This is a genomic window from Mycobacterium sp. ITM-2016-00318, from assembly GCF_002968285.2.
Classification (GTDB): domain Bacteria; phylum Actinomycetota; class Actinomycetes; order Mycobacteriales; family Mycobacteriaceae; genus Mycobacterium.
Window position 1 is genome coordinate 4,667,646 of record NZ_CP134400.1, and the last position, 54,801, is coordinate 4,722,446.

Below are 54,801 nucleotides of genomic sequence, written 5' to 3' on the forward strand. Positions count from 1 at the left end.
CTCAGCCGAACCGACGCACCGCCCGGCACCCGGTCGGATGCCCTATCGTCATGATCAACCACAACATCACAGGAGCAGCAATGCCAACAGCCGGTTTCCCGCGAGGGGCATCGGTCGCGACAATCGCGGCAGCGATCCTCGGCGTTGCTATCGCCTTCGGATCCGGGTCGGCGCACGCCACACCCGAGGACGACGCATTCATCGGCATCGTCAAGCAGCTCGACATCCCGGTCCCCTCGCCCGACGAGGCAGTCCAAGTGGGACGCGGAATCTGCACGGCAATGGACGCCGGCAAAATCGAACCCGCGCCGACGGTTCGGGGCATCATCAGCAGCCTGAAGTCGAAGGGGCTCGACAAGGGGCAGTCCGTCGGTTTGCTCAGGGGTGCCATCAGCGTCTACTGCCCGCGGTACACCGCCCTCGTCGCCCGGTGACCGCCTGACAACGCACGCCGGGTGACGGGCGACTGTCCGTTGCCCAGGTGGGTGATCGCGTCGGCCGCGAGGATCGCCACTGTGGTCATGGGTCGAACTTGGCACGAGAATGGCCGCGTGTCGGAATGGTGGGTGGTTCTGCTCGGGTCGGCCGGCGGCTCCGCGCTGATCTGGCTGGCCATGATCATCGCGTTGTGGCTGTCGAGACCCGACGACGTCGGGCTGCAGGACGCGATGCGGTTGCTTCCCGACGTGCTTCGGCTGCTGAAACGGCTCGCCGGCGATCGCGCACTGCCGTCCGGCGTCCGCATCCGACTCGCTCTGCTACTCGCCTACCTTGCGCTGCCGATCGATCTGATCCCCGATTTCATTCCGGTCCTGGGTTATGCCGACGACGCCGTCATCGTCGTACTCGTCCTGCGTTCGACGGCCAGGCGCGCGGGCGCCGACGCCCTTGCCAGGCACTGGCCGGGAACAACGGAGGGCCTTGACGCCGTGCGGCGGCTCTGCGGGCTGACCGGCACGGGGGCCGACGTCAGCGACAGTTGACGACGCGCTTGACGTCGTCGAGATCGCTAGACGTCCGGCGAGGGATCACCCCATCTGTCACGGATCCTGCCGTACGGGTCGGCGTACTGGCCGGGCTGCTTGTAGTACGGCGCTCGGCGTCGCATCGCACGGGCCAGCACGGGGGCCATCATTCGCATCCGCCGTACCTTCCAGTCAGCCCGCGCACGGATCTCCTCGTAGGAGTCCGAGTACGATTGCCGCTGAAACGACAGAACCTCTTCCGAGCGAGTCGTGTCCATCCAATCCATTGGAAACCAATCAGTGTCGCTATCGGGGTCACCCCGACGGCCGGGAAACATCAGGGGGCCCATCCCGATCGCGTCGGCACCCGCGAGGGCCATCTTGCGATGCGTCACCTTGTGGGAATCATCGCCGGCGATCATCAAGACCTCCCGGATGGCAGGGGTGGTGATCGCCGCTGCGAACGCCGAAGCGACATCGCGCACGTCGACGGAGTGACACCGGTTGTCCTCCGGCATGATCGAGCCGAAGTAGAACGAGTCGAAATCCCCGTAGTCGACCAATGGCTCCAGCGTGATGACGCCTGCGAGCCGCAGTATCGACCACTCCAAACTTGATGCGCGGACGATGTTTTCGGCGAGCAGCTTATGACAGCCGTACAACTCGGAGGCCAGCGGCGGCGTCTCGGGAGTCAGTAAATCTCTGTGCCGGTGCGGGTTTCGGCTGCCGTACACCGCCATGCTCGATGCGTGCACGAACCTCGGCGGCTTCGTCATGGCCTGCGCGGCGCGCACCAATGCGGCAGTGGCGTCGACGTTGACAGCGCGGGCCCGCGCGCGGTCGGCGTAGCACAACGGCGGAATATAGGCAGCAAGGTGGACGATGGCCGACGGGGCGACGTCGGCGACCAAGGCGCTGACCTGATCCGATTCCGTCAGGTCGACCCGGCGCACGTCGACGTCTGCGGGCAGCGCCGGCTTGACGGTCCGGTGCGCGGTCGCGGTCACCTTGATTCCGTCCGCGACGAGTCGATCGACGACAGGCCTGCCGACCAACCCGTATGCGCCGGTAACCAGTACGGAATCACGAACATCCACCGTGCGCTCCTTTGCGCGAGCGGAATATTGATCACCGAATCTAGTGGGCCATCGCTCTGCTATTCGTCCGTTGGACAAATTTTTGCGCTTCCCGGTGGCCTCAGTTGTTTTTCTTGCCGTTGCCGTGGCCTTTTTTCTTGCCGGGAGGTCCTTGTTCGACCGGCGCAAGCGCAGGAGGCGGCGGTGGCGGTGGCGGCGGCACCGCAGACGGGGTCGTCGACGACGACGTGACCGCCGTTTGAGTGGTCGCCGGCTTGGGTGTCGGGGACGGTGACGCGGACTCGATCAGGATCAGGATCGCGGCGAGCGCGATGGCGAACAGCGCCGCTGCGATATACAAAATCGTGCGGTTGCGGTTCCGCCCTGCAGGTGGCGCGACAGCCATCGTCGCGGGCGGGGGTAGCGGCTCGGCCATCACGCGGGTGGACGGCCGGGCCGCATTGTCATGCAACACAGGGGGTGCCGTGTACAGCGCGGACCGCATCGCCTCGGCCGTGGGGAATCGCCATTGCGGGTCACGAGCCATCGCGCGCTCGATCGTCGCCGCCAGGGCGGGTTCGACGTCCGGGCGCAGCGATTGCAGGGGCGGCGGTGCGGTATCCACGATCGCGCGTGCCAGCGCGACGAGGTCCTCTTGCGGGAATGGCTTCTGCCCCGACAGCGCCTCGTAACCGACCGCGCCGACGGCATACAGATCGTCGGCGACGGAAGCGGGCCGTCCGGCGATCCGGTTGGGACTCAGGTACGCCATCGTGCCGACGATCTGTCCGGTCATCGTGGCGGGCGTTGCGGCGCTTTTCGCGATGCCGAAGTCCGCCACCTTCACCTGCCCGGTTGGGGTGAGCAGAATGTTGGCGGGCTTGATGTCCCGGTGCAGGATCCCGGCCGCATGCGCCGCCGTCAGCGCCGACAAGACCTCGTCGAGTATCGTCCGCACCCGGCCCTGCGGCAGCGGACCCTGCCCCAGCTCGTCGGCCAGCGTCCGTCCAGAAAGACGCTCCATCACGATGAACGGCGTCCCGGCGTGGTCGCCGCTGTCGTGTACCGCGACGATGTGTGGGTGGTTCAGACCCGCGGCCGCCTGCGCCTCGATTTCGAAGCGCCGCCGACTGTCCGGCGCCGCGCTGAAGGCGGGATGGAGCAACTTCACCGCGACCGGACGGTCCAGTCTCCTATCCCAACCGTCGCGGACCTCGGCCATCCCGCCGCGGCCCAGAATTCCCCGCAATTCGTAGCGGCCGCCAAGAATCTCAGGCGCCTGCACATCTCTACGTTAGCGGGTGGGCACCGTCGGCCCGCTGAGGTACCCGGCCAGCAGCCCAGCGGGCTGATATTGCCCTCGGCGGCCGGCCGCCAGGCCGTCGGTACGATCGAAGGCGATGCTTTACCAGCGCGTTCGACGACCCTTCTGGCAACGCCACCCGATGGCGGCGGCAACGGGCGTCGTTCTCACTATCTGGCTGCTGTACAGCGGTGCGCACGTGTTCGTCGCCCTGGTCGGCCTCGGGTGGCTCGGCCTTGCGCTTCGCAGGCGGAGTCGGGTCAACGCGCGACGCGATGCCGGGTTGCGCGCCCGCGCCGAGTACGAACACGGGTTGAGCTTGCGCGGCGATCCGCGCGGGATCTACGGCCGCTATCCGCCGGTGCAGCCGGGCTGGTACTCGGATCCCCACAACCGTTCGCGATTACGGTATTTCGATGGTGCAGTGTGGACGGTTCACCTGGCATCCACAGGGCAGTAGTGCCAACCGTTGTCTCGGTGGCCTACCGGCGGCAGGTTGCGTGCAGGAGTCTCCACCAGCGGTGCGTCCGACGGGAGCCGACCCGTCGCGCGATCGAACGCGCTGCGCTTGCGGGGATGCATCATCATGCGGCCCGGCGTCAGCTTGGTGACGAGATGAACCAGGTTCCCGAAGCGGCGATGCAGCCACTCCTTGCGCGGTGACCACGTATAGCCCATCAGCTCACGAACGGGTGGGTCGTACAGGCCGACGGTGACGAAAAGCAGGAAGCGCTCCATCACCTTCAGGTTGATACGCCACAGCCACTCGGGGATCCACTCCAGTGACGGATGCTTGGTCATGGTGGACAGATCGAGTACTTCGCGGGCCGCATAATTGTCCTCCAACACGTTGTTGCACATGTGGTCCCAGTACTCATCGAACTGCTCCAAGGACTTCGGCACCGGGCGCATGCTCATTCCGTACATCCGGTACCAGGTGACGTGCTCGTCGAACAACTGGCGCCGTTGGTCGTCGGTCAGCCCGCCCCTGAACCGTTCCGCGGCAAGGAGTACGGATTTGAAGAAGGTGGCGTGCGCCCAGTAGAAGACGTCGGGGTTCAGCGCGCTGTAGCGACGGCCCTGATCGTCGACGCCCTTGATGCCGATGTGGTAATCGCGTACCTGGGCGCCGGTCTTGGGCGCACGGTCGCCGTCGAACACCACACCGCCGATCGGGTAGACCGACCGGAAAAGCCGCGGCATCCGCTCCATGAAGAAGATCGAGTGGTCCTTGACGGCCGCGCCCAGCTGCGGATGCATGTTCTGCATCGAGCCCGCCCAGGAACCCTGCAACATCCCGGTCCACTGCCCGAAGTACTTCCAGGTCAGCGAGTCGGGTCCGAGTGGTTCGGGCAGGGTGTCGTATCCGCCGCCGGAAACCGGGCAGCCGGCCGCGACAGGCGTCGTCCCAGTGGTCACGGGGCATACCTCGGACGTATCTTGAGTCACTGATGCACTTTCGTTGGAGTCGGGCAGATTTTGACTACATGCGTTGTCAGTTGATTCTAGGAGCGATGTGGCTGATGGTCAACGACGCGGCCGGTGGTCGGGCGTACCGCTCGAAGACCGCCAGGCACTGCGCCGCGGCGAGCTGATCGCCGCGGGAGTAGACCTGTTGGGCGGTCCCGACGGACCGGCATTGACCGTGCGCGCGGTATGCAGGGCGTCGGGCCTGACCGAGCGCTACTTCTACGAGAGCTTCTCCGACCGCGACGAATTCGTGCGGGCTGTATACGACGACGTGTGCGCGAGAGCGGTCTCAGCGCTGACGGCGTCGACCACCGCCCGCGATGCCGTCGAGCGGTTCGTCGCGCTGATGGTCGACGACCCGACGCGAGGTCGGGTCCTTCTGCTCGCGCCGACCGTCGAGCCGGTGCTGACCCGCTCGGGCGCCAGCTGGATGCCGAGCTTCATCGAGCTGCTGCAACGAAAGGTCACCCGCATCACCGAGATCACCGAGCCGGCCATGCAGGCGATGGTCGCGACCGGCCTGCTCGGCTCACTGACGGCGCTGTTCATCGCCTACCTGGACGGCCGCCTCACGGCCACCCGCGAGCAGTTCATCGACCACTGTGTCGACATGGTGCTCAACCGGGTCGCGAGCTTCTGACACCTACTCGGCTTCGGCCGCCTCGGCTTCTTCGGCCTCCGCGGCTGCCGCCTCCTCAACCTTGGCCTGGAACTCGCGGCCCGACACGCTTGCTGCCGAGGCGCCCGGCGTCGTCGCCGTCGCTACGCCGCGGTTGCAGTTGAGGGTGAGCAACACGTCGCCCTCGTCGGGTCCGAAGTACACGTCCTCGGGGATCGGCCGGACGAACGAGCCGTCGGTGACCCTCTCGACGAGACAGTCGCCCATCGCGTCCTGCCGGTCACCGACCGTCACTGCGATCTTGGGAATCCCGCCGTCTTCCTCGATCGCGGCGACCGCATCCTCGTACGTCATGCCCTCGACGTCCGGCGCTGCCGATGCGGTGCCCGCTCCCAAGATTCCGAGCACGCCCGCCGCGGCCGCTACGGCGCCGGTCGAAACAATGAATTTCACCTGCCCACCACCTGTTGTCGCGATTTCCGCAGGCTTTGAGCATGACAAATAACGGCTGAGAAATCGAGAAGGGAAAGTCAAGTGTGCGTTAATTACCCGCTCGGGATTTCGCCCGGATCACTCGCCGGCCGCGGCGAGTTCTTCCTCTTCGGCCTGCTGGGCCGCGGCGGCCTCTTCGGCCTTGGCCGTGAACTCGCGGCCTTCCGGGCTGGCCGCCGAAGCGCCGGGAACGCCGGCCGTCGCGGCACCGCGGTTGCAGTTCAGAGTGAGCAGCACCTCGCCGTCGGCGTGGCCGAACTCGCCGGTCAGGTCCCGTACGAAGGGGGCGTCGCTGGCGTTGGTGACCAGGCAGTCGCCCATCGCGTCCTGCCGGTCGCCCACGGTGACGGCGATCTTGGCCGTGCCGCCGTCTTCCTCGATGGCCGACACCGCATCGCCGTAGGTCATTCCCACCACATCCGGGGCGGCGGCGGCGATACCCGCCCCGAACAGCCCCATCGCGACCCCAGCGGCGCCCACGGTGCTGGCCGAAATGATGATCTTCTTCACATGCCCACCTATGTCTAAGGTCTACGGTTGCCGGGAATTTAGGCGCCCTAGGTTGCCTGCGAAAACAATACCGCCGAGCAGGCCGGCCCGCGAGCAGTACGGTACGTACTTCGCGCGAATCGTGGCGGCGTTACGTCCCGCCAAAATCGTGATCTTGCTGACGCCTCGACGCCCTGACCGCAACTTGTTGTGTCTGAGTTACACAGATATATTGACTGCAACCAACAGGTACAGATAAATCTGGGCCCCACGCACGAGAACCCGGACGCCCCCAACTTCTTAGGAGGACGCAGGCCCAATGCATGAAAACCTGACCGACCTGCACCTGCTCCACGAGCTCGAGCCTGTTGTTGAGAGGAACCTCAACCGGCACCTGTCGATGCGCAAGGACTGGAACCCGCACGACTACATTCCGTGGTCGGACGGCAAGAACTACTACGCCCTCGGCGGCCAGGACTGGGAGCCCGGTCAGTCGGTGCTGTCCGAGGTCGCGCAGACAGCGATGATCCAGAACCTGCTCACCGAGGACAACCTGCCGTCGTATCACCGCGAGATCGCGATGAACTTCTCGATGGACGGCGCCTGGGGCCAGTGGGTCAACCGCTGGACCGCCGAGGAGAACCGGCACGGCATCGCGCTGCGCGACTACCTCGTCGTCACCCGGGCCGTCGATCCGGTCGCACTGGAGACCCTGCGCCTCGAGCAGGTGACACGCGGCTTCAGCCCGGGCCAGAACCAGCAGGGCGACCTGTTCGCCGAGAGCCTGTTCGACTCCGTGATCTACGTGACGTTCCAGGAGCTCGCCACCCGCGTCTCACACCGCAACACCGGCAAGGCGTGCGAAGAGACGATCGCCGATCAACTGCTGCAACGTGTTTCGGCCGATGAGAACCTGCACATGATCTTCTATCGCGACGTCAGCGAGGCCGGTTTCGACATCGCACCGGACCAGGCGATGCACTCGCTGCACCGCGTGCTGCGCAACTTCAAAATGCCAGGGTTCACCGTCCCCGAGTTCCGCCGCAAGGCCGTGATCATCGCCGTCGGTGGCGTCTACGACCCGCGCATCCACCTCGAGGACGTCGTGATGCCGGTACTCAAGAAGTGGCGCATCTTCGAGCGCGAGGACTTCACCGGCGAAGCCGCGCGGATGCGGGACGACCTCGGCGTGCTCATCGAGGAGCTCAAGGAGGCCTGCGACAAGTTCGAGGTCGCCAAGGAGAAGCGCCTCGAGCGGGAGGCGAAGAGGGCCGAGCGCCTCGAAGCCAAGAAGGTTCTGGCGTCATCTCCGTCCTGACCGAATCCCGCACGCAGCTGCGGATCGGGCCTTTTCGGCTGGCCAGCCCCGTCGTGCTGGCGCCGATGGCAGGCGTGACGAACGTCGCGTTCCGTACGCTGTGCCGCGAGCTCGAACTCGCCCGGGCCGGCACGGTCAGCGGGCTGTACGTCTGCGAGATGGTGACCGCCCGCGCGCTCGTCGAGCGCCATCCGGTGACCATACACATGACGACCTTCGGTCCGGACGAGTCGCCGCGGTCGCTGCAGTTGTATGCGGTCGATCCCGAAAACACCTACGCGGCAGCGAAGATGATCGTCAACGAGGGAATGGCCGATCACATCGATATGAACTTCGGCTGTCCGGTGCCCAAGGTCACGCGTCGCGGCGGTGGCGCCGCCCTGCCCTACAAGCGACGGCTCTTCGGCCAGATAGTGGCCGCCGCGGTACGCGCCACCGAAGGGTCGGACGTGCCGGTGACGGTGAAGTTCCGGATCGGCATCGACGACGCACACCACACCCATCTCGACGCAGGACGCATCGCGGCCGAGGAGGGTGCCGCGGCGATTGCGCTGCACGCCCGCACGGCGGCGCAGCGCTACTCCGGAACCGCCGACTGGAAGCAGATCGCCGCGTTGAAGGCGCACGTCACAGACGTTCCCGTGCTCGGTAACGGCGACATCTTCGACGCTGACGACGCACTGGCCATGATGTCGGCCACCGGATGCGACGGCGTCGTCATCGGTCGTGGTTGTCTGGGCAGGCCCTGGCTGTTCGCCGAGCTGTCGGATGCTTTCGCGGGGCGCGATGGTGTGATACCTCCCACACTTGGCGAGGTCGCCGCGATCATGCGCCGACACGGTGAGCTGCTGAGCGCCCACTTCGGTGAGGACAAGGGCATGCGGGACATGCGCAAGCACATCGCCTGGTATCTGCACGGATTCCCGGCCGGAGCCGACCTTCGGCGGGCATTGGCGCTGGTCAAGACCCGCAACGAGTTGGACGAACTGCTCAACGGCCTGGACCCCGATGTGCCGTTCCCGAGGGCCGCGACCGGCCCCCGCGGGCGGCAGGGCTCACCCGCCTCGGTGGCTCTGCCGGAAGGCTGGCTGACCGATCCGGATGACTGCACGGTGCCCGAAGGGGCCGATGTGATGCATTCCGGTGGGTGAACCGAGACCATCTCGACATCACGTCTCTCAGGATCTCTCAGTACGATATGAGCCTGTCGTTATCGGCTCCAGACGCGGGGCCGCGGATATTGCCGCTTCAAATGCAGGTGGCAGCTGCGCAGCGGCCGATGCGCGCCGACGCGCACGCTGCTCATACGGTCGGAGGCCAGTAGGGACATGAGTGACGGCGATAACGCCACTCCTGGTCGCCGACGCGCGTCCGATGTGAACGGTGCCGATGAAGACGGTGCCAATCAGTGGCTTACTCGATCTCCTCTACCTCCGCGAGCCGCCGCGCCGTGGGAGCGTGGGTCTTCTGCTGAATCCGGCGAGAACGACACGTCGGCGGCCACCGGCAGCCATACCGACGGTGTGACGGTCGCCGACCTCATCGCCAAGATCACCGGTGCCCCGGCAGATCTCCCCAGCAGACATGCGGCACCTGAGCCTGAGCCCGAGCACGAATTCCGGCGTCCGGCGAGGGAACCTCGCGATGCGCCCCCGAGCGCCCCACGTCCACGCGCCACGCAGCCGCGGGCGGCGACTCCCCCGTCGGCGCCGACCCCGGCTCCGCCACCGCGCACCCGCCGGCCCAAGCCTCTGCGACCCAAGCCGCGGCACGAAGACGTGTCCGATCCCGATACCGAGGTCATTCCCAGGGTCTCCTACGCCGACGAGATTCCCGACCTGGCCGGGTTGCGGCGGGCACGGCTCGAACGGGTCGCGCCCGAGCGGGTCGGCGAGCCCTCGGCTGATCCCGTGAATCTTCCGAAGAAGCACAGGTCGCATCGCCGCGTCATGTTCGCGGGCCGCTCGATTGCCGCCATTCTCGCGGTGCTCGCGCTCGCGATGACGGGCGGCGCATGGCAGTGGCAGTCGACGAAGAACAACATGCTGAACCGTATTTCGGCGCTTGACCCCGATTCCCGCGACATCATCGACCCCAATGCGCAGTTCGGTGACGAGAACTTCCTGATCGTCGGCATCGACAGCCGGTTCGGCGAGAACGCCGGCATGGGCGCGGGGGACACTGCGGATGCAGGCGGCGCGCGTTCGGACACCATCATGCTGGTCAACATCCCGGCCAACCGCGAACGTGTTGTGGCGGTGTCGTTTCCGCGCGACCTGAACATCGAGCCCATGGAATGCGAGGCCTGGAACCCCGAGACCGGTGAGTACGGGCCGCTGTACGACGAGGAGACGGGCACCTACGGTCCCGACGAGATCTACACCGAGACGAAACTGAACTCCGCGTTCTCCTTCGGCGGCCCCAAATGCCTGGTGAAGGTCATCCAGAAGCTGTCGGGTCTGTCCATCAACCGCTTCATGGCGGTCGACTTCGCCGGCTTCTCCAAGATGGTCGACACACTTGGCGGTGTCGAGGTGTGCAGCACCACGCCACTGGAGGACTACGAGCTCGGCACCGTGCTGCCCAGCGCGGGACGCCAGATGATCGATGGGCACACCGCGCTGAACTATGTGCGCGCCCGTCAGGTGACCACCGAAACCAACGGCGACTACGGCCGTATCAAGCGTCAGCAGCTGTTTCTGTCGTCGCTGTTGCGCTCGCTGATCTCCAAGGAAGTCTTCTTCTCACTCAGCAAGCTCAACAACGTGGTGAACCAGTTCATCAGCGACAGCTATGTCGACAACATCGACACCAAGGACCTGGTGGCCCTCGGCCAGTCCCTGCAGAACGTCGCGGCAGGCCGCATCACTTTCCTCACCGTCCCGACCACGGGTTATATGGACGAGTGGGGCAACGAGCACCTGCGCGAGGACGACACCAATGCCATTTTCGACGCGATCATCAACGACGATCCGCTGCCCGAGGAGCGCAACGCCGACAACACACCGGTTCCCGGCACGCCGGAGTCGTTGACGAACGAGACTATCGAGTCGCCGACGAGCCAAGCGCAGACTCCCGAGGTTGCCGCCGATCCCGGTGAGGTCGTCGACGCCGTCACCACCGATCCCACGTCGGTCACCGTTCAGGTCTCGAACTCGACGGGCCAGGACGGCCTCGGCGCTACTGCGGCAACGGAATTGCAGCAGCACGGGTTCAACGTCGAGACCCCCGACACCTACCCGAGCTCGCTGACCGAGACGACGGTGTTCTTCTCGCCCGGTAACGAAGAAGCCGCAGCGACCGTGGCGTCGGCCTTTGTCGAGCCGACGATCGAGCGCGTCAACGGAAAGGGCGACACCGTCCAGGTGGTGCTCGGATCGGACTTCTCCGCGGTGAGCCCGCCCAAGCCGAGCGGCTCCTCGGTACAGGTGCACGTGCTGCACGGCACCGGGAGCACGCCGACCCAGCTCCCCGAAGATCTTTCGATCACCAACGCCGCCGACACCACCTGCGAGTGATCGCGCCGTTCGGGCAAGCGGCATTCACCTGTCGTTCACCCGGCACATCGTGACGATTCAGCTGATCAGCCCTTAGGCTGGGCATATGCGAACCGCGTATCACGAGCAGCTGGACGCGCTGACCAACCAGCTCGGCGACATGTGCGGGCTGGCGGGTGCAGCGATGGAGCGTGCGACCCAGGCCCTGCTGCAGGCCGATCTGGTGCTGGCCGAGCAGGTGATCACCGACCACGAGCAGATCGCTGGGATGAGCGCCAAGGCGGAAGAAGCGGCGTTCGTGCTTCTCGCCCTGCAGGCTCCGGTGGCCGGCGACCTGCGCGCGATCGTCAGCTCGATTCAGATCGTCGCCGACGTCGACCGGATGGGAGCCCTCGCGCTGCATGTCGCCAAGATCGCCCGCCGGCGTCACCCGCAGCACGCCCTGCCCGAGGAGGTCAATGGCTACTTCGCTGAAATGGGCCGCGTGGCAGTGGATTTGGGTAACAGCGCCCAGGAGGTGCTGCTGACGAAGGATCCGGAGAAGGCGGCGCGGATCAGCGCGGAAGACGACGCGATGGACGACCTTCATCGCCACCTCTTCAGCGTGCTGATGGACAAGGAATGGAAGCACGGCGTGACCGCCGCGGTCGACGTGACGCTGCTGAGCCGCTTCTACGAGCGGTTCGCCGATCACGCCGTCGAGGTGGCCCGCCGGGTCATCTTCCAAGCCACCGGCAGGTTCCCCGAGGACGAGCAACTGCCTACCCGTTAGGTCGTGCAGTCAGGGCCGGAGCACCGCTGAAGGCGTTGCGGACGTCATCCAGCGCGAAAACCTTCGCGATCGGGACGTGCTCAGCCGAAGCGACCCGAGATGTAGTCCTCCGTCGCCTTCTCCTTCGGGTTGGAGTAGATCTTCTCGGTGTCGTCGATCTCGATCAACTTGCCCGGCTTGCCCGTCGCCTCGAGGTTGAAGAACGCGGTCTGGTCACTCACCCGGGCCGCCTGCTGCATGTTGTGCGTGACGATCACGATCGTGTAGTCCTGCTTGAGTTCGGCGATCAGATCCTCGATCGCCAGCGTCGAGATCGGGTCGAGCGCCGAGCACGGCTCGTCCATCAACAGCACATCGGGCTGAACGGCGATCGCGCGGGCGATGCACAGCCGCTGCTGCTGACCACCGGAGAGGCCGCCGCCCGGCTTGTCAAGCCGGTCCTTGACCTCGGTCCAGAGGTTCGCGCCCTTGAGCGACTTCTCGGCCACCTCGTCGAGAGTCTTCTTGCTCCGCACACCCTGCAGCTTCAGGCCGGCCACCACGTTGTCGCGGATCGACATGGTGGGAAACGGGTTCGGTCGCTGAAACACCATGCCGATGGTCTTGCGGACACCGACCGGGTCGACGCCGGCGCCGTAGACGTCCTCGCCGTCCAGCAGCACCGAACCCTCGACATAGGCACCGGGGATGACCTCGTGCATGCGGTTCAGCGTGCGCAGCACGGTCGACTTGCCGCAGCCGGACGGACCGATGAAGGCGGTCACGTGGCGAGGCGGGATCGCCATCGACACCTCGGCCACGGCTTGGAACGACCCGTAGAAAATGTTGACGTCTTTGAGGTCAAGGCGCTTTGCCATCTGTGTGGTCTCCTAAACCTTCTTGGGAGCGAAGAACTTGGCGATGAACCGCGCGCCGATGTTGAGCAGCGCGATCAGCACGATGAGGGTGAATGCAGCGCCCCAAAGGCGGTCCGTCGGAACCGGATTCGCGCCTGCGCCCGCCGATGTCTGGTCGTACATCATGCCCGGAAGCGACCCCATGAAGCCGCTGAACATATCGAAGTTCATCGCCTGCGCGTAGCCGACAAGGATCAGCAGCGGTGCCGTCTCGCCCATGACACGGGCGAGTGCGAGCAGGATACCGGTGACGATGCCCGACAACGCGGTCGGAATCACAATGGAGGAGATGGTGCGCCACTTCGGCACGCCGAGTGCGTAACTCGCCTCGCGCAGGTCCATCGGGACGATGCGCAGCATCTCCTCGGTGGATCGGACGATCACCGGGATCATCAACAGCACCAAGGACAATGACACTGCGAAGCCCGACCGCTGAAAGCCAAAGGTGGCGACCCACAGCGCGTAGATGAACAGCGCCGCCACGATCGAGGGCACACCGGTGAGAATGTCCACCATGAAGGTGGTCACCTTGCCCAACCGGGTCCCGCCGCCGTACTCGACGAGATAGATGCCGACGAAGACACCGATCGGAATGGAGATGATCGCACATACCAAGCCCTGCAAGAGGGTTCCGATAATCGCGTGATAGGCGCCGCCGCCCGCTTGGAATGCCGTCATGCCCGCCTGCGAGTTGTACCACCATGTGCTCGACGTGACGGCGCCGATGCCCTTGACGATCACGGTGTAGAGCACCCATAACAGGGGCACCAACGCGATGACCACCGACAGCGTCACCAACACCGTGGCGACGTTGTCAGCCACCTTGCGGCGCAGGCTCAGCCTCTGGAACGTCGGCGCCTTCACCGGCTGGTCGAGTGTCGCCGTCATGACTTGCTCCTTCCGGCGACGGCCGCCCGCGCCAGCGAGTTGACGATGAACGTCAGGATGAACAGCACCAGGCCCGCCGCGATGTACGCGCCCGCCTTGTACTGGTCGTTGAATTCCGAAGCGGCAGAAGCGATCAGGCTGGCGAAGGTGAAGCCTCCGTCGAACAGCGACCAGCTGAACACCGCCTGGGTGCCGCGCAGGATGATCAGCAGCGCGATCGTCTCGCCGAGCGCGCGGCCGAGGCCGAGCATGGCGCCGCTGATGTAACCCGACAATCCGAACGGCAACACGGTCGTCTTCACGACCTCCCACCGGGTGGCGCCCAGCGCCAGCGCGGCCTCGATCTGACCGCGTGGAGTCTGAACGAACACCTCGCGCGTGACCGCGGTGATGATCGGCAGGATCATCACCGCCAGCACGATGCCCGCGGTGAAAATCGTTCCGCCGCCTGCCACCGAAGCGTTGCCGGTTTGAAACAGGAAGAGCCAGCTGAGGTTCTGGTTCAGCCATGTGGCGAACGGTTTGATCACAGGGGCGAGCACGTACAGGCCCCAGACGCCGTAGATGATCGACGGCACCGCCGCGAGCAGGTCGATCATGTAAGCCAGCGGGCCCGCGACCCGACGGGGCGCGTACTGCGTCAAGAAGATCGCGATACCCAGCGCCACCGGCATCGCCAGCATGAGCGCGAACACCGACACGAAGACGGTGACCTGCAGCAGGTCGAGGATGCCGAACTGCATCGCCGACGTGTCGGTGGTGACCCAGTTCCCGCTGTAGAGGAAGAAGTTCTCCTCGTTGCGGGTCAGCGCCGGGATCGCGCGCCAGAGCAGAAACGCCCCGATGGCCGCGATGATGACGACGATGAGGATGCCGGAACCCTCGGCCAGGCCGCGGAATATGCGGTCCCCCACCCGAACCTTTCCGCCTTTCGACGGGTCGGTTGAGATGGGCGCCGGTTCGGGAAAGGGCGAAGCGATCACTTCGCCCGACCCCGCATTGGATGGATCGGGCAGCCCGTCCGCTTCCGTCACATCGAGCCTATCCGTCATCGGTTCGCCGCACCCATCCTCCCGCATCGGAGCGCACACGCCACGTAACTACGCGATTGCGTCGATGGACTTCTCGAGGCGCTCCTTGAACGCACCGGGCAGCGACACGTAGCCCGCCGCCGACAGTCCCGCCTGGCCTTCATTGGCTGCCACGGTCAAGAACGACTTGAGCGCCGCGGTGGTGTCGGCGTCGTAACCCTTCGAGCAGACGATCTCGTACGTCGCGAGCACAAGCGGGTAGGCGTCGGCCGCCTTGGTCCCGTAGATCGAATTCAGGTCGAGCGCCAAGTCGTTGCCCTCGGCGGCGAACTTGGCGCCGTCGATGGCCTTCTTCGACGTGTCCTCGGTCAACTCGACCGCTCCCCCGCCGTTGTCGATCTGGGCGAACGGCAGACCCGCCTGCTGGGCGAATCCCTTTTCCACGTAGCCGATTGCGCCTGGGGTGGCCTGCACGGCCTGCACCACACCGGCCGACTTCTGCGCGCCCTCACCGGCGCCGCCCTGGAACTCGCTGCCCGTATCCTTCGTCCAGGCGTTCGGGGCGGCGGCCTTCAGGTACTTCTGGAAGTTGTCGGTGGTGCCCGACGAATCCGAGCGGTAGACCGGCTTGATGTCGACATCGGGGAGGGTCGCACCGGAGTTCAGCGCGGCGATGGCCGGGTCGTTCCACTTCTTGATCTGGCCCTGGAAGATCCTGGCGAGCACGTCGCCGTTGACGACGAGCTTGTCGACACCCTCGAGGTTGTAGGCCATCGCGACCGGGCCGAACACCAGCGGCAGGTTCCACGCCGGGTTGCCTCCGCAGCGATCGGCGGCGGTCTTGACCTGGTCGTCCTTGAGTGCCGAGTCGGAGCCTGCGAAGTCGACCTGCTTGGCGATGAACTGCTCGCGTCCCGCGCCGGAACCGGTCGGGTTGTAGGAGAGGTTCTTGCCCGAGCAGACCTGTGCCCAGACTTTGTTGAACTCGGCGATCGCGTTCTGCTGAGCCGTCGAACCCTCACCGGTCAGCGAGTTCTTGCCGCCGCATCCGGCAGACGACGAGGCGGTTCCCGACGCACCGGAGGTGCTCGTTCCGGCGTTGTTGTCGCTGCCGCAGGCGGACAGCGTCAGCGCGGCGAGCGCGGCGGCGGAGAGCGTCGTACCGAACGCCTTGCCAATGCTGTTGAGCTTCACGTACTCCCACTTTCATCGAGGAACTCTGACGGCTTCAGACTCCCCGGCAACGTATGCGGCCGTGGTGGACGGCTGTGGGATGGAGGGTGAACGAACGGTGAACAGGTACAGCTGATTTGCAGATGAAGCGGCTAGTTCGCGGCGTACGCCACGTCGATGCCGGACACCTCAAAACCCAGCCGTTGATACGTGTTGACCGCCCCCGAGTTATCTGCCTCGACGTAAAGCATCACGGTCGGCTGGGAGCTTCGGCGAAGCCGGTCGGCCAGGTGGTGCAGCCCGATCAGCGTCAGGGTCGCCCCGACGCCGCGGCCCTGTGCGCCCGGGTCGACGCCCACCACGTACACCTCGCCGAGGTCTTCGTTGTGCACCTTGGTCCAGTGGAACCCGAGCAGCTCGCCGCTCCCCTCGTCGAACGCAAGGAACAAACCCTCGGGTTCGAACCACGGCTCGTCGCGACGCTCGGCGATGTCGGCTTCGGTCAACCCGCCCTGTTCGGGATGCCACGCGAACGCGGCGTTGTTGACCCGCAGGAGTTCGGCGTCGTCGTCGGGGCCGCGGTAGGTGTCGATCCGGACCCCGTCCGGCATCCGCAGCGGAGGCAGGTCGGTCAGCGGGCGACGCAACTGCAGGAGCTCGCGAGCCGCCTCCAGCCCGAGCGATCTCGCCGTCGCCCGCGCGGGCTCCAGATTCCCGTGCGCCCAGATCCGCGTCCCGTCCCCACCCTCGGCAAGCGCCGCGCGCGCCATCGCCGACCCGATACCGCGCCTGCGCCACCGCGGGTGGACGACGAGCTCGACCATCGCCGGGTCCTCACCGGTCGCCGGGGCGAGATTGAGATAGCCCACGGTGTCGCCGCCGTCGAGCGCCACCAGGTGGTGGGTGCGATCGTGGGACAGCTCGCGCAGGACCTGGTCGCCCACCGGTGCGATGCCGTCAACTTTTTTTACCGCGGCGATCAACGTGCGGATCGCGCGCCGGTCCTCCTCGGCGAGCCCGGTGCGCCACCCGATCGAAGGTTCGGTCACTGGGTACGCAACGGGTCAGCCAGCTCATCAGGCAGACCCATGGGTGCATCGAACGCGTCGTCGAGATCGTCGGGCGCGTCGGCACCCGCTGCGGGCGCACGCCCCCTGGCGGGCCGCACCGCCTTGTATCCGACGTTGCGCACGGTGCCGATCAGAGACTCGTATTCGGTACCGAGCTTGGCGCGCAACCTTCGCACGTGGACGTCGACGGTGCGTGTGCCGCCGAAGAAGTCATACCCCCAGACTTCTTGCAGCAGTTGCGCTCTGGTGAAAACCCGGCCGGCGTGCTGGGCCAGGTACTTGAGCAGTTCGAATTCCTTGTAGGTGAGGTCGAGCGGTCGCCCGCGCAGCCGCGCGGTGTACGTGCCCTCGTCGATGACGAGCTCGCCGAGGCTGACCTTGCCCGCGTTCTCCTGGCTCGCCGCGCCGCCGCGGCGGCCGACGAGAAGACGCAACCGCGCGTCGATCTCGGCGGGACCGGTGCTCGGCAGCAGGATTTCGTCGAGTCCCCATTCCACGCTGACCGCGACCAGACCGCCTTCGTTGACCACGGCGACGACGGGAACCGAAGTACCGGTGCTCCCCAGCAGTCGGCACAGGCCGCGCGCGGCGGCGAGGTCGGTGCGCGCATCGACGATCGCGATATCGGCGCTACCGGCCTCCAGCAACGACGACACCTCGGTGGGGGCGGTACGCACGTTGTGGGCCAGCAGCGACAACGATGGCAGGACCCCCTCAGGATGCGGGTCGGCGGTTAATAGCAGTAGATCCACGGGCCCTCCAGCGTGCCGGGCAGATATTGACGGACATCGCTGTCGTCGGATACCTCCCAGATTCGTGCGCGACATCTGGGCGTTACCAGTGCACTAACGATAACCCGACCCATGGTGATTGGCCGCGCCGAGCAGAGCGTGGCCGCTCCGGTGGGCCAGAATGTCGCTGTGCGCAAGCTGGTGATCGGGGTGATATCGGCGGTGACCGCGGTGGTGGTCGGAGGGGTCGGCGTCGACTTCGGCGCGGCGATCTACGCCGAATATCGCCTGGCCAGGGCGGTTCGCAGCGCGGCAGAACTCAACTTCGACCCGTGGGTCGGCATCATCGGCTTCCCGTTCATCTCCCAGGCCGCCGGCAGGCATTACAGCCAGATCGAAATTCGTGCCAATGGCGTAGATCACCCCGTCGGGGGCGAAGTCTCCTACGAGGCGACCTTGTATTCGGTCGACGTTCCGGCCGACTCGTGGCTCATCGATGCGGATTCCGAACTTCCGGTGGCCGAGGTCGAAAGCCGGGTCATCATCGACTCCACCCATCTCGGTCGCTTCATGGGCATCCCCGACCTGCTGGTGGAGGCGCCGCCCAAGGAGACGAACAACCCCACCGGCGGCACTACCGAATCGGGTATCTCGGGCAGTAAGGGGCTGGTCTTCACGGGTACACCGAGAGCAGCCGACTACGACGAGAGAGTGAGCATTTCGGTGGATCTGTCCGTCGCGGGACCCGACCGAACGACCCTGGTGTTCACCCCGACGGGGGTCCTCACCGGCGCGGGCACCGCCGATCAGGAGGTGCCCGAGGACAAGGCCGCGGCCGTGTTGGCCGCGTTCAGATCCATGATGCCCGGGCTCGAGCTGCCGTTCGGGCTCGCCCCGACGAGCGAGGGAGTCCGCGGGTCCGACGTCATCATCGAAGGCATCGCCAAGGGAGTAACCGTCTCGCTGAATGAGTTCACACAGTCATGAGCCCGTCGATTGCCATTGTGATCGTCGTCCTGATCGCGGCGTTCGGGATCGCCTACGTCATCAACAGGCTGATCGCCCTGCGCGCCGGCCTGATGAAGGAGACAGCGAACGCAGCGGAATCGGAGTCGGTCGACACCTCCGGGCTCGGCCTTTCGCCGACCGGTCCGACGATCGTGCACTTCAGCGCGGTGTGGTGCGGGCCGTGCTCGGGTGTACGAAAAGTCGTCGACCAGGTCTGCGCCGAGCTGCCCGCCGTGTCGCATGTGGAGATCGACATGGACGCCGATCCCGAGGCGGCGCGCCGCCTTTCGGTGCTGTCTTTGCCGACGACATTCATCTTCGACGCCGACGGCCGAAGGCGATACCGGGCCTCCGGCGTCCCGACTGCCGCTGACCTGCGGTCCGCGCTCGAACCGCTGTTGGCTTGATCACCATGTCATTGGGTAAGCTGTCCCGCGTGTCCGCCCGCCTCCAGGTGATGCTCACCAAGCGCCGCGCAGTCGACCTGTGCCGCATTGCGGGTTCCTGCTGTTGTTGTTGTAGCTGCTGAGCGCAGCTGCGCGGTCTCGCGCGCTTCGCTCGGAGCAGCCCTGATGTGGCCTGCTCGCAACCAGCCGTATCCAACAACAGGAGTGTGACTTCCATGACATCCGAACTGCGATCGCCCGCGACGAACGCAACCGTCGACCATGTCGACGTCCGCGGGCCCCGCTTCGCCGCATGGGTCACCACCGCGGTCCTCGTCGCGACGCTGCTGGTGTCCAGCGTCAGCCTCACCGCCGCCGCGGTGATCCTGGGCGGACAGGCAGTGGTCTTCGCGATCGGCGCGCTCAGCGGGCCCCGCAAGCACCCGTACGGCCTGCTCTTCGCCAAGCTCGTCGCTCCCCGGCTCGCCCCGGTCACCGAGAAGGAGCCGGTACCGCCGCTGAAGTTCGCGCAGCTCGTCGGCTTCGTCTTCGCCGTCTTCGGCACCGCCGGGTTCGCGACGGGGCTGAGCACACTCGGACTGATCGCCACCGGGTTGGCATTGGTCGCCGCATTCCTCAACGCCGCCTTCGCCATCTGCCTCGGCTGTCAGCTCCACCCCCTGATCGCGCGTCTGCGTCGATCGCGGGTTCCCGCGTAATAGGCACGAATCAAGCAATCGAAAGGATTTCCTTCATGGCTCGCTCCGATGTCCTGGTCACCACCGACTGGGCCGAGAGCAATCTCGACGCACCGAACACCGTCTTCGTCGAGGTCGACGAAGACACCTCCGCCTACGAGGGCGGCCACATCGCGGGCGCGGTCCGGCTCGACTGGAAGACCGAGCTCCAGGATCAGGTCAAGCGCGACTTCGTCGACGCCCAGCAGTTCTCGAAGCTGCTCTCGGACAAGGGCATCAGCAACGACGACACCGTGATCCTCTACGGCGGCAACAACAACTGGTTCGCCGCATACGCGTACTGGTACTTCAAGCTGTACGGCCACGAAAACGTCAAGCTCCTCGACGGCGGACGCAAGAAGTGGGAACTCGACGGCCGCCCCCTGGTCTCCGAGGTGCCCGACCGCCCGTCGACCTCGTACACCGCCAAGGCGCCCGACAACAGCATTCGGGCATTCCGCGACGAGGTCATCGCGGCGATCAACGAGAAGAACCTCGTCGACGTGCGCTCGCCCGACGAGTTCTCCGGCAAGATCCTCGCTCCCGCGCATCTGCCGCAGGAGCAGAGCCAGCGGCCGGGCCACATCCCCGGCGCGATCAACGTGCCGTGGAGCAAGGCGGCCAACGAGGACGGCACGTTCAAGTCGGACGACGCCCTCGCCAAGCTCTACGCCGAAGCCGGTCTGGACGGTGAGAAGGAGACCATCGCGTACTGCCGCATCGGTGAGCGCTCGTCGCACACGTGGTTCGTGCTGCAGGAACTGTTGGGACACAAGAACGTAAAGAACTACGACGGCAGTTGGACGGAATACGGCTCCCTTGTGGGTGCCCCGATTGAGTTGGGAAGTTGATATGTGCTCTGCACCGAAGCAAGGACAGACGCTGCCTGCAGGCGTCGACCTGGAGAAGGAAACGGTGATCACCGGTCGCGTCGTCGACGGTGCCGGCCAGTCCGTCGGCGGCGCGTTCGTGCGCCTGCTCGACGCGTCTGACGAGTTCACCGCCGAGGTCGTCGCGTCGGCCACCGGCGACTTCCGGTTCTTCGCCGCGCCAGGCACCTGGACGCTGCGCGCACTATCCCCCGCGGGCAACGGCGACGCCAGCGTTGCACCGTCGGGCGCAGGAATCCACGAGGTCGACGTCAAGGTCGCGTAGCGACGAAGGCGGCGTGGGCCCACGCGCCAGCTGGGGAGCACGAGCCGACGTGGGGGCACTCCCCTCGCAAGCTGGGGGCCCACCCGCTTGCGGGGGAGAGCTGCGCCATCAACCGCGCCTAGGCGGCAGAAGGCCGCGGTCGCGGACTAGACTTGCGACCGTGGTGTTGTTCTACGAACTGCTGCTCGTGGCCTGCGTGGTGGTCATCACGTGGTTCGCGCTGTATGCGCTGTACCGGCTCATCACCGACGAATCGTGACTTCCGACAAGAGTCCCCTGCCCGACGGGTCGGGCGACCGGGCGGTTGCCGCCGCCGCAGAACGGGCCAAGACGACGGCCGCGCGCAACATCCCGGTGTTCACCGATCTGCCTGCGCCCGCCGATACCGCGAACCTGCGCAAAGGCGCCAATCTGAACGATGCGCTGCTTGCGCTGCTGCCGCTGGTCGGTGTGTGGCGCGGCGAGGGCGAGGGCCGAGGCGCGCAGGGCGACTACAGATTCGGACAGCAGATCGTGGTGTCACACGACGGCGGTGACTATCTGATCTGGGAAGCGCGGTCCTGGCGGCTGACCGAGTCCGGCGAGTTCGAGAAGACCGGCCTGCGGGAGTCGGGTTTCTGGCGCTTCGTCGACGACCCGAACGACGCGAACGAGTCGCAGGCGATCGAACTGCTGCTGGCGCACTCCCAGGGCTACGTCGAACTCTTCTACGGCAGGCCACTGAACCAGTCGTCGTGGGAACTGGCCACAGATGCATTGGCACGCAGCAAATCCGGCATGCTGGTCGGTGGAGCGAAACGGTTGTACGGCATTGTCGAGGGGGGCGATTTGGCTTACGTGGAGGAACGCGTCGACGCCGACGGCGGGCTGGTTCCGCATCTGTCGGCCAGGCTGACGAGGTTCGTCGGCTGATGCGCGCAGTGCGGTTCGCGGCGGTTGTCGCCGCAGCAGTCGTCATCGCGGGCTGCTCGTCAAACGAGGCCCCGTCAGAGGAGTCGTCGACGCAGTCGCCCGCCCTGAACGGTCACGGCGGCTACGCGAGTTGCCTCCGCGAACACGGTGTCTCGGCTCCGCCGGGACCCGTCACGGGACCGCCCCAAGGGACCGACGAGTCCACCTGGAAGAAGGCCGAGCAGGCGTGCGCTTCGCTCGCGCCAGGCCCCGACGCGCCCTAGCGAAGTAGCGGCGCCTTGCCCGCCTCGGCCAGCCACGTGGTCTGCAGCGCGGCCAGCGTGCCGTCATCGCGAAGGGCGTCGACCACCGATGAGACGCAGCGGGTCAGCGAGCTGTCTTTGTTCAGCACGATCCCGAATTGCTCGACATCGTCTCCGCCTGCGGGCAATTGGCCGACCATGACGCCGTCGCTCAGTTCGTTGGCCACTGCGAACGCAGTCGGCAGATCCGCGACTAGCGCGTCGATCTCGCCGCTGCTCAACGCCATCTTCGCGTCGACGTTGGTGCTGTAGACAGATACCGGGCTGACGCCGTTCACCGAGGTCGCCGCCGAGTAGCTGGTCGTTCCGACTTGCACACCGAGCCGTAGTGGTTTGAGCGCAGCCACGCTGCGCGCCGCCGCAGCCGGCGACGACTTGCGTGTGACGACGGCTTGCGTCACGTCGAAATACGGCGCCGAGAAATCGACGGCCGCCCTGCGCTGGTCGGTGATGGAGAATTCCGACAGGCTCGCGTCGAACTCCTTGCCACCCGGCGCCAGAGCCGCGTTGAACGGCACCCGTACCCACCGCACGTCGTCGCGCTGATAACCGAGCCCGGCCGCGACGGCATAGGCGACGGCGGATTCGAAGCCCTCGCCGTTCTCCGGGTTGTCGCCCATGTACCAGGGCGGATAGACGGGCTGGTCGGTGGCGACGGTGAAGACGCCCCTGTACATCGTGTCCAGCGAATCCCTCGTGCACTGCGACAGGCCCGCCGCAATGGGCGGCCCGGCCGTCGGGGCGCAGCCGACAAGCGCAGCGGCCAGCAGCGGAACGAACCGCCCCGGCGAACGCATGCGGGGCATCATCGCACGCGCCGCCCCGGCTCAGCGCTTATCGCGCTGACCCTCTGCGACCTTCGCGGTCACCTTGTCCGCGCCGATGCGTCGCGTCAGACCCGCTGCAAGCTCGGGTGCCAGGCCCGCGAACATCGACACGGCCCGCACGGTCAGCGGCGCGACGTCGATCTCGCCGCGGTTCTTCTCGATTGCGGTGACGACAGCGTGCGCCACCTCTTCCGGGGAGCTGGTACCTGTGCCCGGCGGGAGATCCACCTTGGCGTCGGCGAACATGCCCGCCTCGCGGACCATTCCTGGAAACACCACCGATACCCCGACACCTGCCTCGCGTAGGTCGGCCCGTAGTGAGGCGGCGAACCCGCGCAGGCCGTACTTGGTTGCGCTGTAGACGGAGGTGCCGGTCATCGCGGCCTTTCCGAGAAGGGACGACATGAACAGCAGGTGGCCGCCGCCGTTGGCGGCCATCCGCGGCGCGAGTTCGTGGGCGAGCACCATCGGTGCGCGCAGGTTCACATCGAGCGCGCGGTCGATTTCTTTCACGGTGAACGAATCGAGCGTGCCCGATGCGGGCAGCGCGGCATTGGCGATCAGGATGTCGACGTCGCCGGCTTCCTGCGCGAGACGGACGACGTCATCTGGCGCGGACAGGTCGACGGTGAGCGGCCGTGCCTTGAACTCGGTCGCCAGTTGCTCGAGCAGGTCGCCGCGCCGCCCGGTCACGATCAGCTTCCCGCCGCGGTCTGCGACCGCTTGTGCAATTGCGTGCCCGATACCGCCGGTGGCGCCAGTCAGTAGCACGTTCGACCCGGAGATTCGCATGGGTTTGAGGCCTCGATCCGATAGGGGTCTTCCGACCCTGGAAATGGTGCGGCCCCCGAGCCGCTGTTCCTGGTTGGACAAAACCGAGGGGCTCGGGGGCCGGGTGACTGCGGGGAATTCGCCGGCGCGCGCAGGTGACTCCCCTGGCGCTGCTAGCTCGCAGCCACCTCACATGTCCATAAGTCAATCAATTTCTCGGACCACCTCCTTCCCTGTGTACGGCCGAAGTTACCACTCACCCAAAGCTGCTGCTAGGAAATTATTTCCAGAGCGAACAAGCCGCGTCACCTATGATCAACGCTCCGGTCTGAGGGGAGCGAAACCCATGGCGATGGCGCCGTTCGACGAGATCACCGCGATCTATACGTCGTTTCACGCATGGACGTACGAGACCATCGTCGCGCCTGCGGTCTATGAGTCCCGGCACGTGATCGACGAGCGGTTTCTGCCGCACCTTCCCCAGGGCGCCCGCGTCCTGGACGTCGGTTGCGGCGGCGCCAAGTTCACCAAGTACATCGCCGATCAGCGGCAGGACATCCAGCTCGTCGGTATCGACCTGTCCAAGCCGCAGATCGCGCGCGCCACAAAGCTGATGAGCGGATACGGCGACCGCGTCCGGTTCGAAATCGGCGATGCGACACAGCTGGCCTTCCCTGACGCCTCCTTCGACGGCGTGCTCAGCTACGGCTCCATCAAGCACTGGACGTCGCAGCATGCCGGGCTGGCGGAGTGCATCCGCGTGCTCAGACCCGGCGGGCCGCTTCTGGTCACCGATGCCGATCGCAGCGCGACCTTCGAAGACTCCGAGAACCTCGTCGCGAACTACACGACCCCGCGCTTCCTCGGCGGGCCCAACCTCGCGTTCTTTCGCACCTGGATCGCGGGGCGGTCGCTCGACCTCGACGACGCCCGCGACCTCGCGAGCCGCATCGACCTCGTCGACAAAGACGTCTCGCGCATCGAAGGCCTGCCGCTGCTGATGCTGTCGGGCCGCAAGCCCGAGTAGGGGCGCTCAGCGATCGCTGACGATGGCGGCGTCGACGAGCTCGGCGAATTCGGCCGCTATCGGCGACGGCCGCAGCGGCTTGCCGTCCAGGGTGTGCACCCGCGCCGCCAGAGTGATGCTCGAGACCAGCCAAACGCCTTGCGCGGCATAAAGATCGGCGGGCCGCAACGCCCGGTAGTCGCAGTCGTACCCCTTGTTGCGCGCGACCTCGAACAACGCCTGCTGCGTGGTGCCGCGCAGAATCGGATACCAAGGTGGCGGGGTGAAGAGACAAGGACGTCCGGCCTCCCCCTCCCCGTAGGTGGCGATGACCACCGTCGAACGCGGCCCCTCGAGCACGTTGCCCTCAGGGCTGACGAAGACGACGTCGCCTGCGCCCTGTCGCTCGGCGTGCCGCAGGGCCGCCATGTTCACCGCGTACGACAGCGTCTTGGCGCCTGCGAGCAGCCAGGGCATGTCGGCGGCGCCTTGCGACGGCAGGCTGCGCTGCAGCGTCACGGCCGCGGTGCCGTTGGCGCGGACGGTGGCGACCCTGTCGGCCAGCGCGCCGATCATGGCGTAGGCCGTCGGTTCCGAGCCGCTCTCGCGGCCGCGGCTGTAGATCAGCCGCAACACACCCTCGGCGCCGCCCATCTCCGTCCAGCGGGCAGTGGCGGCCGCCACTGCGGCACGCCAACGCACCAGTTCCGGTTCGGGCAGATCCATCAGCCGCGCCGACTGCGTCAACCGACCGAGGTGAGCTTCGAGCAGACACGGCCGTCCGTCACGCACCAACAGCGACTCGAAGATGCCGTCGCCGCGCACCGCGGCCAGGTCGTCGGCGTGCAGCAGCGGTGTCCGAGGGTCGTGGCACTGCCCGTCGAGCGTGACCACAACCCCCGGTTCGCTCGCCATGGCCAAGAAGCGTAGCGCCAGCCGACGAGCGCTTGGCCAGGAGCATCGAACGTACGATTGGAACCATGTCAGCAGTTCCCGCCCCCGAATCGGGGCCCGACGCAGGCGCCGCCTGGCACTACGGCGATCCGCTGGGCGAGCAGCGCGCCGCGGCCGACGACGCCGTGGTGGTGGACCGCTCGCATCGGGTCGTCATCGAGCTGCGAGGCGGCGAGCGCAAGAGCTGGCTGCACAACATCTCCACCCAGCACGTCAGCGACCTGCCCGACGGCACGGTCACCGAGAATCTGAGCCTCGACGGGCAGGGTCGTGTCGAAGATCACTGGATTCAGACCGAGCTCGGCGACGTCACCTATCTCGACACCGAGGCATGGCGCGGAGAGCCGTTGCTGGCCTACTTGCGCAAGATGATCTTCTGGTCCGACGTCGCGATCGAGCAGGCCGATCTCGCGGTGTTGTCGCTGCTCGGCCCTCGGCTGGCCGACGACCGGGTGCTTGGTGTCCTCGGGCTCGCTTCGCTACCGGCGGAGAACACCGCCGAGGCTCTTCCCGGCGGCGGCTTCGTCCGCAGGCTCTGCGGCCCCGACAGCAGGCTCGACCTGGTGGTGCCGCGCGCGCTGGCCGCCGACTGGCTGGACCGGTTGACCGCCGCGGGCGTTCGCCGCGCGGGGGTGTGGGCCTATGAGGCGCAGCGGGTGACGGCGCTGCGGCCGCGCCTCGGTGTCGACACCGACGAGCGGACGATTCCGCACGAGGTGGGCTGGATCGGCAGCGCGGTGCATCTGGACAAGGGCTGCTATCGCGGGCAGGAAACCGTCGCACGGGTTCATAACCTGGGTAAACCGCCCCGGATGCTGGTGCTGCTGCATCTCGACGGGTCCACCGATCGGCCCGCGGCAGGCGATCCGGTGCTGGCGGGCGGGCGGACCGTCGGTCGGCTGGGCACCGTCGTCGACCACGTCGATCTCGGTCCCGTCGCACTGGCCCTTCTCAAACGCGGCCTGCCCGCCGACACGCCGCTGACCACCGGCGGCGAGGCCGAGGTCGCCGCCGTCATCGATCCCGACTCGATGCCCGCCGCCGACGTCACAGGAGCCGGCCGGGTGGCCGTCGAGCGGCTACGGGGCGGCACACGGTGAGCCGATCCGCGCCGGGTGAGGGCCTGCCAGCGCAGCTCGGCAGGGCACGGTAAAGTGTTGGCAGGACATAAAGAACACACAGATCGGAGCCGCCTGTTTATTGGGCCGCTCCGTTATTGCGCGAGGGGGTCCCCCCATGGGCCGCGGCCGGGCGAAGGCAAAGCAGACCAAGGTTGCTCGTGAGCTCAAATACAGCTCACCGCAGACCGATTTCAGCCAGTTGCAGCGCGAGCTGGCCGGGTCGGACGGAAACGAGCCTGACGGCGATCTCGACAGCGCCGACTGGGCGTCCGAGGACGACTGGCGGCGGTAACCCGCGTCAACCCGCCTAGAAGCGCGGGTGCCGGCCCACGAGTTGCGCGCGTGGGCCGTCCTTGCTGCCTTTCTTGACGGTTCCGAGAATCCAGCAGTTCAGGTGACGCGCGGTCAGGATCGCCAGCGCGCGGTCGGTGTCCTCCGGCGCCACAACGGCCACCATCCCGACGCCCATGTTGAACGTCTTCTCCATCTCGATACGGTCGATGCGGCCGCGCTGGGCGATCATGCCGAAAACCGGTGCGGGCGTCCAGGTTCCGCGATCGACCTCGGCCGCCAGCCCGGGCGGGACGACGCGCTCCAGATTGCCTGCCAACCCGCCGCCGGTGATGTGGCAGAACGTTCGGACCTGGCTTTCGGCGGCCAGTGCCAGGCAATCCTTGGCATAGATGCGGGTCGGCTCGAGCAGCTCTTCGCCGAGCGTTCGGCCGAACTCCTCGACGTGGCCGGCCAGGTTCATCCGGTCGATCTCCAGCAGCACCTTGCGGGCCAGCGAGTAGCCGTTGGAGTGTAGTCCGGTGGAGCCCATGCCGATGATCACGTCGCCCGGTTTGACACGGTCGGGGCCGAGCACGTCGTCCGCCTCAACGACGCCGACGCCGGTGGCCGAGATGTCGTAGTGGTCGGGAGCCATCAGCCCGGGGTGTTCGGCGGTCTCACCGCCCAGCAGCGCGCATCCAGCGATCACACAGCCGTTGGCGATACCTGACACGAGCTCGCTGACCCGCTCGGGAACCGTGCGCCCGACGGCGATGTAGTCCTGCAGGAAGAGCGGCTCGGCGCCGCAGACGACCAGGTCGTCGACGACCATCGCGACGAGGTCGAAGCCGACGGTGTCGTGTTTGTCCATGGCCTGGGCCACGGCCAGCTTGGTGCCGACGCCGTCGGTCGAGCTGGCCAGCACCGGCTCGCGGTACCCACCACGTAGGGCGAACAGCCCGGCGAACCCGCCGAGGCCACCGCGCACCTCGGGCCTGGTCGCCTTGCTCGCCAGCGGTTTGAACAGTTCGACGGCGCGGTCACCTGCTTCGATGTCCACCCCGGCCGATGCGTAGGAGATGCCGTGTTGTGCGGCGCGATCCGTCATCGCAGCCAAATCTACCGGGCTGGGCGACCGCACGGTATGCGCTGGCACTTCTGCGTCTTCTGCGGCACATAAACCCAGGACTTCGGCGGTTATGACAAGGTGACCGACCATGACCCGAAGCATCCGAGGAGCACTCGTGCGAGTTTGTTGGTTTGCGCCGGCCGCCGCTGCAATGGCGGCGGCAGCGGTTGCCGCGCCCGGCGTGGCGGCCGCGACGCCTGCCCGTGACACCGACGGCACCGTCATCTGGCAAACGAGCGACGAGGGCAAGGACTACATCTTCCGCGAAATCGCCATCGCCCCTGGCGGCAGCACCGGCTGGCACTCCCACGCCGGCGAGCTGCTCGGAGTCGTCAAGGAGGGCGTCTTGATGCATTACCGGGCCGACTGCTCGATGGACGGGCTGTATCTGGCGGGCCAGAGCATCGCCGAGAAGGGCGGTCCCGGCTATGTGCACATCGGCCGCAATCCCGGCCCCGGGCCGCTGGTCCTGCAGATTCTCTACATCGATCCGGCCGGCGCGCCCCTGTCGGACGACCAGCCCGATCCCGGCTGCGGGTTTGCCTGAGGCCGGAAACGGTCATCCGCCCGTCGACTGGCTCCGAATACCTGAGGAGACACGACGGAGGTGAGACGAAGTGCCCGCTGCAGATACTCGCTGCCTGGTGACCGGAGCGACGGGGTACATCGGTGGGTTGCTCGTGCCTCGACTGCTCGACGCCGGCCTGCCGGTGCGGGCGTTGGCGCGTAATCCCGACAAGCTGGCGACGGCGCCATGGCGCGATGACGTCGAGGTGGCTCGCGGTGATCTGACCGACCCGGAGTCGCTGACCGAGGCGTTCGACGGCGTCGACGTCGTCTACTACCTCGTGCACTCGATGGGCACGTCGAAAGATTTCGTCGCCGCGGAGAGGGAGTCGGCCCGCAACGTGGTCGAGGCGGCGAAGAAGGCGGGCGTGCGGCGGCTGGTGTACCTCAGTGGGCTGCATCCGGAGGGCGCGGAGTTGTCGCGCCATCTGATGTCGCGCACGGAGGTCGGCGAGATCCTCATCGATTCCGGCATCGAGACGGTCGTGTTGCAGGCAGGCATCGTGGTCGGCTCCGGTTCCGCGTCGTTCGAGATGATCCGCCATCTCACCGACCGGCTTCCTGCGATGACGACGCCGAAGTGGGTGAGCAACAAGATTCAGCCGATCTCGATCGACGACGCCCTCCACTACCTCGCCGGCGCCGCGACGGCTGACGTCCCGTCGTCGCGGACATGGGACATCGGCGGTCCCGACGTGATGGAGTACGGCGATGCGATGCAGGGCTACGCCGACGTCGCGGGGCTGCGCCGTCGAATCATCGTGGTGCTGCCGTTTCTGACGCCGACCATCGCCAGCTGGTGGGTCGGCCTGGTCACACCGATCCCGTCGGGCTTGGCGCGACCGCTGGTGGAGTCTCTCGAATGTGACGCCGTCATGCGCAACCACGACATCGACGAGATCATCCCGCCGCCGGAGGGTGGGTTGACGGGATACCGTGCTGCGGTCACCGAGGCGCTGCAGGGTGACGGCACCGCGTCAGACGATGGAAAGCGACACCTGTTGAGGTTCAGTCCCACTGCGCCGCAGTAGGTTTCAGGGTCGACGCAACGCTGAGGCGTTGTCGCTGTCGGGCCGCAGCGGGATCCCGGTGCGCGCGGCGGTCGAGAGCATCTGCTCGATGACGTTCTTGCCCAGCGCCGTCTCACCCGGCAGCTCGATCGGGTACTTGCCGTCGAAGCAGGCCGAGCACAGCCTTGACGCGGGCTGTTCGGTCGCGGCGATCATGCCGTGCTGCGAGATGTAGCCGAGCGAGTCGGCGCCGATGCCGTGCCGGACGGCCTCGACCGCCTCGTCCTCGTTCTCGACGGCGTTGGCGATCAGCTCGGCGGGCGTGGCGAAGTCGATGCCATAGAAGCACGGCCACTTCACCGGCGGCGAGGCGATGCGCACGTGCACCTCGATCGCGCCGGCCTCGCGCAGCATTCGCACCAGCGCGCGCTGCGTGTTGCCGCGCACGATCGAATCGTCGACGACGATGAGCCGCTTACCGCGGATCACTTCCTTGAGCGGGTTGAGCTTGAGCCGGATACCCAGCTGGCGGATCGTCTGCGACGGCTGGATGAACGTGCGCCCGACGTAGGCGTTCTTCGTCAGGCCCTGCCCGTACGGAATGCCTGATTCCTGCGCGTAGCCGACGGCGGCCGGGGTGCCGGACTCGGGCACACCGATCACCAGGTCGGCCTCAACGGGCATCTCCTGGGCCAGCCTGCGGCCGATGTCCACGCGGGTCTTGTGCACTGAGCGGCCGCCGATGGTGCTGTCGGGCCGCGCCAGGTAGACGTATTCGAAGACGCAGCCCTTGGGCGACGGCGGGGCGAACCGACTGGAGCGCACGCCGTCGGCGTCGATGGCCAGCAGCTCGCCGGGCTCGATGTCGCGGACGAATGAGGCGCCGACGATGTCGAGCGCAGCGGTCTCCGACGCGACCACCCAGCCGCGGTCGAGGCGCCCCAATGACAGCGGCCGCACACCGTACGGGTCGCGGGCCGCATAGAGCGTGTTCTCGTCCATGAAGGTCAGGCAGAAGGCACCGCGCACGGTCGGCAGCAGCGCAAGTGCGGCCTGCTCCAGCGACGAGTCTGCGGCCCCGTGTGCCAGCAGCGCCCCGAGGATGTCGGAGTCGGTGGTGGCGGTGGCCGCTCCGCGAGTGTTGATGAGGCCGGCGTCGCGGGCTTGGGCGGCGAGTTCGGTGGTATTTACAAGGTTCCCGTTGTGTCCGAGCGCGACGCCGGTGCCCGCGGCTGTGTTGCGGAACACAGGCTGAGCGTTCTCCCACGTGGTTGAGCCGGTCGTGGAGTAACGGCAGTGCCCAATCGCGACGTGGCCCTCCATAGCGCCGAGAGTTTGCTCGTCGAAGACCTGGCTGACCAGCCCGAGATCCTTGAACACCAGCACCTGCGAGCCGTCGGCGACGGCGATACCCGCAGCTTCCTGACCTCGGTGTTGGAGCGCGTAGAGGCCGTAGTAGGTGAGCTTGGCGACCTGCTCGCCGGGAGCCCACACACCGAAGACGCCGCACTCTTCTCTTGGTTCGTTCTCCGTTTGCTCGACGGTCACGATAAGGCTGCTCCCATAGGCGGTGGGTGACGAGGTCAGTCTACGGTCTTGCGGGGTCGATGACGGAATCGTGGCGCTCATGTCGCCGGCTCTTTCAACAATCTCGGCGTGCGAGTCGATTCCCTGGCGTGTCGATGGCACGCCCCGGTCAGCCGTCCACCGGCACGACCGGCAACAGGGCGGCGACCTCGGGCGCGCGTGCGCCGGACATCTGCAACCGGCCGCCGGAGGCGGCATCGGCGACGGTGGTGAGCCCGGTGGCGAGCAGCAGCCAGGTGCGCGGATCGGTCTCGACGACGTTGGGCGGAGTGCCGCGCGTGTGCCTCGGCCCCGAAATGCATTGCACCGCAACGAACGGCGGCACTCGGACCTCGACGCTTGCGCCAGGCGCGGAGGTGGCGAGTGTGCGCGCGGTGAGCCGAACGGCTTCTGCGAGCGCGGATCGTTGCGGTGCGGGACGATTCTCGTCGCGCAGCCAGTCAGCGAGTGCAAGCACGGCTGCGCGCGTCTTCGCCGGATCAGCGGTGCGGTGGGCGGACATACCTTAGTGTCTCAAGGTGTTCGTCGACCGACATAAGCCGCCGTACAAGGCGGCTGGAGCGGTCCTCGTCGTGCTCACCGTCGTCGCGGCGAGCCTGCTTTTTCTCCAGTTCCGCGGCGAGCTCACCGAGAAGACGCCGCTGACGGTGCTCGCCCCGCGCGCGGGCCTCGTCGTCGACCCCGGCTCGAAGGTGACCTACAACGGCGTGGAGATCGGGAAGGTGGCAGGCGTCGACTACGTGGAGGTCGACGAGACCGCCAAGGCCAAGCTGACGTTGGACGTCGAACCGCGCTATCTGGGTTTCATCCCGAGAAACGTTATCGCCGACGTCAGTGCGACGACCGTCTTCGGCAACAAATACATCGCGTTCAGCTCGCCGAAAGACCCGAGCACACAGCGCATCACGAGCCGGGACGTCATCGACGCGTCGTCGGTGACGACGGAGTTCAACACCCTCTTCGAGACGGTGATGGAGATCTCGGAGCAGGTCGACCCGGTCAAGCTCAACGCCACGCTCAATGCGGCCGCCCAGGCGTTCACCGGGCTCGGCGAGCGGTTCGGGGACTCGCTCGCCGACGCGATCCGGATCATGGACGACCTCAACCCGCGGATGCCACAGATCCGCGCCGACACTCAGGCCGTCGCCGACCTGGCCGACGTGTACGCCGACGCCTCTCCCGACCTGTGGGACGGTCTCGACAACGCCGTGACCACCGCGCGCACGATCAACGAGCGACGGGGCGACATCGACGCCGCGCTGATGGCCGCGATCGGGTTCAGCAACACCGCGACAGGGAGTTTCGAGCGCGGCGGGCCGTATCTCGTCCGGGCCGCCGAGGATCTGCTGCCGACCACGAAGCTCCTCGACGACTACCGGGCGATGATTTTCTGCACGACACGCAACTACGCCGAGGTGGGCCCAAGGCTGGCGAAGACCCTCGGCGGCGACAACGGCTACGCGCTGCGGGCGTTCGGCACCGTGCTGCTGCCGGGCAACCCGTTCATCTACCCCGACAACCTGCCGCGGGTGAACGCTAAGGGCGGGCCCGAGGGACGCCCCGGTTGCTGGCAGAAGGTCACGAAGGATCTCTGGCCGTTCCCGTATCTAGTGATGGACACCGGCCTGAGCATCGCGCCCTACAACCATTTCGAAATCGCGACGCCGTGGACGCAGGACTACATCTGGGGCCGCACAGTCGGCGAGGCGACCATCAACCCCTGATTTCCCGCGAAATGGCATTCCAGCAGAAGAATCGCGAGAAGCGGTCTGCCCACATGCAGTGTCGCGAGTACTTAAGGACGCCAGCCGCGCGAGACCAGCGCATCCCAGGCACGGCGGACGATCGCGGCCGGCCGGTCTTCCTTGATGACGCGCTGCACGATGTAGCCGAGACGCTCGATCTTCGGGATCACCCGCATGTCCTTGACGTACTGCGGGCGGTCCGTCCGGTGCTGATCGCCGTCGTACTCCGACAGGACCTTGAAGTCCTCCCAGCCCATGTCGACGGTGCGCAGCAAGGTCCCGTCGACATCGAAGATCGGTATCTGAGTCCGTGGTGTGGGTAGGCCGGCGTCCACGTAGAGCAGCCGCGACCACGTTTCTCGCGGCGAGGCCGCTCCGCCGTCGACGAGCGGCACGGCATCCTTGAGCCGTTTCACACCTCGGGCACCGCGGTACCGCTTGGCCAACAGCTACACTTCCTCGCTGGAGAACGGTGCGGCCCGCATCAAGGCGTCCAGCCGTGCGATCGCTTGCCCGCGCGATTGGTACCGGCCCAGGTCCAGCGCAGTGCGGGCGACAGTCGTCACGGAAATGCCGTCAACGCAGGTGATCTCGTCTTCAGCGATGCGTTCGTTGCGCGCGATGATCCCCGCGGGAGGCCTAGGGCACCGGTGGATCACCTCGATGTCGATGTCTGCATCGACCCACTCAGCGCCGTGCAACGCAGACGCCGCGACACCGGTGACAATCGCTCGCCGCTTGGACCACAGCCACGCGCCGAGTGCACGGTCGCTAACGGTCAATTGCCTGCGGCGCGGCGCATGCACGTTCGGATAGAACGGCCGATACCAGCGCGCGAGTGCATGTCGCGTGACGACGCCGTTGACTACCGCCTCGGTTCCGATGAGTATCTCGCTCACATCGCTTAGACGTCCGCCACCGACTCGTTCGCTCCCCGCCTCGCGAGATTGCGCTCAAGCAGGAGAATTGCGAGAAGGGGCCTGCCGGAATGCCATTTCGCGGGAATCTAGCGCGCGAGGCGCTGCACACCGATCGCCGCGACCGCGCCTGCCTCGTTGATCGCGAAGTGTGCGAGCATCGGGGCCGCCAGGCTGCCCGAACGTTCGTGCAGCAGCGCGAAGAACCAGCCCGCGACACCGGTCGCCACAATCGTGCCGATCACCGGTTCTCCTGCGCCCCTGGCGTCGTCGATGTGCGACAGCCCGAACGCCAGCGCCTGAAGCAGTCGCCCGCCGGTCGGCCCGAAGGCGTCGGCCGCGACCGTGCCAAGCGCAGCGCGGAACGCTGCCTCCTCCGACCACACCGTTCCGACCGGAATCCGAAACCCCAGCCACGAAGCCGGCGCCGCGGGCAGATCCCGTACGGCCATCGCCGAGCGCACGGGCGACGCGCCCGTCGACGCGCCGACGCCGATGATCACCGGCGCGGCCACGGCCAGCCCGAGACGCAGGCCCGCCCACAGCTGCGGCGGGCGCAGGCCGAGCGGTGCGCGGGCCGCCATCACCAGCCCTGCCCCGAGCGCCGCGTTGACCGGCGGCCGTACCCGCTCAGGCAGCCGCGGGCTGACCATTCCGTGCCAGCCGATCAGCCCCGCCGCCATCGCCATCGCTCCAATAGGCTTGGCGCGCACTAATACTCGGGTCCGTCGTCGGCCTCGGTCTCCTCCAGAGCCGTCCTGATTCGTTCGCTGTCCCCGGGTGTCCAGCCGTCCGGCGGGGCGACCGCGGCCCAGCCGTCGAGCACGAACTCGCCGTAATTGTGGCCGTGCCCGCCCGGCACCGAGCTCGCGTTCGTCATGTCGGCGGCGACCTGCCAGAACGTGACGATCGGGTACCACCGCATGAGCGGCGTGCGGTCCCGCCCAGGCGGCTCCTTCAGCCAGTCGGGCCGGTTGAACAGAAGGTCCTCCGAATACCAGACGATCGGGTCCGAGGCGTGTTGCAGAAAGAGCACGCGGGTGCCCTCCCATGTGGCCTCTGTGTCGGAGGCGATCTCGGCCGAGCCATTGGCCTGGGAGAACCGCACGGTGCGACCGTTGTCGTAGCGGGGTTCGACCTCGGGGGTGCCGGGATCGCGTCGCACGGTGATCGCCTTCCACAGCGGGCTCGCGTTCGGCGGCCCCACCCACAGCACCGAGGAGAACCCCATTCGGGCAATGTCGGGGAGCCAGTCGAACGCGCCCTGCCCCGCCATCGAGCCGAGGCTCTCGCCGTAAAGCATCAGCTTGGGCCGCCGATCGGCAGGCAGCCGCGACCACCACTCGTGGACCGCATCGATCATCGTCCGACCGGACTGCATCGACTTGTCCCTGTCGCCGAGGAATGAAATCCAGCTCGGCAGATAGGAATACTGCGAACCGACCATCGCGGTGTCGCCGTTGTACATCAACTCCAGTGCGCGCGCCGCGACGGGGTTGATCCACCCCGTGCCCGTGGTCGGGACGATGACAAGCACCCTGCGGTCGAATGCGCGGGTGCGGTCGAGTTCGCGAACCAGAATGTCGGCGCGCTCCTGATCGGTGTCCGCCGTCTGCAGGCCCGCGTACACCCGGATCGGCTCCTTGGCGGGTGTGCCGTTCAGCCGGGTCAGCTCATCGACATGGGGCCCGGTGGCCACGAAGTTGCGGCCCTGGAAGCCCAGCGTCTCCCAGGGCGCGAAAGATGTTGGGCTGCCAGACTTCTCGGGATCCAGCGGTTGGGTGATCGCCTCCCGGGTCGTTGTGTTCTGCGGCTGGAACACTCGGTTCGCGCCGACCAGGAAGCCGCGGATCAGCACACCGTTGATCAACGTGATCGCCAGCACGACGACGATCGCGGTGCCGATGAACAGCGCAACCTCGTCGTGAAGGCGCCAGCGCCTGATGAAGTACCGGGCCATCGTTTTGATCAGGTCGATGACGACGCGCGCCAACGAGACGCACAGGCCGGTGACGAGCATCGCGACGATCAAGGTGCGCAGGTAGCCGACCGTGCCCGGCCCTTCCATGCCCATCACCGCCGAAACCCGGCGCTGCCAGGCGGCCGCAGGGATCAGCATCAGTAGGCTCACAGCCGTCGAGAGTGCGATGGTGACGGCCTTGGCCCAATAGAGGACCCGCCTGGGCGGCGGCCACCATCTCCTTCGCTGTAACACGAAGCGCCGCAACATCTTTCCGATGAAAACACCTATCCCGTAGCCGATGGCGGCGTTGGTTCCGCCGATCAGTCCCTGGAACAGCCAGTCGCGCGGCAGCAGTGACGGCGTCAACGACAGACAGAAGAACAGTGCGCCGAACGCGATCCCGACGAAGTCGAGCCGCACCAGGCTCCACGCCCAGACGAGCAGTGGGTGGCTGCGTTCGTCGCCTGCGGCGACCGGTTCGTCCGTGAGGGCGTCGGTTGTCACCCGAACAACCCGGGAAGCACACCCTCCGATGTGCTGCGCAGGTCCTCCAACGAAACCGTGAACTGGTCCTGCACCTCGACGGCGTCGCTGCCTTGATCCACCACCCCGACGCGGGTGACAGGAAGCCCGCGGGCCTCGCACATGGACCGGAACCGGCTCTCCTCGGTGCGCGGAACGGCGACCAGCACCCGCCCAGTCGACTCGGAAAACAGGAATGTGAACGGGTCTTGGCTCTCGGGAATGATTATGCGGCAACCGGTTTCACCGGTCAACGCCGCTTCGACGACCGCCTGCATCAAGCCGCCCTCGGACAGGTCGTGTGCGGCCGAGATCAGCCCGTCGCGCGATGCCGCGGCGAGCACCTCGGCGAGCAATTGCTCGCGGGCGAGGTCGACCTCGGGCGGGTGTCCGCCCAGATGGTCGGCGGTGACCTGCGCCCAGATCGAGCCGTCGAACTCGTCGCGGGTCTCGCCGAGAAGCAGCAGCGTCTCCCCGGGTTCGGTGCCGATCCCGGTGGGGATGCGACGGCCGACGTCGTCGATGACGCCGAGCACACCGACGACCGGGGTCGGCAGGATCGCCGTCGCGCCGGTCTGGTTGTAGAAGCTGACATTGCCGCCGGTGACCGGAATGCCAAGGGCGGCACAGCCGTCGGCCAGCCCGCGGACGGCCTCGGAGAACTGCCACATGACACCGGGATCCTCGGGCGAGCCGAAGTTCAGGCAGTTGGTGACGGCGATCGGCGTGGCACCGGTCACCGCGACGTTGCGATAGGCCTCGGCCAGGGCGAGCTGCGCGCCCCTGTACGGGTCCAACTGGGTGTAGCGGCCGGAGGCGTCGGTGGACACCGCGATGCCGCGGCCGGTGGACTCGTCGACCCGCAAGACCCCACCGTCGGCGTTCTCGGCGAGCACGGTGTTTCCGCGGACGTAGCGGTCGTACTGCTCGGTGATGAACGCCCGGCTGCAGAGGTGCGGACTGCCGAGCATGGCAAGCAGAGTCGCGCGCAGCTCGTCACCTGTCTGCGGCCGCGGCAACGTCTCGGACGTGTCGGCGTTGAGCGCGTCCTGGGTCGCAGGCCGCTCGACGGGCCGTTCGTAGACGGGCCCTTCGTGCGCGACGGTGCGGGGCGGCACGTCGACGACTGTTTCGCCGTGCCAGGTGATCTTCAGCCGGTCGCCGTCGGTGACCTCCCCGATGACGGTCGCGAGCACCTCCCACTTTCGGCACACCGCCATGAACGCGTCCACGTTCTCGGGCGCGACGACGGCGCACATCCGTTCCTGCGACTCGCTTGACAGGATCTCGGCAGGCGTCATGTTCGCCGCCCGCAGGGGCACCGCGTCCAGCTCCACGGCCATGCCGCCGTCGCCCGCTGAAGCGAGTTCCGATGTCGCACAGGACAACCCGGCGCCGCCGAGATCCTGAATGCCGATCACCAGGCCGGCGGCGTACAGCTCGAGGCAGCACTCGATGAGCACCTTCTCCATGAAGGGGTCGCCAACCTGAACCGACGGCAGCTTCTTCCGCGACTTCGCTGGTCCAGCTCCGCCTTCGGCTTCGTGTCCGGCCCCGTCCTCGTCGCCACCGAACGTCTCCGACGCCAGCACCGATACGCCGCCGATACCGTCGAGGCCGGTGCGCGCACCGAAGAGAATGATCTTGTTGCCTTCTCCCGACGCGAACGCCAGGTGCAGATCCTCTTTGCGCAATACCCCGACACACAGCGCATTGACGAGGGGATTGCCCGCGTAGGACGCGTCGAACACCGTCTCGCCGCCAATGTTGGGCAGTCCAAGGGAATTTCCATATCCGCCGATGCCTCGCACCACACCGTCGACGACGCGACGGGTGTCGGGCGCATCCGCGGCGCCGAACCGCAGCTGATCCATCACTGCGACCGGGCGGGCGCCCATCGCCATGATGTCGCGGACGATCCCGCCGACACCGGTGGCCGCGCCCTGGTACGGCTCGACGTAGGACGGGTGGTTGTGCGACTCGACCTTGAAGGTGGCCGCCCAGCCGTCGCCGATGTCGACCACGCCCGCGTTCTCACCGATGCCCGCCAGCATTGCGGCCCGCATCTTCTCGGTGGTGGTCTCGCCGAAGTAGCGCAGGTGCACCTTCGAGGACTTGTAGCTGCAGTGCTCGCTCCACATCACCGAATACATCGCCAACTCGGCGTCGGTCGGCCGTCTGCCGAGGATTTCCCGGATGCGGTGGTATTCGTCGTCCTTGAGCCCGAGCTCGCGGAACGGTTGCGGTTGGTCGGCAGTGGCTGCGGCGTGCTCGACCGTGTCGACGGTCTGCGTGAGCTCGGAGGTCACCCGGTCAGTCTAGTTTGCGACCTGTCGTATGCGCGGGCAGCCGCGGGCGCGCCCACTCCGTGCAGGATGACGCTGCCGAGGACCGCGATGACCATGGTCATCAGCACCGCCCGCTCGTCATCGCCGATGAGCACGTTGAACGCCAGCAGGCCGAACACGACCGACGTGGTGCCACGCGGGCCCGGCCAGCCCAGCAGCAGCCGTTCGGGCCAGGAGAACCGGGAGCCGAGCATCGCGCTCAGCACCGGCAATAGGCGTACCACCGTCGGCGCCAGCAGGCAGAACAGCACCGTTCGCCAACACGGCCGCGATTGTGCCCGGTGCGCGGCAGTTTGCTAGCCGCCCGCGACGCAGAACGCGTTGCCGTCGGGGTCGGCGAGGACGACCCACTCGAACTCGCCGAAGTTGCCCCTGCCGGTTTCGCTGGCGCCGAGGTCGACCAACCGCTTCACCTCAGCCTCCCGATCGGCGGTGCTGAAGTCGAGGTGGATGCGGTTCTTGCCCGGCGTGGGATCCTCGACCTGCTGGAATGCCAGGCCAGGCCCATCGGGTACCGACACGACGACGAAAAACGGTGGGGCGACGGGGTTTACCTGCCCGCCGAGGGCCTTGGCCCACCACTGGGCGAGCTTCTCGGGATCGGTGGTGTCGAAGGTGATGTTCTCGGTTTTCAGCGCCATGGGCAGACCCTATGCCAGCCCGGTGACAGGCAGCCCCGCATTACCTCGCACGTAATTGAGCTTCGCGCGAACACCGCGCACGCTTGGTCCATGACCAAAACACAGACCACCCCGACATTCAGCGCCGAGTTGTGGGCGGCCTTCTGGGCCGCGCCGGATGTGACCCGGGCGGGCGACGTCCTCGCCGACGACATCGTCGGCTACTGGCAGGGCAACCCGAAGCCGGTGCGGAGCAAGGAACTCTATGTCGCCAAGATCGCCGAGCTGGTGGGCGCCATGCCCGACCTGGCATTGGAACTCGTGGACAGTGCGACCGTCGACGGCTCCGAACCCGGCGAACAGTTGGTGTATCTGCACTACGTGGGTAAGGGCACCGGGCCGGACGGACCGGTCGCCATCCGCGGCCTCGACCGGGTGCGCGCCCGTAACGGCGTCGTGGTGGAGAACGTCATTCGCTACGACATGGTCGAGCCCGGCTGACGCAACGGCTCAGCTGGGCGAGAGGAACGCGCGCAGCGCCGCGGAGTAGGCGCCGACGTCGTCGGCTCCCATCACCTCGCGCGCGGAGTGCATGGCCAATTGCGCAGCGCCGACATCCACCGTCGGAATGCCGGTGCGGGCAGCCGTCATCGGGCCGATCGTCGAGCCGCACGGCAGATCGGCACGGTGCTCGTAGCGCTGCAGCGGAATCCCTGCGTGACTGCAGGCCAGCGCGAACGCCGCGGCGGTACGGCCGTCGGTGGCATAGCGCAGGTTCGGCTGCACCTTGAGCACGGGACCGGCGTTGACCTCGATCAGGTGGTACGGCTCGTGGCGCTCCGGGTAGTTCGGATGGGTCGCGTGCGCCATGTCGCCCGATGCCACCATCGAGCCTGAGGCCCGGCGCAGAAAGTCTTCCCGGCCGCCACCCGCGGCCAGCACGATGCGCTCGAGCACCGTGTGCAGCAGTTCGGACTGCGCGCCGTGATCTGACTGGGAGCCGACTTCCTCGTGGTCGAACAGCGCGAGCACAGGAACATAACCGGTGGGGTCGGCGGCAAGGAACGCCTCGAGCCCGGCGTAACACGTGCACTGGTTGTCCAGCCGGGGCGCGCTGACGAGCCGACCGTCGATGCCCGCCACCGTCGACGGGGTCAGGTCGTGGGTCATCAGGTCGAATCCCAGGATCTCGTCGGCGTCGGCCCCGACCTGTTCGGCGACGTAACCGAGGAAGGATTTCGGGCCGCTGCCGACCCCCCAGACCGCGTTCACGTGCCGTTGCGGGTCCAAGGACACCGCCTTGCGGTCTTCGGCCAGATGGATGGCCAGCTGCGGCACCCGCAGGATCGGCTCGTCGATGCGAACCAGTCGGTCGGCCACCTCACCGGACGAGCGCACCGACAGCCTGCCGCTGATGCCGAGGTCGCGATCGAGCCACGAGTTGAGCCACGCGCCGCCGTACGGCTGCAGCGCAACCACCTGCCAGCCGGATACGAAGCGGTCGGGATGCTGTTTGACCCGCAGATTCGGGCTGTCGGTGTGGGCGCCGACGATGCGGAAGGGCGCATCGGATCCGCCACCGGACTTCCACGCGACCAGCGAACCCGAGCGGACGACGAAGAAGGCGCCGGCCGTGCTCGATTCGCGGCTCGCCGGGGCAGGCCAGGCATCCTGTTCGTCGAGTTCGACGAAGCCGGCCTGCCGCAGCCGCTGCGCGACCGTCTCGCAGACGTGGAACGGCGACGGCGAGGCGTCGATGAACTCGCACAACCCCTGTGGACTTGCGGACATGGTTCACCATCTTCGCCCACGATCTTGATTTAGGGTTCAACGGTGCCCGCAGTCCAGCCGCAACCGGTTCTTGCGCCGCTGACTCCTGCCGCCGTTTTCCTGGTGGCGGCCATCAAGGAGGGCCAGCGGGCGGTGTCCTCAGTTCACGACGCGCTGACCGATGTCTCGGGATTGGTCCGCGCGATCGGTTTCCGCGACCCGACGAAACGGCTGTCGGTGGTCACCTCGATCGGATCCGAAGCGTGGGATCGGCTGTTCTCCGGGCCGCGGCCGGCCCAACTACATCCGTTCGTCGAGATCCGTGGCGGCAGGCACCAGGCCCCGGCAACGCCGGGCGATCTGCTCTTCCACATTCGCGCCGAGTCGATGGACGTCTGCTTCGAGCTGGCCACCAAGCTCGTCGAGTCGATGGACGGGGCCGTGACGATCGTCGACGAGGTGCACGGCTTCAAGTTCTTCGACAACCGCGACCTGATGGGCTTCGTCGACGGCACTGAGAACCCGGACGGACCGATCGCTGTGTCCGCCACCCAGATCGGCGACGAGGATCCCGACTTCGCGGGTGGCTGCTACGTGCACGTACAGAAGTACGTGCACGACATGGGGTCGTGGAACTCGCTGTCGACGCAAGAACAGGAGCGGGTGATCGAGCGGACCAAGCTCGACGACATCGAGATGGACGACGCCGTCAAACCCGCCAATTCACACATCGCGTTGAACGTCATCGAAGACGACGACGGTAACGAGCTCAAAATCGTCCGCCACAACATGCCGTTCGGAGAGATCGGAAAGGGCGAATTCGGCACGTACTTCATCGGTTACTCGCGGAGCCCTGCGGTCACCGAGCGGATGCTGGACAACATGTTCATCGGTGACCCGCCGGACAACACCGACCGCATCCTCGACTTCTCCACCGCGCTGACCGGAGGCATGTTCTTCACCCCGACCGTCGACTTGCTCGATAACCCACCGCCGCAGCCGAATTCGGCGCACGAGGAGCCTGAGTCGACAGCGGCTTCGGCCGCCCCCCGGGACGGATCACTCGGCATCGGCAGCCTGAGAGGAACGACCCGATGAACAACTTGTACCGCGACCTTGCTCCGATCACCGAGGAGGCCTGGGCGGAAATCAAGATGGAGGCGACGCGCACCTTCAAGCGGCACATCGCGGGACGGCGCGTCGTCGACGTCAGCGAACCGAGCGGTCCGGCAACGGCGGCGGTCAGCACCGGACATCTGCTGAATGTGGGTGCCCCCGGCGACGGCGTGATCGCTCACCTTCGGGAGAGCAAGCCGCTGGTGCGGCTGCGGGTGCCGTTCACGTTGTCGCGCAGCGACATCGACGACGTCGAGCGTGGTTCGCAGGATTCGGACTGGGATCCGGTCAAGGAGGCCGCGAAGAAGTTGGCGTTCGTCGAGGACCGGGCGATCTTCGAGGGCTACAAGGACGGGGAGATCGGCGGGATTCGCGCCGGTAGCTCGAACCCGGCGCTGGCCCTGCCGAGCGATCCGCGGGAGATGCCCGATGTGCTCGCCCAGGCACTGTCGGAGCTGCGACTGGCCGGTGTCGACGGCCCGTATTCGGTGTTGTTGTCGGCCGACGTCTACACGAAGGTGAGCGAGACCACCGAACACGGCTATCCGATCCGCGAGCACCTCAACCGGCTGGTCGACGGCGACATCATCTGAGCGCCCGCGATCGACGGCGCATTTGTATTGTCCACGCGCGGCGGCGATTCGATCTACAGCTCGGCACCGACGTATCGATCGGATACCTCTCGCACGATGCGGAGACGGTGCAGCTGTACCTGCAGGAGACGTTGACGTTCCTGTGCTACACCGCCGAAGCCTCGGTAGCGCTGACGCCGTGATCAGGCGTTGGCGAGAACCGCGTCGAGCGCAGAGTAGAACAACCCGAGCCCGTCGTCGGACGGGCCCGTCAGCGCCTCGGTAGCGTGCTCAGGGTGCGGCATCAGGCCGACGACCCGGCCGTTGGCCGATGAGATGCCCGCGATGTCGCGCATAGAGCCGTTGGGGTTGTCGCGGTAACGGAACACCACGCGGCCGTCGCCCTCGAGCTTGTCGAGCACGTCGTCGGAGGCCACATAGCGGCCCTCGCCGGATTTCAGCGGCACCAGGATATCGGCGCCCTGCTCGAAGCGGCTCGTCCACGCCGACGTGTTCGACGCCACCTCCAGCCAGAGGTCGCGGCACACGAAATGCAGTCCGGCGTTGCGGGTGAGCGCGCCCGGCAGCAGGCCGGCCTCGCAGAGCACCTGAAAGCCGTTGCAGATTCCCAACACCGGCATGCCGCTGGCCGCGGCGTCGATGACCGATTTCATCACGGGCGCGAACTTGGCGATGGCGCCGCACCGCAGGTAGTCACCGTAGGAGAAGCCGCCGGGGACGACGACGGCGTCGACACCCTTGAGGTCGGCGTCGGCGTGCCAGAGGTTGACCGCCTCGGCGCCTGACAGTCGGACCGCCCGTGCGGCGTCGACGTCGTCCAATGTGCCGGGAAATGTGATGACCCCCACACGAGCAGTCATGATGGCTCCCTGCTGACAGACCAGTCCTCGATCACGATGTTGGCCAGCAGCGATTCGGCGATCTCGGCGACGGTCTCGTCGGCGACGCTATCGTCGACTTCGAGCTCAAACCGCTTGCCCTGCCTGACATCTGACACACCGTTGTAGCCGAGACGGCCAAGCGCGCCGACGATCGCCTGCCCCTGCGGATCGAGGATTTCGGCCTTCGGCATCACGTGCACAACCACCTTTGCCACGGCGTTCACTCTACCGGCGGCCCGGGCCGGACCGCCTCACCGGCACGAATCGATGTACGCCGTGCACAAAGGCGAGTCCATCGCGTCGAGGATCTGGGCGTCCGCGACAGCGGGCCAATCGACCCGCGGGGGCGTCACCGACCACATCGCCACCTCGACGACCGTGCTGTTGAGAGGGTTGACCAGCAAGTATTCGCGTAGCACGGTCTGCCCCGGCAGCACGCCGCTGATCACCGCGGCTACCCGGTTGGGGCTATCGGTGGTCAGCGAAGGCGATGTCAGCGGGGATGTCAGCTGACAGCCGCGCAACGCGGCAGCCGCCTTGTCGAAGACGGCCGTCGCGAGTTGGCCGCCGCGCCAGGTCTCGCCGCGCCAGTGCATCACCTGGACCTGGAGCTGCCACTGCCCCTCCGGCTGCGGCACCGTGGCGCGCGCGGCGACGGCGAAGCTGCGCGGGTCGTCGTCAGGGGTGGGCGGCGAGGCGCAGGCCTCCTCGAACCTGAAGCGAGGGTTGCTCGCGGAGACCGCGATTCCGGCCAGGCCCGGCCAGCGGTAGGTCGAATACAGGGGAAGCGCCGTGTGGTCGATCCACGCGGAGTTCGGAATACGATCGCAGTTGGGCGGGCAATCCATCGGGACCGCATACGCAGGGCCGATCGCGCCCGGCGCAACGGCAAGCGCGCAGGCGCTCAACAACACCGCCAGCATCAGTCGCATCGCCCACCACCCTTGAGCGCACAATATAGGCATGCAGTTGACGCATTTTGGCCATTCGTGCCTACTCGCCGAGTTCGGCAACGGTTCCGCGAACACCACCGTGCTGTTCGATCCGGGAAACTTCTCACACGGGTTCGAAGGCATCACCGATCTCGATGCGATCCTGATCACCCATCAACACCCCGATCACGCCGACGTCGAACGGCTGCCCGCGCTGCTCGACGCCAATCCGCAAGCCGCGCTGTACGCCGATCCGCAGACGGCCTCGCAGCTGGGCGGGTCGTGGAAGGCCGTCAACGTCGGCGACGAGTTCACCGTCGGCTCACTCACCGTCCGCGGCGTCGGCGGTAAGCATGCGGTGATCCATCCCGAGATCCCGGTGATCGACAACATCTCGTATCTGGTCGGCGACGGCGACCACCCGGCCCGGCTGATGCATCCCGGTGACGCGCTCTTCACTCCGGGTGAGCCCGTCCACGTGCTTGCCACTCCGGCCGCCGCACCGTGGATGAAAATCTCTGAGGCCGTTGACTATTTGCGCGCGGTTGCCCCGAACCGCGCGGTGCCGATTCACCAGGCGATCGTCGACCCAAGCGCGCGGGGCATCTACTACGGCAGGCTCACCGAGATGACCGACACCGACTTCCAGGTACTCGAGGAAGAGAACGGCACGCAGTTCTAGCCGCGGTTCAAGCGGTGTCGCGCGTCGCGGCCCGGCCCGCGGCCCGGCCGGAAAAGATGCAGCCCCCCAGGAACGTGCCCTCCAGCGACCGGTAGCCGTGCACGCCGCCGCCGCCGAACCCGGCGGCCTCACCCGCCGCGTACAGCCCGCGCAACACGTCGCCGTTGCCGCGAAGCACGCGTGAGTCGAGATCGGTTTCCAATCCGCCCAGCGACTTGCGGGTGAGGATGTGCAGCTTCACCGCGATCAGGCCCGCGAGGCCTGCACCGACGACGATGACATCAGCATCTGTCATGGCCGCCAATGTAGCGGTCGGTCAGGCGGCGTCGCTCAACGCGGGATACGGCCGCCACTCGTAGACAGCGGGCACACACCGGCGCATCAGGGCGAGGTCAACGCTGTCGAGCATGGCTTGGCGCGGCCCGGGCTTGCGCAGATGTCGCGCCGCGACCCCGACCCGCACGACGCCTGCCCGCCGGGCGGTGCGATCGGCCGAAAGGACAAGCGTTCGGCACCACCACGGCTCTGTGAGGAAGCCTTCGCCGATGCCGAGAACCCGCGCGCGGATGGTGGTTCGGCGCATGAGGTCGGTGATTCCGCTGAGACCGGCGACCAGCCGAAACCCGTTGCGCGGCAGAGCATCGACCGTGCCCTGCGACACCGTCCAGCCGGGCGCCGCGAAAAGCCGGGTGCGCAGACCGAGATGCTCGAGCACCCGGTCGGCGCCCATCAGCCGCAGGTTGGCCTCGTGCGCAGGCAGGGTCGCGAACTCACCGCGCCGTTTCTTGGTTGCGGCCTCGTCGAATCCATGCAGCACGATGGCGTCGCCGCGGGCCCGCCGCGCAGTCAGCCACCGAACGGTCGACGCGTCCTCCTCGAGCCGGTAGCCGCCCTTCAGCCGCGGTGCGACCAGCAACGAGGACGGCACCGCGCGCTCGTCGAGTTGTTCGCAGAACGCCGCGACGTCGGGCAGCGTCTGCTCACTGATGCCGGAAATCGAGACGATCAGTTGTCCAGCCACTCCGGCATTGTCGCAACACCAGGTGTGCAACGGTTTACGGCACTTTTACAGCAGTTGTCCATTCGGCTATCGCGGCAGGACCGCCTCGATGGCCTCGACCACCTCAGGAGCGTCGGGTGGCGTGCGCGGACGGAACCGCTTGACCACGTCGCCACCCGGTGCGAGCAGCCATTTCTCGAAGTTCCACTGCACGTCGCCCGCCTCGCCTCGCGCATCGGCGGCCTTCGTCAGCGCGGTGAACAGCGGGTGCCGGTCGGGGCCGTTGACGTCCGTCTTCGCCAGCAGCGGGAACGTGACGCCGTAGGTCTTCGAGCAGAACTTCTGGATCTCCTCGGCGGTGCCGGGCTCCTGGCCCATGAATTGGTTGCATGGGACGCCGATCACGGTAAGCCCACGCTCGCCGTAGTCCTGCGCGAGCTTCTCCAGTGCGCTGTACTGCGGCGTAAGGCCGCACTGCGAGGCGACGTTGACGATCAGCGCTGCGCCGTCGGCAAGCTCGGCCAGCGTGGTGGGGTTGCCGTCGAGCGTGGTGAGGGTGATATTGCGCAGCTGCGTATCCGACATTGCCGCAGAATACCGGTTACGTGCCGAACAGCATCCCGGCCACCCGGTGCACGGTGGCGATCGGGTCGGTGCCGTGGTGGATGGCCTTGTTCAGCCACAGCAGCGAAAAGCCATGCACCAGAGACCAAGCCGCGAGGGCGGCCGCCTGCGGATCGTCCTTGGCACGCGGATCGTCCAAGCTCCCTACACCCGCGGCCAATTCGGCGCCTGCCGCCGTCTCGGCGGTGACCAGGTCGGGGTCGGCGACGTCGTAGAGCGACTTGTCGAACATCACCTCGTAGTGGCCGGGGTGGTCGAGCGCGAAGCGCACATACGCGAGCGCCGCATCGAGGAACTCGGGCCGCGCCGCCTTCAGCGCGTCGGCGAGCATGCCGAAACCCTCGGTCGCCAGTGCGGTGAACAGGCCGCGCCGGTCGGTGAAGTGATGGGCCGGCGCCGCGTGGGAAACGCCGGCGGCACGGGCCAACTCGCGGAGGGACAGGCCGTCGGCGCCGCGCTGCGAGACCAACACCGCCGCTTCGGCCAGGATGGTGGCCTTGAGATCGCCGTGGTGGTAGGCGCCCCTGCTGCTCATGCGACCATCATAGCCCGCAATCTTGACAGTGCCTAGATAAGCTATACGGTGGTCTATCTAGCCACTGTCAAGATTGGAGTCGATATATGGCGCCGCTCGTCGCACTCGTCGTGGGAACGCTTGCCGCCCGGCTCATCGGTTGGCTGGGCGTCGACTACCTCAGCACCTGGCCGTCGGCCGTCGCCGTCGGGTTGGCGCTGATGTTCGTGGTCACGGGAACCGCCCACTTCGTCAACCCGCTGCGTCGCGACCTGATCGCGATCGTGCCACCGCGGCTGCCCGCGTCGGGCCCGATGGCTCCGCACGTCCGCGGCCTGCTCGTCACCGTCACCGGGGTGCTCGAACTTCTTGGCGCGGCCGGCCTGCTGTACCCGCCCACCAGGGCGGCGGCTGCCGCCGCGCTCGCCGTGTTGATGATCGCGATGTTCCCGGCGAACGTCTACGCGTCGCGGATGCCTGACCCGCCGAAGTCGATGACCACGGCGTTGCCGCTACGCACGGTCGAGCAACTCGTCTTCGTAGGCGCCGCCCTCGTGGTTGGCCTTGGCGGTGTCCAGTAGCCACGCGTACTGGAACGCCGCTTCCTTCCAGCGTTCATATCGACCGCTGATGCCGCCATGGCCGGCGCTCATCTCGGTCTTCAACAGCACCGGATGGGCGTCGGTCTTGCTATGCCGCAACGCCGCAATCCATTTCGCCGGCTCGACGTAGAAAACCCTGGTGTCGTTGAGCGATGTCATGGCGAGGATCGGCGGGTAGTCCTTCGCGGTGACGTTCTCGTACGGCGAATAGGACTTCATGTAGTAGTAGACATTCTCGTCGGCCAGCGGGTTGCCCCACTCGTCCCACTCGGTGACGGTCAGGGGAAGCGACGGGTCGAGGATCGTCGTCAGCGCATCCACGAACGGGACCTGAGCCAAAAAGCCCGCGAACAACTGCGGCGCGATGTTGGCCACGGCGCCGATCAGCAATCCCCCTGCACTGCCGCCGAGGGCGACCAGATTCTCCGGCCTCGTCACATCGGTGTTGATGAGATGCGCTGCGACAGCGACGAAGTCCGTGAACGTGTTGACCTTCTCCAGCAGCTTGCCATGCTCGTACCAGGGGCGGCCGAGCTCGCCGCCGCCGCGGACGTGGGCGATGACGAACACCATGCCGCGGTCCAACAGCGACAGCCGCGCGATCGAGAACCGCGGATCCTCGCACGATTCGTATGCGCCATACCCGTATAGCAATGTGGGCGCGGGGAATTGGAGGCCGACGCGATGGATGATCGACACCGGGACCCGCGCGCCGTCCGCCGCGACCGCCCAGTCGCGCCGCTCGACGTAGTCCTCCGGGCGGTAGTCGCCGAGCACGGGCTGCTCGCGCAGCAGCGTCCGCTCGCCGGTGGCGAGGTCGACGTCGTAGATGCGCACCGGGGTGACGAACGACGTCGCCCCGATCCGCAGTTTCGGCGCGTCCCAGTTGGGGTTGCCGCTCAGACCCGCTGCCGTCAGCTCGGATTCGAAGGTGAAGTCCTCGGCTCGGCCGTATTGCCCCTGTGCGTCGAGCGGCCACAGCTGGATGCGCGGCAGCGCCTCACTGCGGTAGCTGACGACGATGTGGCCTGCGAACGCGTCGACCGCGTCGAGGCGGACGTCGTCGCGGTGCTCGATGAGCGTGCGGGTGGCGGTGGGATCGGCCACCGGCGCTTCGACGAGGGTGAAGTTCTCGGCCCCGTCGTTGTGCAGGATGAGGAACCGGTCTTCGCCACCGGCGACGGCATGCTCCACGAAGTACTCGACGCGCTCGCGCCGCGGCCAGACCACGGTGAACTCGGCGTCTCCCTCGCCTGCATCGGCGTAGCGGATCTCCGATGTCACCGCGCTGCCTGCGGCGATGATCAGGTACTTGTCGCTACGGGTACGTCCGACCGCGAGCCAGAACTTCTCGTCGGGCTCGTGGTACACCCTCTGGGCGGGCAGCCCAGAACCGATACGGTGCCGCCACACGGTGTCCGGCCGCCAAGCGTCGTCCAGAGTGGTGTAGTAGATGGTCCGGTTGTCGGCCGCCCAGGTCGCGCCTGCGCCGATCCCGACGATCTCGTCGTCGTAGAGCGCTCCCGTGCGCAAATCCTTGAACCGCAACGTGTATCGCTCGTCACCGACGACGTCGACGGAGTAGGCCAGCGTGTGGGCGTCGATGCTGACGGTGGCGGCACCCATCGCGAAGAAGTCGTGGCCGTCGGCCTCGATGTTCTCGTCGAGCAGCACCTGCTCGCCGGGGACCTCGGTGTGCTCGTCGAATTGGGGCGGCGTCCAGTCGTCGGGATCGCTGATCGGGCAACGGCAATGCACGCTGTACTGCTTGCCCTCGAACGAGCGGGTGTAATACCACCAGCCGTCGCGCCGGATCGGCACCGACAGGTCGGTCTCCTTGGTGCGGGCCTTGATCTCGTCGAAGATCTTCTGCCGCAGCGGCGCAAGGTGATCGGTGATCTTCTCGGTGTAGGCGTTCTCGGCCTCGAGGTGAGCGAGTACGGCGGGGTCGGACTTGTCGCGCAGCCATTCGTAAGGGTCGACGAAGACGTCGCCATGATGCTCGCGGCGATGCTCGATTCGCTTCGCGACGGGGGGTACCGGCGTGCTCACGCGCCTGCGCCGATCCAGTCGGCGAAGCTCAACCCCGAAATGCGTTCGTAGGCATTGATGTAACGCTCACGGGTGGCGTCCACGATGGTGGGCGGCAGTGGCGGCGGCGGTTCGTCACCGCCACGGTCCCAGCCCGACTCCGGGCTCAAAAGCCAGTTGCGGACGAACTGTTTGTCGAAGCTCGGCTGCACGACACCCTCCTGATAGGTGTCGACGGCCCAGTACCGCGACGAGTCAGGGGTGAAGACCTCGTCGGCCAGCACCAGGTCGCCGTGTTCATCGACGCCGAATTCGAACTTGGTGTCGGCGATGATGATTCCCTTCGTCAAGGCGTGATCGGCGGCGCGGATGTAGGTCGCGAGGGTCAGGTCGCGTAATTGGTTGGCGCGCTCGGCGCCGACCATGTCGATCACGTCGGCGAAGGAGATGTTCTCGTCGTGTTCGCCGAGGTCTGCCTTGGTGGCAGGGGTGAAAAGTGGGGTGTCGAACTTGCTGGCCTCGGTGAGGCCGCGCGGCAGCTCGATACCGCTCACCTCGCCGCTCTTCTGGTAGTCCAGCAGCCCCGACCCGGTCAGGTAACCGCGGGCCACACACTCCACCGGGATCATGTCGAGCTTGCGCACCACCAGCGCTCGACCGAGCACCTCGTCGGGGATCCGCGGGTCGTCGGCGGGCCCTGCGAGGTGGTTGGGCGCCTTGGTGTAGTCGAAGAAGAAGACGCTCATCGCGGTCAGGATGCGGCCCTTGTCGGGGATCTCGTTGTCGAGGATGAAGTCGAACGCCGAGATGCGGTCGCTGGCGACGAACAGCAGGTGATCGTCGTCGATGCGGTAGAGCTCGCGAACCTTGCCGCTGGCCAGATGCTCGTAGTCGGAAAGAGCTGGGCGCATCGGGTCAGCCTAGCGGTCCATCTGTGTTGGGATCGAAGGCATGACTTCGAGGTACGTGCCCTACGCCACCACACCCGCCCGGCTGCTCGGACAACTGATCAGCGACTTCGTCGTCGGGGTGTGGATCGCCGTCTGGGTGGTGGTCGGAATGGCCGTGCACTCGGCCGTCGCCGCCATCGGGGATTTCGGCGCTGACATCGACAGCGGGGCCAGCGGCATCGCGGGCAATCTCGACGAGGCGGGCGAGAACGCGAGCAAGGTGCCGCTGATCGGCGATGCCCTCTCCAGCCCGCTGTCGGCGGCGGGCGGTTTCGCCCGTGACATCGCGGGCGCCGGCCATCAGTTGAACACGACGGCGACCTGGCTGGCGTGGCTGCTCGCGTTGGCGGTCGCCGCGCCGCCAATACTTGCGATCGCGGGACCGTGGCTGGTGCTGCGGCTGCGGTTCTTCCGTCGCAAGTGGGTGGCGCTGACGCTGGCCAGGACGCCCGCGGGCGAACAACTGCTCGCGCTGCGCGCGCTGGCGAACCGGCCGCTGGCCAAGCTCGTCGCGGTGCACGAGGATCCGGTGGGCGCGTGGCGCAGCCAGGACGCAGGCACCATCACCGGCCTCGCCGCACTCGAACTGCGCGCCGCAGGCGTCGCCCGCACTCACCGGTGATTTCGGCGCGCTGATCGACGCTGAGCGCACGTGAGCGCGCCGAAATCGCGAACCATGGAACCGATGTGCGCCTCGACGAGTCATTCGCGATGTGCTCGACGAGTTCTTGCGGCAACACGACGGGGTGGTGACGCTCGCTCACGCTCAACGAGCGGGGCTCAGCCAGGCCGCGGTTTCTCGTCGCGTTCATTCAGGCAAGTGGCGACGAATCTCCCCGGGTGTGTACTTCGTCGACGATCGCCCATTCACCGATGCGGCGCGAATACGCGCCGCGGTGTGGAGCTACGGCGAGCAGGCCTCGGCGAGCGGCATGGCCGCAGCGTGGTGGCACGGACTAACTCACTTTGCGCCAAATGCTGTCGAGGTAACCGTGCCACGGAACAGCCACGGCAGATGCCATGACGGTTGCCGGGTACGCAGGCGTGATCTCAAGCCGGCCGACATCGTCGAAGTCCGCGGCATGCGCGTCACCGAGTTGGCATTGACGGTCGTCGAAGCGGCCGTTCGGCCTCGACGCAACGTCAAACTGTTTGACGCCGCGCTGCAACGCCGTATTGATCTGCCGAGCTTGTGGCGTGCCCACGTGCGAAACAAGGGGCGGTATGGATCACCCGCCGCACGGATGCTCCTACAAGCCGCAGCCGATGGCGCCCATTCACAGGCTGAGCGGATCCTGATCCAACTGTTGAAGGCAGCGAGGATCACCGGTTGGAGGGCGAACTATCCCGTGGCGGGATACAAGGTCGACGTCGGCTTCCCGAACCAGAAGTTGGCACTCGAAGTCGACGGACTGGCTTTCCACACCGACACCGACGACTTCCACCAGGACCGCATTCGACAAAACGCCATCGCCTTGGCCGGCTGGCAGGTCTTGCGCTTCACGTGGCTAGACCTCACCGAATACCCGGACCGGGTGATCGCAGAGATCCGTCACGCGATTTCGGCGCGTTGATCGACGCTCAGCGTATGTGAGCGCGCCGAAATCGCAGACAGGTGAGCAGCCAGGCGGCCAGTGCTATCCAGAAGAACGCCACCGACACCTTCGTCAGCGACTGCCAACCCGTTTCGACCGCCGTCGCGAACGTGGCCGACGAGTACATGCCCAGCGGGAACACCATCGCCCACCAGTTGCCGTCGCGAAGCCGCACACTCGCCGCGACCAGCAGCGGTATCCACGCACTGGCGACGATCCACGTCCCAACCGTCACCGGCCGGATCTCCCCGAAACCCGCCGTGTCGATCGAGTCGCCTGCCAGCGTCGCGATGGCCGCACCGCCCATCAGGATCCACATGTCGGGCTGGTAGAGCTCAGGCGCCGACGGCTCGTGCGCCGCCCGCCACAGCACAAGGCCGGTCATCGCGCCGTACAGACAGATCGCCGATGCGAGCAGGATGACCGCCACACCCGTGAAGCCCAGATCCGCCGCAACGATCGCCAGCGCCGACGTCGCGACGCTGACCAGTTCGCCGCCTCCGCGGGCGCGGTCGCGAAGGGCCGTCCATGGGTGCCGCCACATCGCTCGTAATGCCAACGGCAGCAACGTCAGCCAGCTGACGAGCGCCAGCACAGCCAGCGACACGTGTACCGCCGTCAACCAGTTCAGCCGCGTCCCGACGACAGCGCAGCCTGCGACGAACGTCAACAACCCGATCGGTGTCTCTGGTGCTGCGAAGTCCAATGGCTGACGGCGCCAAGCGAACACGCCCACACCTGTGAGCAGGACGAGTCCCGCGGCCGCCAGCACCACCAGCGCCTGACTGATGCCGTCGAAACTGTGATCCGCCGCCGCGATCGACACGGTGCCGGTCGCCATCACCGCCGCGAACGCGTCGGGTCTCACGACCCGATGAGCACTTCGGCTGACACCACCACCGGCAGATTCAGCGGCAGCGCGGCCACCCGATCGCTGACCGGGCATGCCTGCCGTGGTCGCCGAACACCTCGAGCAACAAGTCTGACACCGGGTTGAGTACCACCGTCGTCTGCTGGTAGCCGGGTTCGGCGTTGACGAAGCCGCTCACACTGACCCAGTCGCGGATCCGGTCAAGCGATCCAAGCGTGCTGCGCAGCGTCCCCAGCATGGCGAGCATCGCAGCCCGGGCGGACTGTTGAGCCTGCTTCAACGTCACCTCGTCCGGCACTCGCCCGAACGGCCCTGCCGGCGCGCCGTCGGCGTCGAGGGCGCCGTGGCCGCTGAGCACACATCGATTCTCTATCACCCGCGCCCAGTCGAACGGTATGCGGATAGAGCCGGGAACAACCGCGGCGCGCGGTAGCTGCAGCCTCAGCTCGGCAACGCGCGGTTCGAAGTTCATGTGCCCAGTTCGACGATCAGATGCCGGATGCCGGTGTGTCTGTTGCTCCGCGTCCACTCCACCGGCTTGACGACACGCACCGACGAGAACCGGCCCAGCAGTTCCTCGAAGAGCACCCGCAGCTCCAGCCGCGCGAGGTTGGCGCCTAGGCAGTAATGGATACCTTGGCCGAAACCCAAGTGCGGGTTCGGCTTCCGCGTGATATCGAAAACGCCGGGCCGGTCGATCGCCGACCCGTCGCGGTTGGCCGAGCCTTCCCAGATCTGCACCTTCTGACCCGCTTCGATGACGCATCCGCTCAACTCGACGTCACGGGTCGCGGTGCGCCGCTTCGACGGCGACGGCGACGTCCACCGCACCATCTCCTCGACGGCGATGGGCAACAGCGACAGGTCCGCCCGCAGCAACTCCAGCTGCGCAGGGTGCTCGGCCAGCGCCAATAGCCCGCCCGCGACGGCGTTGCGCGTCGTTTCCGCACCCGCGCTGAACAGCAGGCTGAAGAAGAGGTAGAGCTCGAT

Annotated in this window: 62 protein-coding genes and 3 pseudogenes (1 of these 65 cut by a window edge); 29 read left to right on the forward strand and 36 right to left on the reverse strand. The window is 66.8% G+C overall.

Annotated features, from left to right (window positions below):
• Positions 1-80 precede the first annotated feature (80 nt).
• Together C6A82_RS22900 and C6A82_RS22905 are read left to right on the forward strand one after the other, a co-directional pair.
• Positions 81-434 carry a DUF732 domain-containing protein gene (locus tag C6A82_RS22900; RefSeq protein WP_105343628.1) on the forward strand — a complete coding sequence of 118 codons (354 nt, stop codon included), beginning with the start codon at positions 81-83 and terminating at the stop codon, positions 432-434.
• 180 nt (positions 435-614) lie between these two features.
• On the forward strand, positions 615-983 hold the full coding sequence (locus C6A82_RS22905) for a YkvA family protein (RefSeq protein WP_233216838.1): 369 nt from the start codon (positions 615-617) through the stop codon (positions 981-983).
• Between the two features lie 26 nt (positions 984-1,009).
• Here C6A82_RS22905 and C6A82_RS22910 read toward each other — a convergent pair whose 3' ends face one another.
• Both C6A82_RS22910 and C6A82_RS22915 read right to left on the reverse strand, forming a co-directional pair.
• A complete protein-coding gene (locus tag C6A82_RS22910) occupies positions 1,010-2,062 on the reverse strand; it encodes an NAD(P)-dependent oxidoreductase (RefSeq protein WP_105343619.1) in 1,053 nt (350 codons plus the stop codon).
• Positions 2,063-2,162: 100 nt separating this feature from the next.
• Positions 2,163-3,326 (reverse strand): serine/threonine-protein kinase, encoded by a 1,164-nt coding sequence (locus C6A82_RS22915; RefSeq protein ID WP_105343622.1) that lies wholly within the window; start codon positions 3,324-3,326, stop codon positions 2,163-2,165.
• Between the two features lie 115 nt (positions 3,327-3,441).
• Between C6A82_RS22915 and C6A82_RS22920 the strand changes: the two genes are divergently transcribed.
• The gene (locus C6A82_RS22920; protein WP_105343624.1) at positions 3,442-3,804 is read left to right on the forward strand and encodes a DUF2510 domain-containing protein; all 363 of its coding nucleotides are present in this window, start codon (positions 3,442-3,444) and stop codon (positions 3,802-3,804) included.
• Here C6A82_RS22920 and C6A82_RS22925 read toward each other — a convergent pair.
• Positions 3,780-4,793, reverse strand: coding sequence for an oxygenase MpaB family protein (locus C6A82_RS22925; RefSeq protein WP_311101490.1), 1,014 nt, complete (start codon positions 4,791-4,793; stop codon positions 3,780-3,782). The genes C6A82_RS22920 and C6A82_RS22925 overlap by 25 nt on opposite strands.
• 67 nt (positions 4,794-4,860) lie before the next feature.
• Here C6A82_RS22925 and C6A82_RS22930 point away from each other — a divergent pair, with 67 nt between their 5' ends.
• A complete protein-coding gene (locus tag C6A82_RS22930) occupies positions 4,861-5,454 on the forward strand; it encodes a TetR/AcrR family transcriptional regulator (RefSeq protein ID WP_105345888.1) in 594 nt (197 codons plus the stop codon).
• Between the two features lie 3 nt (positions 5,455-5,457).
• On the opposite strand, the gene C6A82_RS22935 is transcribed toward C6A82_RS22930, so the two are convergent.
• Positions 5,458-5,886, reverse strand: coding sequence for a hypothetical protein (locus tag C6A82_RS22935; protein ID WP_233216969.1), 429 nt, complete (start codon positions 5,884-5,886; stop codon positions 5,458-5,460).
• 117 nt (positions 5,887-6,003) lie between these two features.
• Complete coding sequence (locus C6A82_RS22940) at positions 6,004-6,435, reverse strand: hypothetical protein (protein WP_105345887.1); 432 nt, start codon at positions 6,433-6,435, stop codon at positions 6,004-6,006.
• A gap of 298 nt (positions 6,436-6,733) precedes the next feature.
• Here C6A82_RS22940 and C6A82_RS22945 point away from each other — a divergent pair, with 298 nt between their 5' ends.
• The 4 genes from C6A82_RS22945 to phoU all read left to right on the forward strand — a co-directional run bounded on the left by C6A82_RS22945 (position 6,734) and on the right by phoU (position 12,001).
• The gene (locus tag C6A82_RS22945; RefSeq protein WP_105345885.1) at positions 6,734-7,732 is read left to right on the forward strand and encodes an acyl-ACP desaturase; all 999 of its coding nucleotides are present in this window, start codon (positions 6,734-6,736) and stop codon (positions 7,730-7,732) included.
• Positions 7,720-8,883, forward strand: coding sequence for a tRNA dihydrouridine synthase DusB (gene dusB, locus C6A82_RS22950; protein ID WP_255419247.1), 1,164 nt, complete (start codon positions 7,720-7,722; stop codon positions 8,881-8,883). The genes C6A82_RS22945 and dusB overlap by 13 nt, the downstream gene beginning before the upstream one ends.
• A 177-nt stretch (positions 8,884-9,060) precedes the next feature.
• A complete protein-coding gene (locus C6A82_RS22955; protein ID WP_105345883.1) occupies positions 9,061-11,250 on the forward strand; it encodes an LCP family protein in 2,190 nt (729 codons plus the stop codon).
• An 85-nt stretch (positions 11,251-11,335) separates the two neighbouring features.
• Positions 11,336-12,001, forward strand: a complete 666-nt coding sequence (phoU, locus tag C6A82_RS22960) for a phosphate signaling complex protein PhoU (protein ID WP_105345882.1) — start codon at positions 11,336-11,338, stop codon at positions 11,999-12,001.
• An 80-nt stretch (positions 12,002-12,081) separates the two neighbouring features.
• Here phoU and pstB read toward each other — a convergent pair whose 3' ends face one another.
• From pstB to C6A82_RS22990, 6 genes are all read right to left on the reverse strand, one after another.
• A complete protein-coding gene (gene pstB, locus C6A82_RS22965) occupies positions 12,082-12,858 on the reverse strand; it encodes a phosphate ABC transporter ATP-binding protein PstB (protein ID WP_105345880.1) in 777 nt (258 codons plus the stop codon).
• Between the two features lie 12 nt (positions 12,859-12,870).
• Positions 12,871-13,785 carry a phosphate ABC transporter permease PstA gene (gene pstA / locus C6A82_RS22970; RefSeq protein WP_105345879.1) on the reverse strand — a complete coding sequence of 305 codons (915 nt, stop codon included), beginning with the start codon at positions 13,783-13,785 and terminating at the stop codon, positions 12,871-12,873.
• Positions 13,782-14,837, reverse strand: coding sequence for a phosphate ABC transporter permease subunit PstC (gene pstC / locus C6A82_RS22975; RefSeq protein ID WP_105345891.1), 1,056 nt, complete (start codon positions 14,835-14,837; stop codon positions 13,782-13,784). The genes pstA and pstC overlap by 4 nt, the downstream gene beginning before the upstream one ends.
• A gap of 48 nt (positions 14,838-14,885) precedes the next feature.
• Complete coding sequence (gene pstS, locus C6A82_RS22980) at positions 14,886-16,010, reverse strand: phosphate ABC transporter substrate-binding protein PstS (protein WP_105345877.1); 1,125 nt, start codon at positions 16,008-16,010, stop codon at positions 14,886-14,888.
• 131 nt (positions 16,011-16,141) lie between these two features.
• Entirely contained in the window at positions 16,142-17,038 is an 897-nt protein-coding gene (gene mshD, locus C6A82_RS22985) for a mycothiol synthase (protein ID WP_105345875.1), read from the reverse strand.
• The gene (locus C6A82_RS22990) at positions 17,035-17,811 is read right to left on the reverse strand and encodes a response regulator transcription factor (protein ID WP_105345873.1); all 777 of its coding nucleotides are present in this window, start codon (positions 17,809-17,811) and stop codon (positions 17,035-17,037) included. Before C6A82_RS22990 ends, mshD begins: the two co-directional genes overlap by 4 nt.
• Positions 17,812-17,922: 111 nt before the next feature.
• Between C6A82_RS22990 and lmeA the strand changes: the two genes are divergently transcribed.
• The 8 genes from lmeA to C6A82_RS23025 all read left to right on the forward strand — a co-directional run bounded on the left by lmeA (position 17,923) and on the right by C6A82_RS23025 (position 22,251).
• The gene (gene lmeA, locus C6A82_RS22995) at positions 17,923-18,777 is read left to right on the forward strand and encodes a mannan chain length control protein LmeA (RefSeq protein ID WP_233216967.1); all 855 of its coding nucleotides are present in this window, start codon (positions 17,923-17,925) and stop codon (positions 18,775-18,777) included.
• The gene (locus C6A82_RS23000; protein WP_105345871.1) at positions 18,774-19,205 is read left to right on the forward strand and encodes a thioredoxin family protein; all 432 of its coding nucleotides are present in this window, start codon (positions 18,774-18,776) and stop codon (positions 19,203-19,205) included. Before lmeA ends, C6A82_RS23000 begins: the two co-directional genes overlap by 4 nt.
• 5 nt (positions 19,206-19,210) lie before the next feature.
• Complete coding sequence (locus tag C6A82_RS27010; protein ID WP_396836561.1) at positions 19,211-19,327, forward strand: Ms5788A family Cys-rich leader peptide; 117 nt, start codon at positions 19,211-19,213, stop codon at positions 19,325-19,327.
• Positions 19,328-19,420: 93 nt separating this feature from the next.
• Entirely contained in the window at positions 19,421-19,903 is a 483-nt protein-coding gene (locus C6A82_RS23005) for a DUF4395 domain-containing protein (RefSeq protein WP_105345867.1), read from the forward strand.
• 35 nt (positions 19,904-19,938) lie between these two features.
• A complete protein-coding gene (locus C6A82_RS23010; protein ID WP_105345865.1) occupies positions 19,939-20,772 on the forward strand; it encodes a sulfurtransferase in 834 nt (277 codons plus the stop codon).
• A gap of 1 nt (position 20,773) precedes the next feature.
• Complete coding sequence (locus C6A82_RS23015) at positions 20,774-21,076, forward strand: DUF1416 domain-containing protein (protein ID WP_105345863.1); 303 nt, start codon at positions 20,774-20,776, stop codon at positions 21,074-21,076.
• 255 nt (positions 21,077-21,331) lie between these two features.
• Complete coding sequence (locus C6A82_RS23020; RefSeq protein WP_105345859.1) at positions 21,332-21,988, forward strand: FABP family protein; 657 nt, start codon at positions 21,332-21,334, stop codon at positions 21,986-21,988.
• The gene (locus tag C6A82_RS23025; RefSeq protein ID WP_105345857.1) at positions 21,988-22,251 is read left to right on the forward strand and encodes a hypothetical protein; all 264 of its coding nucleotides are present in this window, start codon (positions 21,988-21,990) and stop codon (positions 22,249-22,251) included. The genes C6A82_RS23020 and C6A82_RS23025 overlap by 1 nt, the downstream gene beginning before the upstream one ends.
• On the opposite strand, the gene C6A82_RS23030 is transcribed toward C6A82_RS23025, so the two are convergent.
• Positions 22,248-23,087: an ABC transporter substrate-binding protein gene (locus C6A82_RS23030; RefSeq protein WP_199193801.1), complete on the reverse strand. Its 840-nt coding sequence runs from the start codon at positions 23,085-23,087 to the stop codon at positions 22,248-22,250. The two genes, C6A82_RS23025 and C6A82_RS23030, sit on opposite strands and share 4 nt — an antisense overlap.
• Before the next feature lie 30 nt (positions 23,088-23,117).
• A complete protein-coding gene (locus C6A82_RS23035) occupies positions 23,118-23,909 on the reverse strand; it encodes an SDR family oxidoreductase (RefSeq protein ID WP_105345854.1) in 792 nt (263 codons plus the stop codon).
• Positions 23,910-24,234: 325 nt separating this feature from the next.
• Here C6A82_RS23035 and C6A82_RS23040 point away from each other — a divergent pair, with 325 nt between their 5' ends.
• Complete coding sequence (locus tag C6A82_RS23040; protein WP_105345853.1) at positions 24,235-24,915, forward strand: class I SAM-dependent methyltransferase; 681 nt, start codon at positions 24,235-24,237, stop codon at positions 24,913-24,915.
• A gap of 6 nt (positions 24,916-24,921) precedes the next feature.
• Here C6A82_RS23040 and C6A82_RS23045 read toward each other — a convergent pair whose 3' ends face one another.
• On the reverse strand, positions 24,922-25,809 hold the full coding sequence (locus C6A82_RS23045; RefSeq protein ID WP_105345851.1) for an aminodeoxychorismate lyase: 888 nt from the start codon (positions 25,807-25,809) through the stop codon (positions 24,922-24,924).
• A 65-nt stretch (positions 25,810-25,874) separates the two neighbouring features.
• Between C6A82_RS23045 and C6A82_RS23050 the strand changes: the two genes are divergently transcribed.
• Positions 25,875-26,948: a folate-binding protein YgfZ gene (locus tag C6A82_RS23050; RefSeq protein ID WP_311101493.1), complete on the forward strand. Its 1,074-nt coding sequence runs from the start codon at positions 25,875-25,877 to the stop codon at positions 26,946-26,948.
• A gap of 136 nt (positions 26,949-27,084) precedes the next feature.
• The gene (locus C6A82_RS23055; RefSeq protein ID WP_105341667.1) at positions 27,085-27,261 is read left to right on the forward strand and encodes a DUF3073 domain-containing protein; all 177 of its coding nucleotides are present in this window, start codon (positions 27,085-27,087) and stop codon (positions 27,259-27,261) included.
• 15 nt (positions 27,262-27,276) lie between these two features.
• Here the strand turns inward: C6A82_RS23055 and purM are convergent, their stop codons facing one another.
• On the reverse strand, positions 27,277-28,350 hold the full coding sequence (gene purM, locus C6A82_RS23060) for a phosphoribosylformylglycinamidine cyclo-ligase (protein WP_105341665.1): 1,074 nt from the start codon (positions 28,348-28,350) through the stop codon (positions 27,277-27,279).
• Between the two features lie 172 nt (positions 28,351-28,522).
• On the opposite strand from purM, the gene C6A82_RS23065 reads away from it, so the two are divergent.
• Both C6A82_RS23065 and C6A82_RS23070 read left to right on the forward strand, forming a co-directional pair.
• Positions 28,523-28,918 (forward strand): cupin domain-containing protein, encoded by a 396-nt coding sequence (locus tag C6A82_RS23065; RefSeq protein WP_105341664.1) that lies wholly within the window; start codon positions 28,523-28,525, stop codon positions 28,916-28,918.
• Between the two features lie 70 nt (positions 28,919-28,988).
• Entirely contained in the window at positions 28,989-29,969 is a 981-nt protein-coding gene (locus tag C6A82_RS23070; protein WP_105341662.1) for an NAD(P)H-binding protein, read from the forward strand.
• Positions 29,970-29,972: 3 nt separating this feature from the next.
• On the opposite strand, the gene purF is transcribed toward C6A82_RS23070, so the two are convergent.
• Both purF and C6A82_RS23080 read right to left on the reverse strand, forming a co-directional pair.
• On the reverse strand, positions 29,973-31,496 hold the full coding sequence (gene purF / locus C6A82_RS23075) for an amidophosphoribosyltransferase (protein ID WP_311101494.1): 1,524 nt from the start codon (positions 31,494-31,496) through the stop codon (positions 29,973-29,975).
• A gap of 148 nt (positions 31,497-31,644) precedes the next feature.
• A complete protein-coding gene (locus tag C6A82_RS23080) occupies positions 31,645-32,037 on the reverse strand; it encodes a sterol carrier family protein (protein WP_105344354.1) in 393 nt (130 codons plus the stop codon).
• 16 nt (positions 32,038-32,053) lie between these two features.
• On the opposite strand from C6A82_RS23080, the gene C6A82_RS23085 reads away from it, so the two are divergent.
• On the forward strand, positions 32,054-33,259 hold the full coding sequence (locus tag C6A82_RS23085) for an MCE family protein (RefSeq protein ID WP_105344356.1): 1,206 nt from the start codon (positions 32,054-32,056) through the stop codon (positions 33,257-33,259).
• Between the two features lie 71 nt (positions 33,260-33,330).
• Here C6A82_RS23085 and C6A82_RS23090 read toward each other — a convergent pair.
• The 6 genes and pseudogenes from C6A82_RS23090 to C6A82_RS23115 all read right to left on the reverse strand — a co-directional run bounded on the left by C6A82_RS23090 (position 33,331) and on the right by C6A82_RS23115 (position 39,671).
• Positions 33,331-34,179 (reverse strand): annotated as a pseudogene (locus C6A82_RS23090) (hypothetical protein).
• Positions 34,180-34,286: 107 nt separating this feature from the next.
• Complete coding sequence (locus tag C6A82_RS23095) at positions 34,287-34,886, reverse strand: CPBP family intramembrane glutamic endopeptidase (protein ID WP_199193706.1); 600 nt, start codon at positions 34,884-34,886, stop codon at positions 34,287-34,289.
• A 23-nt stretch (positions 34,887-34,909) separates the two neighbouring features.
• Positions 34,910-36,664, reverse strand: a complete 1,755-nt coding sequence (locus C6A82_RS23100) for an alpha/beta hydrolase (protein WP_396836568.1) — start codon at positions 36,662-36,664, stop codon at positions 34,910-34,912.
• A complete protein-coding gene (gene purL, locus C6A82_RS23105; protein ID WP_105344358.1) occupies positions 36,661-38,991 on the reverse strand; it encodes a phosphoribosylformylglycinamidine synthase subunit PurL in 2,331 nt (776 codons plus the stop codon). The genes C6A82_RS23100 and purL overlap by 4 nt, the downstream gene beginning before the upstream one ends.
• Positions 38,988-39,281 (reverse strand): hypothetical protein, encoded by a 294-nt coding sequence (locus tag C6A82_RS23110; RefSeq protein ID WP_142405930.1) that lies wholly within the window; start codon positions 39,279-39,281, stop codon positions 38,988-38,990. Before C6A82_RS23110 ends, purL begins: the two co-directional genes overlap by 4 nt.
• Positions 39,282-39,326: 45 nt before the next feature.
• Positions 39,327-39,671 carry a VOC family protein gene (locus C6A82_RS23115; RefSeq protein ID WP_105344360.1) on the reverse strand — a complete coding sequence of 115 codons (345 nt, stop codon included), beginning with the start codon at positions 39,669-39,671 and terminating at the stop codon, positions 39,327-39,329.
• Positions 39,672-39,761: 90 nt separating this feature from the next.
• Between C6A82_RS23115 and C6A82_RS23120 the strand changes: the two genes are divergently transcribed.
• Positions 39,762-40,151, forward strand: coding sequence for a nuclear transport factor 2 family protein (locus tag C6A82_RS23120; RefSeq protein WP_105344362.1), 390 nt, complete (start codon positions 39,762-39,764; stop codon positions 40,149-40,151).
• A 9-nt stretch (positions 40,152-40,160) separates the two neighbouring features.
• Here C6A82_RS23120 and C6A82_RS23125 read toward each other — a convergent pair whose 3' ends face one another.
• Positions 40,161-41,441 (reverse strand): M18 family aminopeptidase, encoded by a 1,281-nt coding sequence (locus C6A82_RS23125; protein ID WP_105344363.1) that lies wholly within the window; start codon positions 41,439-41,441, stop codon positions 40,161-40,163.
• A gap of 42 nt (positions 41,442-41,483) precedes the next feature.
• On the opposite strand from C6A82_RS23125, the gene C6A82_RS23130 reads away from it, so the two are divergent.
• Together C6A82_RS23130 and C6A82_RS23135 are read left to right on the forward strand one after the other, a co-directional pair.
• Positions 41,484-42,518 (forward strand): Dyp-type peroxidase, encoded by a 1,035-nt coding sequence (locus C6A82_RS23130; protein ID WP_105344365.1) that lies wholly within the window; start codon positions 41,484-41,486, stop codon positions 42,516-42,518.
• Positions 42,515-43,311, forward strand: a pseudogene (locus C6A82_RS23135) (family 1 encapsulin nanocompartment shell protein). The gene C6A82_RS23130 and the pseudogene C6A82_RS23135 overlap by 4 nt, the downstream one beginning before the upstream one ends.
• On the opposite strand, the gene purQ reads toward C6A82_RS23135, so the two are convergent.
• The 3 genes from purQ to C6A82_RS23150 are packed head-to-tail and all read right to left on the reverse strand — an operon-like array spanning position 43,312 to position 44,942.
• Entirely contained in the window at positions 43,312-43,989 is a 678-nt protein-coding gene (purQ, locus tag C6A82_RS23140) for a phosphoribosylformylglycinamidine synthase subunit PurQ (protein ID WP_105344367.1), read from the reverse strand. It lies immediately after the preceding pseudogene.
• The gene (gene purS / locus C6A82_RS23145) at positions 43,986-44,225 is read right to left on the reverse strand and encodes a phosphoribosylformylglycinamidine synthase subunit PurS (protein WP_105344372.1); all 240 of its coding nucleotides are present in this window, start codon (positions 44,223-44,225) and stop codon (positions 43,986-43,988) included. Before purS ends, purQ begins: the two co-directional genes overlap by 4 nt.
• Before the next feature lie 36 nt (positions 44,226-44,261).
• Positions 44,262-44,942, reverse strand: a complete 681-nt coding sequence (locus C6A82_RS23150; protein ID WP_311101496.1) for an ATPase — start codon at positions 44,940-44,942, stop codon at positions 44,262-44,264.
• A 31-nt stretch (positions 44,943-44,973) separates the two neighbouring features.
• Here C6A82_RS23150 and C6A82_RS23155 point away from each other — a divergent pair, with 31 nt between their 5' ends.
• Positions 44,974-45,624 carry an MBL fold metallo-hydrolase gene (locus C6A82_RS23155; protein WP_105343918.1) on the forward strand — a complete coding sequence of 217 codons (651 nt, stop codon included), beginning with the start codon at positions 44,974-44,976 and terminating at the stop codon, positions 45,622-45,624.
• A gap of 7 nt (positions 45,625-45,631) precedes the next feature.
• On the opposite strand, the pseudogene C6A82_RS23160 reads toward C6A82_RS23155, so the two are convergent.
• The 4 genes and pseudogenes from C6A82_RS23160 to C6A82_RS23175 form a co-directional block, all read right to left on the reverse strand.
• A pseudogene (locus tag C6A82_RS23160) lies at positions 45,632-45,874 on the reverse strand (FAD-binding protein); the annotation flags it as partial.
• 66 nt (positions 45,875-45,940) lie between these two features.
• The gene (locus C6A82_RS23165) at positions 45,941-46,645 is read right to left on the reverse strand and encodes a DUF2334 domain-containing protein (protein ID WP_105343917.1); all 705 of its coding nucleotides are present in this window, start codon (positions 46,643-46,645) and stop codon (positions 45,941-45,943) included.
• Between the two features lie 66 nt (positions 46,646-46,711).
• On the reverse strand, positions 46,712-47,209 hold the full coding sequence (locus tag C6A82_RS23170) for a glutathione peroxidase (RefSeq protein WP_105343915.1): 498 nt from the start codon (positions 47,207-47,209) through the stop codon (positions 46,712-46,714).
• A gap of 16 nt (positions 47,210-47,225) precedes the next feature.
• A complete protein-coding gene (locus C6A82_RS23175; RefSeq protein ID WP_105343913.1) occupies positions 47,226-47,783 on the reverse strand; it encodes a TetR/AcrR family transcriptional regulator in 558 nt (185 codons plus the stop codon).
• A gap of 86 nt (positions 47,784-47,869) precedes the next feature.
• On the opposite strand from C6A82_RS23175, the gene C6A82_RS23180 reads away from it, so the two are divergent.
• Positions 47,870-48,343, forward strand: coding sequence for a DoxX family protein (locus tag C6A82_RS23180; RefSeq protein WP_105343911.1), 474 nt, complete (start codon positions 47,870-47,872; stop codon positions 48,341-48,343).
• Here C6A82_RS23180 and C6A82_RS23185 read toward each other — a convergent pair.
• Together C6A82_RS23185 and C6A82_RS23190 are read right to left on the reverse strand one after the other, a co-directional pair.
• The gene (locus tag C6A82_RS23185; RefSeq protein WP_105343909.1) at positions 48,275-50,416 is read right to left on the reverse strand and encodes a S9 family peptidase; all 2,142 of its coding nucleotides are present in this window, start codon (positions 50,414-50,416) and stop codon (positions 48,275-48,277) included. The genes C6A82_RS23180 and C6A82_RS23185 overlap by 69 nt on opposite strands.
• A complete protein-coding gene (locus C6A82_RS23190; protein ID WP_105343907.1) occupies positions 50,413-51,306 on the reverse strand; it encodes a phosphoribosylaminoimidazolesuccinocarboxamide synthase in 894 nt (297 codons plus the stop codon). Before C6A82_RS23190 ends, C6A82_RS23185 begins: the two co-directional genes overlap by 4 nt.
• 40 nt (positions 51,307-51,346) lie before the next feature.
• On the opposite strand from C6A82_RS23190, the gene C6A82_RS23195 reads away from it, so the two are divergent.
• Together C6A82_RS23195 and C6A82_RS23200 are read left to right on the forward strand one after the other, a co-directional pair.
• Positions 51,347-51,967, forward strand: a complete 621-nt coding sequence (locus C6A82_RS23195; protein ID WP_105343906.1) for a hypothetical protein — start codon at positions 51,347-51,349, stop codon at positions 51,965-51,967.
• Between the two features lie 91 nt (positions 51,968-52,058).
• Positions 52,059-52,919 (forward strand): type IV toxin-antitoxin system AbiEi family antitoxin domain-containing protein, encoded by an 861-nt coding sequence (locus C6A82_RS23200; protein ID WP_105343905.1) that lies wholly within the window; start codon positions 52,059-52,061, stop codon positions 52,917-52,919.
• Between the two features lie 7 nt (positions 52,920-52,926).
• Here the strand turns inward: C6A82_RS23200 and C6A82_RS23205 are convergent, their stop codons facing one another.
• The 3 genes in view from C6A82_RS23205 to C6A82_RS23215 are tightly spaced (at most 40 nt apart) and all read right to left on the reverse strand, a layout consistent with a single transcriptional unit that may run on beyond the window.
• Entirely contained in the window at positions 52,927-53,808 is an 882-nt protein-coding gene (locus tag C6A82_RS23205; protein ID WP_233216858.1) for a tellurite resistance/C4-dicarboxylate transporter family protein, read from the reverse strand.
• Between the two features lie 40 nt (positions 53,809-53,848).
• Entirely contained in the window at positions 53,849-54,283 is a 435-nt protein-coding gene (locus C6A82_RS23210) for a RidA family protein (RefSeq protein WP_105343902.1), read from the reverse strand.
• Positions 54,280-54,801: the end of a cytochrome P450 gene (locus C6A82_RS23215; RefSeq protein ID WP_105343901.1), read on the reverse strand. The gene runs 735 nt beyond the window's last position; 522 of the gene's 1,257 nt are visible here — the last part of the coding sequence; the start codon falls outside the window, past its right edge; it ends in the stop codon at positions 54,280-54,282. Before C6A82_RS23215 ends, C6A82_RS23210 begins: the two co-directional genes overlap by 4 nt.

Bases quoted from the DNA above. Each gene is read 5' to 3' on its own strand.
- C6A82_RS22900 (WP_105343628.1), top strand. From the start codon at position 81: ATGCCAACAGCCGGTTTCCCGCGAGGGGCATCGGTCGCGACAATCGCG.
- C6A82_RS22905 (WP_233216838.1), top strand. From the start codon at position 615: ATGATCATCGCGTTGTGGCTGTCGAGACCCGACGACGTCGGGCTGCAG.
- C6A82_RS22920 (WP_105343624.1), top strand. From the start codon at position 3,442: ATGCTTTACCAGCGCGTTCGACGACCCTTCTGGCAACGCCACCCGATG.
- C6A82_RS22945 (WP_105345885.1), top strand. From the start codon at position 6,734: ATGCATGAAAACCTGACCGACCTGCACCTGCTCCACGAGCTCGAGCCT.
- C6A82_RS22955 (WP_105345883.1), top strand. From the start codon at position 9,061: ATGAGTGACGGCGATAACGCCACTCCTGGTCGCCGACGCGCGTCCGAT.
- phoU (WP_105345882.1), top strand. From the start codon at position 11,336: ATGCGAACCGCGTATCACGAGCAGCTGGACGCGCTGACCAACCAGCTC.
- pstB (WP_105345880.1), bottom strand. From the start codon at position 12,858: ATGGCAAAGCGCCTTGACCTCAAAGACGTCAACATTTTCTACGGGTCG.
- pstA (WP_105345879.1), bottom strand. From the start codon at position 13,785: ATGACGGCGACACTCGACCAGCCGGTGAAGGCGCCGACGTTCCAGAGG.
- pstC (WP_105345891.1), bottom strand. From the start codon at position 14,837: ATGACGGATAGGCTCGATGTGACGGAAGCGGACGGGCTGCCCGATCCA.
- lmeA (WP_233216967.1), top strand. From the start codon at position 17,923: ATGGTGATTGGCCGCGCCGAGCAGAGCGTGGCCGCTCCGGTGGGCCAG.
- C6A82_RS23000 (WP_105345871.1), top strand. From the start codon at position 18,774: ATGAGCCCGTCGATTGCCATTGTGATCGTCGTCCTGATCGCGGCGTTC.
- C6A82_RS27010 (WP_396836561.1), top strand. From the start codon at position 19,211: ATGTCATTGGGTAAGCTGTCCCGCGTGTCCGCCCGCCTCCAGGTGATG.
- C6A82_RS23005 (WP_105345867.1), top strand. From the start codon at position 19,421: ATGACATCCGAACTGCGATCGCCCGCGACGAACGCAACCGTCGACCAT.
- C6A82_RS23010 (WP_105345865.1), top strand. From the start codon at position 19,939: ATGGCTCGCTCCGATGTCCTGGTCACCACCGACTGGGCCGAGAGCAAT.
- C6A82_RS23015 (WP_105345863.1), top strand. From the start codon at position 20,774: ATGTGCTCTGCACCGAAGCAAGGACAGACGCTGCCTGCAGGCGTCGAC.
- C6A82_RS23025 (WP_105345857.1), top strand. From the start codon at position 21,988: ATGCGCGCAGTGCGGTTCGCGGCGGTTGTCGCCGCAGCAGTCGTCATC.
- C6A82_RS23030 (WP_199193801.1), bottom strand. From the start codon at position 23,087: ATGCGTTCGCCGGGGCGGTTCGTTCCGCTGCTGGCCGCTGCGCTTGTC.
- C6A82_RS23035 (WP_105345854.1), bottom strand. From the start codon at position 23,909: ATGCGAATCTCCGGGTCGAACGTGCTACTGACTGGCGCCACCGGCGGT.
- C6A82_RS23040 (WP_105345853.1), top strand. From the start codon at position 24,235: ATGGCGATGGCGCCGTTCGACGAGATCACCGCGATCTATACGTCGTTT.
- C6A82_RS23045 (WP_105345851.1), bottom strand. From the start codon at position 25,809: ATGGCGAGCGAACCGGGGGTTGTGGTCACGCTCGACGGGCAGTGCCAC.
- C6A82_RS23050 (WP_311101493.1), top strand. From the start codon at position 25,875: ATGTCAGCAGTTCCCGCCCCCGAATCGGGGCCCGACGCAGGCGCCGCC.
- C6A82_RS23055 (WP_105341667.1), top strand. From the start codon at position 27,085: ATGGGCCGCGGCCGGGCGAAGGCAAAGCAGACCAAGGTTGCTCGTGAG.
- purM (WP_105341665.1), bottom strand. From the start codon at position 28,350: ATGACGGATCGCGCCGCACAACACGGCATCTCCTACGCATCGGCCGGG.
- C6A82_RS23065 (WP_105341664.1), top strand. From the start codon at position 28,523: ATGGCGGCGGCAGCGGTTGCCGCGCCCGGCGTGGCGGCCGCGACGCCT.
- C6A82_RS23080 (WP_105344354.1), bottom strand. From the start codon at position 32,037: ATGTCCGCCCACCGCACCGCTGATCCGGCGAAGACGCGCGCAGCCGTG.
- C6A82_RS23095 (WP_199193706.1), bottom strand. From the start codon at position 34,886: ATGGCGATGGCGGCGGGGCTGATCGGCTGGCACGGAATGGTCAGCCCG.
- C6A82_RS23115 (WP_105344360.1), bottom strand. From the start codon at position 39,671: ATGGCGCTGAAAACCGAGAACATCACCTTCGACACCACCGATCCCGAG.
- C6A82_RS23120 (WP_105344362.1), top strand. From the start codon at position 39,762: ATGACCAAAACACAGACCACCCCGACATTCAGCGCCGAGTTGTGGGCG.
- C6A82_RS23125 (WP_105344363.1), bottom strand. From the start codon at position 41,441: ATGTCCGCAAGTCCACAGGGGTTGTGCGAGTTCATCGACGCCTCGCCG.
- purQ (WP_105344367.1), bottom strand. From the start codon at position 43,989: ATGACTGCTCGTGTGGGGGTCATCACATTTCCCGGCACATTGGACGAC.
- C6A82_RS23150 (WP_311101496.1), bottom strand. From the start codon at position 44,942: ATGCGACTGATGCTGGCGGTGTTGTTGAGCGCCTGCGCGCTTGCCGTT.
- C6A82_RS23155 (WP_105343918.1), top strand. From the start codon at position 44,974: ATGCAGTTGACGCATTTTGGCCATTCGTGCCTACTCGCCGAGTTCGGC.
- C6A82_RS23170 (WP_105343915.1), bottom strand. From the start codon at position 47,209: ATGTCGGATACGCAGCTGCGCAATATCACCCTCACCACGCTCGACGGC.
- C6A82_RS23175 (WP_105343913.1), bottom strand. From the start codon at position 47,783: ATGAGCAGCAGGGGCGCCTACCACCACGGCGATCTCAAGGCCACCATC.
- C6A82_RS23180 (WP_105343911.1), top strand. From the start codon at position 47,870: ATGGCGCCGCTCGTCGCACTCGTCGTGGGAACGCTTGCCGCCCGGCTC.
- C6A82_RS23190 (WP_105343907.1), bottom strand. From the start codon at position 51,306: ATGCGCCCAGCTCTTTCCGACTACGAGCATCTGGCCAGCGGCAAGGTT.
- C6A82_RS23195 (WP_105343906.1), top strand. From the start codon at position 51,347: ATGACTTCGAGGTACGTGCCCTACGCCACCACACCCGCCCGGCTGCTC.
- C6A82_RS23210 (WP_105343902.1), bottom strand. From the start codon at position 54,283: ATGAACTTCGAACCGCGCGTTGCCGAGCTGAGGCTGCAGCTACCGCGC.